The organism is Micromonospora sp. KC723, from assembly GCF_004348595.1.
Lineage (GTDB): Bacteria > Actinomycetota > Actinomycetes > Mycobacteriales > Micromonosporaceae > Micromonospora.
On sequence record NZ_SMKD01000018.1, the window covers coordinates 1 to 57,671 of the forward strand.

53 protein-coding genes, 1 pseudogene and 1 riboswitch (1 of these 55 running past the window's edge) are annotated in these 57,671 nt (G+C 73.4%); of the genes and pseudogenes, 6 read left to right on the forward strand and 48 right to left on the reverse strand.

All coding sequences use genetic code 11. The features are described from left to right. The coding region (locus E1165_RS06740; protein WP_132388815.1) for an ABC transporter substrate-binding protein at positions 1–777 on the forward strand (777 nt) is incomplete at its 5' end. Between the two features lie 182 nt (positions 778–959). Here the strand turns inward: E1165_RS06740 and E1165_RS29485 are convergent. The 9 genes and pseudogenes from E1165_RS29485 to rpe form a co-directional block, all read right to left on the reverse strand. Next, positions 960–1,169, reverse strand: a complete 210-nt coding sequence (locus tag E1165_RS29485) for an alpha/beta fold hydrolase (RefSeq protein WP_207916685.1) — start codon at positions 1,167–1,169, stop codon at positions 960–962. Positions 1,170–1,228: 59 nt separating this feature from the next. Then, positions 1,229–1,651, reverse strand: a pseudogene (locus E1165_RS30665) (alpha/beta fold hydrolase); the annotation flags it as partial. After that, positions 1,605–2,105, reverse strand: coding sequence for a 6,7-dimethyl-8-ribityllumazine synthase (ribH, locus tag E1165_RS06750; RefSeq protein WP_132388819.1), 501 nt, complete (start codon positions 2,103–2,105; stop codon positions 1,605–1,607). The gene ribH and the pseudogene E1165_RS30665, both read right to left, overlap by 47 nt. 2 nt (positions 2,106–2,107) lie before the next feature. Then, a complete protein-coding gene (locus E1165_RS06755; RefSeq protein ID WP_132388821.1) occupies positions 2,108–3,373 on the reverse strand; it encodes a bifunctional 3,4-dihydroxy-2-butanone-4-phosphate synthase/GTP cyclohydrolase II in 1,266 nt (421 codons plus the stop codon). Next, positions 3,370–4,062 (reverse strand): nicotinamide riboside transporter PnuC, encoded by a 693-nt coding sequence (pnuC, locus tag E1165_RS06760; protein ID WP_132388823.1) that lies wholly within the window; start codon positions 4,060–4,062, stop codon positions 3,370–3,372. The genes E1165_RS06755 and pnuC overlap by 4 nt, the downstream gene beginning before the upstream one ends. Continuing rightward, positions 4,062–4,673 (reverse strand): riboflavin synthase, encoded by a 612-nt coding sequence (locus E1165_RS06765; protein ID WP_132388825.1) that lies wholly within the window; start codon positions 4,671–4,673, stop codon positions 4,062–4,064. Before E1165_RS06765 ends, pnuC begins: the two co-directional genes overlap by 1 nt. 1 nt (position 4,674) lies before the next feature. Next, positions 4,675–5,736 carry a bifunctional diaminohydroxyphosphoribosylaminopyrimidine deaminase/5-amino-6-(5-phosphoribosylamino)uracil reductase RibD gene (gene ribD / locus E1165_RS06770; RefSeq protein WP_132388827.1) on the reverse strand — a complete coding sequence of 354 codons (1,062 nt, stop codon included), beginning with the start codon at positions 5,734–5,736 and terminating at the stop codon, positions 4,675–4,677. A 146-nt stretch (positions 5,737–5,882) separates the two neighbouring features. Beyond that, a riboswitch (FMN riboswitch) is annotated at positions 5,883–6,056 on the reverse strand. Between the two features lie 62 nt (positions 6,057–6,118). Further along, positions 6,119–7,078: a response regulator gene (locus tag E1165_RS06775; RefSeq protein WP_132388829.1), complete on the reverse strand. Its 960-nt coding sequence runs from the start codon at positions 7,076–7,078 to the stop codon at positions 6,119–6,121. Position 7,079: 1 nt separating this feature from the next. Continuing rightward, a complete protein-coding gene (gene rpe, locus E1165_RS06780) occupies positions 7,080–7,760 on the reverse strand; it encodes a ribulose-phosphate 3-epimerase (RefSeq protein ID WP_132388831.1) in 681 nt (226 codons plus the stop codon). 258 nt (positions 7,761–8,018) lie between these two features. On the opposite strand from rpe, the gene E1165_RS06785 reads away from it, so the two are divergent. Beyond that, positions 8,019–8,903 carry a septum formation family protein gene (locus tag E1165_RS06785; RefSeq protein ID WP_132388833.1) on the forward strand — a complete coding sequence of 295 codons (885 nt, stop codon included), beginning with the start codon at positions 8,019–8,021 and terminating at the stop codon, positions 8,901–8,903. A 71-nt stretch (positions 8,904–8,974) separates the two neighbouring features. Then, entirely contained in the window at positions 8,975–9,862 is an 888-nt protein-coding gene (locus tag E1165_RS06790) for a septum formation family protein (protein WP_132388835.1), read from the forward strand. A gap of 111 nt (positions 9,863–9,973) precedes the next feature. Here the strand turns inward: E1165_RS06790 and E1165_RS06795 are convergent, their stop codons facing one another. The 18 genes from E1165_RS06795 to pyrR all read right to left on the reverse strand — a co-directional run bounded on the left by E1165_RS06795 (position 9,974) and on the right by pyrR (position 30,935). Further along, on the reverse strand, positions 9,974–11,467 hold the full coding sequence (locus tag E1165_RS06795; RefSeq protein WP_132388837.1) for an RsmB/NOP family class I SAM-dependent RNA methyltransferase: 1,494 nt from the start codon (positions 11,465–11,467) through the stop codon (positions 9,974–9,976). Then, entirely contained in the window at positions 11,464–12,390 is a 927-nt protein-coding gene (gene fmt / locus E1165_RS06800) for a methionyl-tRNA formyltransferase (RefSeq protein WP_132388911.1), read from the reverse strand. Before fmt ends, E1165_RS06795 begins: the two co-directional genes overlap by 4 nt. 5 nt (positions 12,391–12,395) lie before the next feature. After that, on the reverse strand, positions 12,396–12,956 hold the full coding sequence (def, locus tag E1165_RS06805; RefSeq protein WP_132388839.1) for a peptide deformylase: 561 nt from the start codon (positions 12,954–12,956) through the stop codon (positions 12,396–12,398). 167 nt (positions 12,957–13,123) lie between these two features. Then, positions 13,124–14,107: an AAA family ATPase gene (locus tag E1165_RS06810; RefSeq protein ID WP_132388841.1), complete on the reverse strand. Its 984-nt coding sequence runs from the start codon at positions 14,105–14,107 to the stop codon at positions 13,124–13,126. 210 nt (positions 14,108–14,317) lie between these two features. Next, a complete protein-coding gene (locus E1165_RS06815; protein ID WP_132388843.1) occupies positions 14,318–16,276 on the reverse strand; it encodes a primosomal protein N' in 1,959 nt (652 codons plus the stop codon). 59 nt (positions 16,277–16,335) lie between these two features. Continuing rightward, a complete protein-coding gene (gene metK, locus E1165_RS06820; RefSeq protein ID WP_132388845.1) occupies positions 16,336–17,526 on the reverse strand; it encodes a methionine adenosyltransferase in 1,191 nt (396 codons plus the stop codon). A 101-nt stretch (positions 17,527–17,627) separates the two neighbouring features. After that, positions 17,628–18,836 carry a bifunctional phosphopantothenoylcysteine decarboxylase/phosphopantothenate--cysteine ligase CoaBC gene (gene coaBC, locus E1165_RS06825; RefSeq protein WP_132388847.1) on the reverse strand — a complete coding sequence of 403 codons (1,209 nt, stop codon included), beginning with the start codon at positions 18,834–18,836 and terminating at the stop codon, positions 17,628–17,630. A 14-nt stretch (positions 18,837–18,850) separates the two neighbouring features. Further along, positions 18,851–19,114: a DNA-directed RNA polymerase subunit omega gene (gene rpoZ, locus E1165_RS06830; RefSeq protein ID WP_007075826.1), complete on the reverse strand. Its 264-nt coding sequence runs from the start codon at positions 19,112–19,114 to the stop codon at positions 18,851–18,853. Positions 19,115–19,161: 47 nt separating this feature from the next. Beyond that, complete coding sequence (locus E1165_RS06835) at positions 19,162–19,695, reverse strand: guanylate kinase (RefSeq protein WP_132388849.1); 534 nt, start codon at positions 19,693–19,695, stop codon at positions 19,162–19,164. Between the two features lie 26 nt (positions 19,696–19,721). After that, positions 19,722–20,039, reverse strand: a complete 318-nt coding sequence (gene mihF / locus E1165_RS06840) for an integration host factor, actinobacterial type (RefSeq protein WP_088962722.1) — start codon at positions 20,037–20,039, stop codon at positions 19,722–19,724. Between the two features lie 170 nt (positions 20,040–20,209). After that, on the reverse strand, positions 20,210–21,043 hold the full coding sequence (gene pyrF, locus E1165_RS06845) for an orotidine-5'-phosphate decarboxylase (RefSeq protein WP_132388851.1): 834 nt from the start codon (positions 21,041–21,043) through the stop codon (positions 20,210–20,212). 100 nt (positions 21,044–21,143) lie between these two features. After that, entirely contained in the window at positions 21,144–22,418 is a 1,275-nt protein-coding gene (locus E1165_RS06850) for an adenosylmethionine--8-amino-7-oxononanoate transaminase (protein WP_132388853.1), read from the reverse strand. A gap of 46 nt (positions 22,419–22,464) precedes the next feature. Beyond that, on the reverse strand, positions 22,465–23,487 hold the full coding sequence (locus E1165_RS06855) for a quinone-dependent dihydroorotate dehydrogenase (RefSeq protein ID WP_371687309.1): 1,023 nt from the start codon (positions 23,485–23,487) through the stop codon (positions 22,465–22,467). Next, positions 23,487–26,897 carry a carbamoyl-phosphate synthase large subunit gene (gene carB / locus E1165_RS06860; RefSeq protein WP_132388857.1) on the reverse strand — a complete coding sequence of 1,137 codons (3,411 nt, stop codon included), beginning with the start codon at positions 26,895–26,897 and terminating at the stop codon, positions 23,487–23,489. The genes E1165_RS06855 and carB overlap by 1 nt, the downstream gene beginning before the upstream one ends. Beyond that, on the reverse strand, positions 26,890–28,035 hold the full coding sequence (carA, locus tag E1165_RS06865; RefSeq protein WP_132388859.1) for a glutamine-hydrolyzing carbamoyl-phosphate synthase small subunit: 1,146 nt from the start codon (positions 28,033–28,035) through the stop codon (positions 26,890–26,892). Before carA ends, carB begins: the two co-directional genes overlap by 8 nt. After that, positions 28,036–29,313, reverse strand: coding sequence for a dihydroorotase (locus tag E1165_RS06870; RefSeq protein WP_132388861.1), 1,278 nt, complete (start codon positions 29,311–29,313; stop codon positions 28,036–28,038). It abuts the gene before it with no gap. Further along, positions 29,310–30,236, reverse strand: coding sequence for an aspartate carbamoyltransferase catalytic subunit (locus tag E1165_RS06875; protein ID WP_132388863.1), 927 nt, complete (start codon positions 30,234–30,236; stop codon positions 29,310–29,312). Before E1165_RS06875 ends, E1165_RS06870 begins: the two co-directional genes overlap by 4 nt. Before the next feature lie 114 nt (positions 30,237–30,350). Continuing rightward, positions 30,351–30,935, reverse strand: a complete 585-nt coding sequence (gene pyrR / locus E1165_RS06880; RefSeq protein WP_132388865.1) for a bifunctional pyr operon transcriptional regulator/uracil phosphoribosyltransferase PyrR — start codon at positions 30,933–30,935, stop codon at positions 30,351–30,353. A gap of 287 nt (positions 30,936–31,222) precedes the next feature. On the opposite strand from pyrR, the gene E1165_RS06885 reads away from it, so the two are divergent. Next, positions 31,223–31,711 carry a transcriptional regulator gene (locus E1165_RS06885; RefSeq protein WP_013285505.1) on the forward strand — a complete coding sequence of 163 codons (489 nt, stop codon included), beginning with the start codon at positions 31,223–31,225 and terminating at the stop codon, positions 31,709–31,711. An 84-nt stretch (positions 31,712–31,795) separates the two neighbouring features. Here E1165_RS06885 and nusB read toward each other — a convergent pair whose 3' ends face one another. The 4 genes from nusB to aroB all read right to left on the reverse strand — a co-directional run bounded on the left by nusB (position 31,796) and on the right by aroB (position 34,490). Then, entirely contained in the window at positions 31,796–32,206 is a 411-nt protein-coding gene (gene nusB, locus E1165_RS06890) for a transcription antitermination factor NusB (protein ID WP_207916682.1), read from the reverse strand. A gap of 23 nt (positions 32,207–32,229) precedes the next feature. Beyond that, the gene (gene efp, locus E1165_RS06895; protein WP_132388869.1) at positions 32,230–32,787 is read right to left on the reverse strand and encodes an elongation factor P; all 558 of its coding nucleotides are present in this window, start codon (positions 32,785–32,787) and stop codon (positions 32,230–32,232) included. 189 nt (positions 32,788–32,976) lie between these two features. Beyond that, positions 32,977–33,417, reverse strand: a complete 441-nt coding sequence (gene aroQ / locus E1165_RS06900; protein WP_132388871.1) for a type II 3-dehydroquinate dehydratase — start codon at positions 33,415–33,417, stop codon at positions 32,977–32,979. After that, positions 33,414–34,490 (reverse strand): 3-dehydroquinate synthase, encoded by a 1,077-nt coding sequence (aroB, locus tag E1165_RS06905; RefSeq protein WP_132388873.1) that lies wholly within the window; start codon positions 34,488–34,490, stop codon positions 33,414–33,416. Before aroB ends, aroQ begins: the two co-directional genes overlap by 4 nt. A 160-nt stretch (positions 34,491–34,650) precedes the next feature. On the opposite strand from aroB, the gene E1165_RS06910 reads away from it, so the two are divergent. Continuing rightward, on the forward strand, positions 34,651–35,175 hold the full coding sequence (locus tag E1165_RS06910; protein WP_132388875.1) for a DUF2243 domain-containing protein: 525 nt from the start codon (positions 34,651–34,653) through the stop codon (positions 35,173–35,175). Next, positions 35,172–35,948 carry a cytochrome c oxidase assembly protein gene (locus E1165_RS06915; RefSeq protein ID WP_132388877.1) on the forward strand — a complete coding sequence of 259 codons (777 nt, stop codon included), beginning with the start codon at positions 35,172–35,174 and terminating at the stop codon, positions 35,946–35,948. Before E1165_RS06910 ends, E1165_RS06915 begins: the two co-directional genes overlap by 4 nt. 307 nt (positions 35,949–36,255) lie before the next feature. On the opposite strand, the gene E1165_RS06920 is transcribed toward E1165_RS06915, so the two are convergent. The 17 genes from E1165_RS06920 to alaS form a co-directional block, all read right to left on the reverse strand. After that, on the reverse strand, positions 36,256–36,762 hold the full coding sequence (locus E1165_RS06920; protein ID WP_132388879.1) for a shikimate kinase: 507 nt from the start codon (positions 36,760–36,762) through the stop codon (positions 36,256–36,258). Beyond that, positions 36,759–37,937, reverse strand: coding sequence for a chorismate synthase (aroC, locus tag E1165_RS06925; RefSeq protein WP_132388881.1), 1,179 nt, complete (start codon positions 37,935–37,937; stop codon positions 36,759–36,761). Before aroC ends, E1165_RS06920 begins: the two co-directional genes overlap by 4 nt. Before the next feature lie 170 nt (positions 37,938–38,107). After that, positions 38,108–38,650 carry a class I SAM-dependent methyltransferase gene (locus E1165_RS06930; protein ID WP_371687310.1) on the reverse strand — a complete coding sequence of 181 codons (543 nt, stop codon included), beginning with the start codon at positions 38,648–38,650 and terminating at the stop codon, positions 38,108–38,110. A 170-nt stretch (positions 38,651–38,820) separates the two neighbouring features. Further along, positions 38,821–39,714 (reverse strand): sulfotransferase domain-containing protein, encoded by an 894-nt coding sequence (locus E1165_RS06935; protein WP_132388883.1) that lies wholly within the window; start codon positions 39,712–39,714, stop codon positions 38,821–38,823. A gap of 13 nt (positions 39,715–39,727) precedes the next feature. After that, positions 39,728–41,278 carry a lipopolysaccharide biosynthesis protein gene (locus tag E1165_RS06940; RefSeq protein WP_243704628.1) on the reverse strand — a complete coding sequence of 517 codons (1,551 nt, stop codon included), beginning with the start codon at positions 41,276–41,278 and terminating at the stop codon, positions 39,728–39,730. Then, complete coding sequence (locus E1165_RS06945; protein WP_207916679.1) at positions 41,275–42,774, reverse strand: O-antigen ligase; 1,500 nt, start codon at positions 42,772–42,774, stop codon at positions 41,275–41,277. The genes E1165_RS06940 and E1165_RS06945 overlap by 4 nt, the downstream gene beginning before the upstream one ends. 88 nt (positions 42,775–42,862) lie before the next feature. Continuing rightward, a complete protein-coding gene (locus tag E1165_RS06950) occupies positions 42,863–43,804 on the reverse strand; it encodes a glycosyltransferase family A protein (protein ID WP_132388885.1) in 942 nt (313 codons plus the stop codon). Beyond that, positions 43,797–45,443 carry a Wzz/FepE/Etk N-terminal domain-containing protein gene (locus tag E1165_RS06955; RefSeq protein WP_132388887.1) on the reverse strand — a complete coding sequence of 549 codons (1,647 nt, stop codon included), beginning with the start codon at positions 45,441–45,443 and terminating at the stop codon, positions 43,797–43,799. Before E1165_RS06955 ends, E1165_RS06950 begins: the two co-directional genes overlap by 8 nt. A 188-nt stretch (positions 45,444–45,631) precedes the next feature. Next, positions 45,632–47,587: a WD40 repeat domain-containing protein gene (locus E1165_RS06960; protein ID WP_243704629.1), complete on the reverse strand. Its 1,956-nt coding sequence runs from the start codon at positions 47,585–47,587 to the stop codon at positions 45,632–45,634. Positions 47,588–47,790: 203 nt separating this feature from the next. Continuing rightward, a complete protein-coding gene (locus E1165_RS06965; protein ID WP_132388891.1) occupies positions 47,791–48,732 on the reverse strand; it encodes a glycosyltransferase in 942 nt (313 codons plus the stop codon). A 71-nt stretch (positions 48,733–48,803) separates the two neighbouring features. Further along, entirely contained in the window at positions 48,804–49,631 is an 828-nt protein-coding gene (locus tag E1165_RS06970) for a phosphatase PAP2 family protein (RefSeq protein WP_132388893.1), read from the reverse strand. A gap of 323 nt (positions 49,632–49,954) precedes the next feature. Then, positions 49,955–51,199, reverse strand: coding sequence for a hypothetical protein (locus E1165_RS06975; protein ID WP_132388895.1), 1,245 nt, complete (start codon positions 51,197–51,199; stop codon positions 49,955–49,957). A 106-nt stretch (positions 51,200–51,305) separates the two neighbouring features. Beyond that, positions 51,306–52,805 (reverse strand): glycoside hydrolase family 16 protein, encoded by a 1,500-nt coding sequence (locus tag E1165_RS06980; protein ID WP_132388897.1) that lies wholly within the window; start codon positions 52,803–52,805, stop codon positions 51,306–51,308. Between the two features lie 100 nt (positions 52,806–52,905). Beyond that, positions 52,906–53,730 (reverse strand): shikimate dehydrogenase, encoded by an 825-nt coding sequence (locus tag E1165_RS06985; protein WP_132388899.1) that lies wholly within the window; start codon positions 53,728–53,730, stop codon positions 52,906–52,908. 51 nt (positions 53,731–53,781) lie between these two features. Beyond that, positions 53,782–54,978 carry an endolytic transglycosylase MltG gene (mltG, locus tag E1165_RS06990; protein ID WP_132388901.1) on the reverse strand — a complete coding sequence of 399 codons (1,197 nt, stop codon included), beginning with the start codon at positions 54,976–54,978 and terminating at the stop codon, positions 53,782–53,784. Then, a complete protein-coding gene (gene ruvX / locus E1165_RS06995) occupies positions 54,975–55,436 on the reverse strand; it encodes a Holliday junction resolvase RuvX (protein WP_132388903.1) in 462 nt (153 codons plus the stop codon). Before ruvX ends, mltG begins: the two co-directional genes overlap by 4 nt. Before the next feature lie 72 nt (positions 55,437–55,508). After that, positions 55,509–57,671, reverse strand: the 3' portion of a protein-coding gene (alaS, locus tag E1165_RS07000; protein WP_132388905.1) for an alanine--tRNA ligase. Its footprint extends 516 nt past the window's final position; 2,163 of the gene's 2,679 nt are visible here — the last part of the coding sequence; its start codon lies off the right edge, out of view — the gene reads right to left on this strand; the stop codon is at positions 55,509–55,511.

A 57,671-nucleotide genomic window follows, 5' to 3' on the forward strand; every position in this document is an offset into this window, starting at 1 on the left:
ACCCCCACCGACGTGGCTACCGCCGCCTGCACCAAGGAGGAGGGCCTGCGCACCCGGACGCCGGGCACACTCACCATCGCCACCGACGAGCCGGCACGCGAGCCGTGGTTCCGGCAGAACAAACCGGAGAACGGCGAGGGTTTCGAGGCCGCCGTCGCGTACGCGGTGGCGACGCAGCTCGGGTACGCCGCCACGGAGGTCACCTGGACCCGGGTGAAGCCCGACGCCGCCGTCACACCCGGCCCGAAGAGCTTCGACTTCGCCATCAACCAGTTCTCCCTCACCGAGGAGCGCAAGCAGGCGGTCGACCTCTCCGCGCCCTACTACCTCGTGCGCCAGGCCGTGATCGCGCGGAAGTCGTCGAAGATCGCCGGGAGGAAGTCCCTGGCCGAGCTGACCGACGCCCGGCTCGGCGCCCAGGCCAACAGCACCAGCCACCAGGCGATCACCGAACTCGTCAAGCCGGGGCCGAAACCGCAGAGCTACCGAGGCAACGACGAGGCCGTGGCGGCACTGCGGAACGGTCAGATCGACGGCCTGGTGGTGGACCTGCCGACCGCCTTCCGCATCACCTCGACCAAGGGCGCCGATGTCGCCATCGTCGGTCAACTACCGCAGGTGGGCGCACCGGAGACGTTCGGGTTGCTGCTCGACAAGGACTCCCCGCTCACCCCGTGCGTCAACGAGGCGATCGGCGAACTCCGCGAGGCCAAGACGCTGACCCAGCTGGAGCAGCGGTGGCTCGCCCAGGTGGCGGGGGCGACCGAGCTCACCTGAGCCTCGCTCGCCCGCGGCCCGGGGCTTCGTACCGGCGCCAGCGGACGGTGCGGCGTGCTGGTCGCCGTCGCCATGACAGCGGCCGGCACGCTGCTCGACGTCGCCGCCACCGGCGCGCCCGGCCCAGCCAGGTCCGCGAGCCGGTCTGGCATAGCGGCAGGCTTGGCTCTGACCCGCGAAGCTCAGCCGAGCCCGGTGAGGAACTCCCGCACCACGGCGTGGAACTCGGCGGGGCGGGTGGCGTGAACGGCGTGTCCCGCGTCGATGGTGACCAGCCGACCGTCGGGGATCCGTTCGGCGACGGCGTCGACGCGGTCCTGCGGAAGGTGGCTCGCGGGGCCGCCGGCGACCACAGGGTCGGGGCGGTGATCGCGGCCATGCGCTCCCACCACACCGGGTCCGGGTCGTTGAGCTGCGCCACCACCGCCTCCCGGACGGCCCAGTCGTAGTCGAGCGGCTCGGCAGGCCGGGGTGGCAGCCGGAACCCCAGCGGCATCGGAGGCGGGGGCTCCTCCAGCACCAGCGCCGCGACCCGCTCCGGGCACGTCTGGGCCAGCAGGTAGGCCACGACCGCGCCGACGCAGCGACCGATCAGGGTCGCCCGGGCCAGGTCGAGTGCGTCGGGCAGGGCTCGGACGTCATCGCACATCAGCTCCAGCGAGTACGTCCCGGGCCGGTCGGTTCCCCCGAACCCGCGCAGGTCCGGCGCGCACAGGTGGGCCTGGTCGCCGAGGGTGGCGGCCAGACCGGCACCCGCTCCGATCCTTAGCGCGTCGGGCGCGCCGACGGCCGGGTGGGCCACGGGCGGCGAAGCGAGGCGGCCCGGGTCAGGCGCCGAAGCCGACCCGCATGCCGGTACCGGCGGCAACGGCACGGATGGCCAGGGCGGCGTCGAGGGCCGCGACGGTGGCCGCCCAGCCCTTGTCCTCCGTCGAACCGGGCAACCCGGCCCGGTCCCGGGCCTGCGCGATGGTGTCGACGGTGAGCACCCCGTGCGCCACCGGCTTGCCCTCGTCCAACGCCACCCGGGTCAGCCCCTCGGTCACCGACTTGCAGACGTAGTCGAAGTGGGCGGTCGCGCCGCGCACCACCACGCCGAGGGCGACCACCACGTCGCAGCGGCGGGCCAGAGCCTGCGCCACCACCGGCAGCTCCACCGAACCGGCGACCCGGGCCACCACCGCCCGGGCCCCGCACGCCTCGGCCGCCGCCACCGCCCGGTCGAGCATGTGGTCGGTCAGCTCGCCGTGCCAGCGCGCCGCCACCACGCCGACGGTCATGCCAGCGGCCTCCACCGTGCTCACCCCGGGCTCGCCGAAACCCGCCATGTCTACGCTCCGATCTCGTCGCCGGCGACCGGACGGCCCATCGGGGCCTCGGTCACCTCGTCCAGCTCGTCCAGCAGGTGACCCATCCGGTCCCGCTTCGTGCGCAGGTAGCGCACGTTCTCCGGGTGCGGACGGACCGGCAGCCCCTCACGGCCGGTGATCCGCAGCCCGTACCCCTCCAGCCCGGCCCGCTTGGCCGGGTTGTTGGTGAGCAGCCGCATCGACCGTACGCCCAGGTCGTAGAGGATCTGCGCGCCGGTGCCGTAGTCCCGGGCGTCGGCCGGCAGCCCCAGGTCCAGGTTCGCGTCGACCGTGTCGCGGCCCTGGTCCTGGAGTTGGTACGCCTGGAGCTTGTGCAACAGGCCGATCCCCCGCCCCTCGTGCCCGCGCACGTACAACACCACCCCGCGCCCCTCCCGGGCGACCCGAGCCAGGGCGGCCTGCAACTGTGGCCCGCAGTCGCAGCGCAGGGAGCCGAACACGTCCCCGGTCAGGCACTCCGAGTGCACCCGGACCAGCACGTCCTCCCCGTCGCCGAGGTCGCCGTAGACCATCGCGACATGCTCGGCCGGGTCGTGCTCGGCACGGTAGCCCAGCGCCCGGAACACCCCGTACGGGGTGGGCATCCGCGCGTCGGCGACCTGCTCGACCTGCCTCTCGTGCCGTCGCCGGTACGCCACCAGGTCGGCGATGGTGACCAGGGACAGCGAGTGCTCGGCGCAGAACTTCTCCAGGTCCGGCAGACGCATCATGGTGCCGTCGTCGTTGACCAGCTCGCAGAGCACGCCGGCCGGACGCAGACCGGCCATCCTGGTCAGGTCGACGGCCGCCTCGGTGTGCCCGGGGCGGCGCAGCACCCCACCCTCGCGGGCCCGCAGCGGCACCACGTGGCCGGGGCGGGCCAGGTCGGTCGGCCCGGTCGCCGGGTCGGCGAGCAGCCGGATGGTGTGCGACCGGTCGGCGGCGGAGATGCCGGTGGCGATCCCCTCCCGGGCGTCCACGGTCACCGTGTAGGCGGTGCCCCGCCGGTCCTGGTTGGTGTGGTGCATCGGCGGCAGGTCGAGCCGATCGCACTCGCTCTCGGTCAGCGGCACGCAGATGTAACCGGAGGTCCACCGGACCATGAACGCGACCAGTTCCGGCGTCGCCAGCTCCGCGGCGAAGATCAGATCGCCCTCGTTCTCCCGGTCCTCGTCGTCGACCACGACGACGGGCCGGCCGGCGGCGATGTCCGCCACCGCCTGCGTGATGCTCGCGAAGCTGTTCATGCCACGGCCTCCGAGTAGGTGGGCGGAATCGGTCGGGCGACCCGGCTGGCGCGGGAGCTACGCCACCAGGCGACCAGCCCGGCGACGCACAGCGCGCCGTAGACGAGGTACATGGCCGCCGACGGGTAGAAACCGCCGCGCAGCAGCAGCGGCACCCCGACCGCGTCCACGGCGATCCAGACCAGCCAGAAGTCCACCCAGCCCCGGGCCATGCCGTAGGTGGCGAGCAGGCTGCCGGTGAGGATCCAGGCGTCCGGCAGCGGACCCCAGGAGCCCAGCGCGGCGAGCACCGGGTACGCCACGGCGGTGCCGAGCACGGCGGCGAGCAGCAGGCCCAACCGTTCCCGCCCGGTCGCCCAGCGCGGGGTCACCGCCGGCTGCTCCCCGTCGCCGGCCCGCCGGTTGCGCGCCCAGCGCCACCAGCCGTACAGGCTGACCGCGAAGAAGAACACCTGCCGGCCGGCCTGGCCGTACAGGTCGTGGGCCTGCGGGGTGGCGAAGGCGCCGCCGAGGAAGACGGTGAACAGCAACGCGTTGCCGACCATGCCGACCGGCCAGGCCCAGACCAGCCGGCGCAGCCCGAACAGGGCGGAGACGAGACCGAAGACGTTGCCGACGATCTCCCGGACCAGCACCGGGGAACCGGCGATCTGCACCTGGGCGTCGAGCAGCCAGCCGAGCGGACCCATCAGGCCCCACCGCCCGGCAGCCGGTCGGCGAGCAGCCGCTCGACGTACTTGGCGAGCACGTCCACCTCCAGGTTCACCGGATCGCCGACGGCGCGGGCGCCGAGGGTGGTCAGGGTGAGGGTGGTCGGGATGAGTCCGACGGCGAACCAGTCCGGCCCGACGGCGGCCACCGTGAGCGACACCCCGTCGACGGTGATCGAGCCCTTCTCCACCACGTACCGGGACAGGTCGGCGGGGAGCCGGAAACGCAGGGTCTCCCACTGTGCGGCCGGCTCCCGGGAGAGCAGCTCGCCGACCCCGTCGACGTGCCCCTGCACGATGTGCCCGCCGAGCCGACTGTTCAGCGCGGCGGCCCGTTCCAGGTTGACCGGATCGCCCGTACGCAACGCGCCGAGCGCGGAGCGGCGCAGGGTCTCCCCCATCACGTCGGCGGTGAAGACCTCGGCGTCGACGTCGACCACGGTCAGACAGACGCCGTTGACCGCGATCGAGTCCCCGTGCCGGGCGTCGGAGGTGACCAGCGGGCCCCGGATGGCGACCACGGCGGAGTCAACGCCGGTGTCGGCGACGCGGACGACCTCGCCCCGCTCCTCGACGATGCCGGTGAACATGTCAGGCCTCCCTCTTCCGGGGCAGCGCGGTGATCCGCAGGTCGGGACCGACCTGCGCGACGTCGGTGATCTCGAGGTCGACGGCCTCGGCGATGGTGGTCACGCCGGCGTCGGCCAGCGCGGGCGGGCCGGCGCCGAGCAGCTTCGGCGCGACGTACCCGACGACCTTGTCCACCAGCCCGGCGGCGAGGAACGCGCCGGCCAGCCGCGGCCCACCCTCCAGCAGCGCGGCCCGTACGCCACGGTGGTGCAGCTCCGCCAGCAGCCCCGGCAGGTCGACCCGGCCGTCCGGGTCGGCGCCGACCTCCGCGCTGGTGGCGATCCACGTCTGGGCGGCGCCGTCGCGCACCCGGGCCTCCGCCGGGGTACGCCCCGAGCTGTCCACCACCACCCGCAGCGGCTGCCGGATGGCCAGGGTGCCGTCGCGCAGGTTACGGGCGGTCAGCCGGGGGTCGTCGACGAGGACGGTGCCCACCCCGACGATCACCGCGTCGACCGTGCCGCGTAGTGCGTGCACGTCGATCCGGGCCGCCTCCGACGTGATCCACATGCTGGTGCCGTCGGCGGCGGCGGACCGGCCGTCGAGGGTGGCGGCGTACTTCCAGATCACGTACGGCCAGCCCCGCCGCATCGAGGTCAACCAGGCGATGTTGCCGGCCTCGGACTCGGCGGCGCGCACCCCGACGTCGACCTGGATGCCGGCGGCGCGCAGGGTGGCGGCGCCGCCGGCGGCGACCGGGTTGGGATCGGGCACGGCGATCACCACCCGGGCGACGCCGGCCCGGATCAGCGCGAGGCTGCAGGGGCCGGTGCGGCCGGTGTGGTCGCAGGGTTCGAGGGAGACCACGGCGGTGCCGCCGCGGGCGCGGTCGCCGGCCTGGGCGAGCGCGACGATCTCGGCGTGCGGTCCGCCGGCGTAGGCGTGGAATCCCTCCCCCACGACCGCGCCCTCCGGATCGAGCAGGACGCAACCGACGACCGGGTTGGGGCTGGTGGTGCCGAGGCCACGGGCGGCCAGCGCGACGGCACGACGCATCGCTTCGTCGACGGAGACGCCGGCCATGGCCCCTGCCCTCTCACTCGCCGGTCGGCGCGCTGGGCGGTCGACGGGAGGAGCCGTGGGCAGGCGGCGGCGGATCCGGGGAACGGCACGGCCGGCCCCGGGGAGCCCGGGTGGCTGGAACAGCCCACGCGGGTCCGCCCCGTCCCGCGCGCTGTCTCCCATCCGGACTGTCTGGCGGCGCAACGATCTCGCCGCCAACCGTCGGCCCCGGATTCTCACCAGGTCCACCGGGCGGCCTGAGCCGTCCGGGTCGCGGGCTTACCACGGTCTAGCCGTGGATCACCGCCGGTTCGGAATTTCACCGAGCCCCGCCAGCGCGTGGTGGGTACACGGAAAGTCTTACACGTCGGGGCGGGGGGTACGCCACTCCCGGCGTGCTACCTCACAGGCCGTCGGCCCGTCGTCGGTCCACCGCGACGTACGAGCCGGGTTGACTCTTGGCAACGGTCTTCATCTCCGAGGCGACCGCGATCGCGGCGAGCGGGTCGGTGAAGCGCTTGCGCGAGTCGGACAGCGACACGCCGATCGAGAGGGTCACCAGGTGGGCTTTGCGGATGTTGCCGCGACGGTCCTTGAGCTCCACGTAGCCGCGTTCGGCGTCGGCGGGGTCGTAGAGCCTGTCGGCGGCCCTCTCGAAGTCCTCCACGGCCCGGAAGGTCAACGGTCGGACCTGCTCCGGCGTGCAGACGACGACGAAGTCGTCGCCGCCGACGTGGCCGAGGAAGGCCGGCGGCAGCCCGATCGAGACCACCGCCCGGTGCAGGCTGCGGGCCAGCGCGGAGATGAACTCGTCGCCGCGGACGAAGCCGTACCGGTCGTTGACGCTCTTGAACCGGTCGATGTCGATGTAGCCGACCGCGTAGTCGACGCCGCTGCGTACCCGGTCGCTGATCTCCCGGCGGATCCGGCTGTTGCCGGGCAGCCCGGTCAGCGGGGAGACCTCGCGGAACTCCTTGTTACGGCGCAACGTCGAGCTGACCCGGGCCACCAACTCGGCGGTGTCGAAGGGCTTCACCAGGTAGTCGTCGGCGCCCGCGCTGAGCCCGTGGACCTTGTCCACGGTCATGCCCTTGGCGGTCAGCATGATCACCGGCAGGGCCGAGGTCATCGGGTTGGCGCGCAGCCGGCGGGTCAACTCCAGGCCGTCGATCCGGGGCATCATCAGGTCCACCACGGCCAGGTCGGGCCGGTGCCGCTCGATCATCTCCAGCGCCTCCTGGCCGTCGCCGGCATGCAGCACCTCGAAGCCGTGCAGCCGCAGGTTGAACTCGACGAAGCGGGCGATGTCCGCGTCGTCGTCGACGACCAGGATGACGTCGGGTCGATCGCCGGACGGGTCCATGTCAGGCCCCGCTGGCCGCGCGCTCCGCCAGGCCACGCAGCCGGCGGACCGCCTCGGCGGGGTCGTCCGCCCCGTAGACGGCGGTGCCGGCGACGAAGGCGTCGGCACCGGCCGCCGCGGCCTGCTCGATGGTGTCGGCGGCGATCCCGCCGTCGACCTCGATGCGCAGCTCGAGGTGACCGCTGGACGCGTGCCGACGGGCGGCGCGGACCTTCTCCAGCAGTTGCGGGATGAACCGCTGCCCACCGAAGCCGGCCTTGATCGTCATGATCAGCAGGGTGTCGAAGTTCGGCAGCAGTTCGAGGTACGGCTCGATCGGGGTGTCCCGGTCGATGGCCAGACCCGCCCTGGCGCCGGCCGAGCGGAGATCCTTGGCGAGGGCGACCGGGTCGTCGCAGGCCTCGGCGTGGAAGGTGACGTTGTAGGCGCCGGCGTCGGCGTAGCCGGGCGCCCAGCGACGCGGATCCTCGATCATCAGGTGCACGTCGAACGGGATCCGGGTGGCCGCCCGCAGGCTCTGCACCACCGGCAGCCCGATGGTCAGGTTCGGCACGAAGTGGTTGTCCATCACGTCGACGTGCAGCCAGTCCGCGGCTCCCTCGACAGCACGGACTTCTTCGGCCAGGCGGGCGAAATCGGCGGCGAGGATGCTGGGCGCGACGATCGGCGGCGGTACGGTCACCTGGCCAGTGTACGAACGCGGCCTGCCGGCGCGAGCAGGCCACCTCTGACGGAAACCCTCGGTGACCCGGGGATGACGTTCGGTGCAGAAGGGAGTCCTTCCGGAGCGAGAACCAGACCAAGGGCCACCGGGCACTGGCCGATTGACGGAAACACGGGAAAACTCCACCAGGGACGGTCACATATGCTGCACGCCCGATGGCGGGCAACGCCGGGCGGGCCGCGACGTTCGGCCGTCATCTCCGGGGAAGGGCGGACGATGCGACGGTGGCTCGTGGCGCTGGTGCTGGCCGGCGCGGCGGTGACGATGGGCGGCTGCTTCCAGCAGAACCGGGCCGACGGTGACCTGGTCGACGACTGGCCCGTGCTGCCCGCACCACAGTTGTTCGTGCCCGCCACAGGCTCCTGCCTACCCCGGATAACCCCGGTGGTGCAGGCCAGCACCTACGACACGGTGGACTGTGCGCGCAGCCACCTGGCAGAGGCGATCCACGTCGGCGTCTTCACCGGCGCCGCCACCCGTGGGCCACGGCCCGAGCCGGGCTCGTCGGCGCTGCGCCCGGCCCGGGCCGAGTGCGACCAGCGGGCCCGGGAGGTGCTCGGCGGCGACTGGCACTCCGCGCGGCTCACCCTGAACATCGCGCTGCCCTCCCTCACCGCCTGGAACAGCGGGGCCCGGTGGTTCCGCTGCGACCTGAGCGAGACCGACAGCATCGACAACACCCGGCCGGTCAACCGAACCGGCAGCCTGCGCGGCGCGATGATCGGTGACAACCCGCTGTCGCACCGCTGCTTCGACCCGAAGTTGATCGGCAAGAACCTCAACTACATGGCGCCGGTGCTCTGCTCAGAGCCGCACCGGGCCGAGTTCGTCGGCGTCTACCTCGAGAAGGACCTGACCTGGGAGCAGTTCACCAAGGCCAACCAACAGGTGCACCGGCGCTGCATGGCGCTGATCGCCAGCTTCGCCGAGGTGCCCAACAACGCCGACCTGCCGTACCGGGCCGGATCGATCTTCTACCCCCCGTCGCAGCGGGAGTGGGAGGAGGGCGACCGGGGCATCCGCTGTTTCCTGTGGAGCGACGACCGGAAACTGACCCGCTCGATGCGCGGTGCCGGGCCGGAAGGGTTGCCCACCATCTGAATCCGGGTGCCGTATGCTCCGGCCCCAGGTCAGCGCCGCTGGCCGGGTAGTGCGGCGAGGGGGCGGAAGCGATGCGACGGTGGACGGCGCTCGCCCCGGGCGCGTTGACGGCCCTCGCGCTGGCCGCCTGCGGCGCCCCGGCCGGGCTGGACACGGACCTCACCGACGACTGGCCGTCGCTCACCGCCCCGCGCCCCTTCGTCCCGGACCCCGGGGTCTGCCACCCCGGGGTGCCCGACGTCGGCCACCTCAGTGGCTACCAGCCCGTCGACTGCTCCGGGGGGCACCGCGCCGAGACCCTGCACGTCGGCACCCTCACCGGGGCGCACGCGGCCGGGGCGACCCCGCCCTCGGGCGGCAGCGCCGCCATGCGGAACGCCCGCGCCGAATGCGACCGGGAGGTCCACCGCGCCCTCGGCGGGGACTGGCGTTCGGGCCGGCTCAGCCTCAGCGTCGTCCTCCCCTCCCCGCGGGGCTGGACCGGCGGGGCCCGCTGGTTCCGCTGCGACCTCAGCGAGGTCAAGAGCATCGACGATCCGGGGGTGGTGGTCCGCACCGGGAGCCTGCGGGGCGCGCTGACCGGGGCGACCGGACTCCGGTTGGGCTGCTTCGAGCCACGGATGGCCGGTGACGGGGTCACGGCGATGACACCGGTTTCCTGCACCACCCGGCACCATGTCGAGTTCGTCGGCGTCTGGCAGGCCACCGGCCTCAGCTACGCCCGGGTCAGCCGGGGCGACCACCGGGTCCACCAGGGATGCCGGAGCATACTCGCCCGCTACACCGGGATTCCGGACAACGGCGACCTGCCCCTCCGCACCGGCTCGATCTTCTACCACCCCACCGAGCGGGAGTGGCGTGACGGCGACCGCGGGGTGCGGTGCTTCCTGTGGGCCGACGACCGCCCCCTGACCCGCTCGCTCAACAACGCCGGCCCGCGTAGCCTGCCGGTCCGCTGAGCCGGACGCCGAGACGCGAGCACCGGCGGCCCCGGCCGACCGCGACGGCACCGGTGACCCGCCGGTGGGCGTCCCGGCGCGTGGACCGGCGTCCACGCGCCGTGCGTACGGTCAGCCGCGCCGCAGCACCGCCAGGAACATCGCGTCCGTGCCGTGCCGGTGCGGCCAGAGCTGCACCGTCGGGCCGTCGCCCAGCCCCGGCATGCCCGGAGGCAGCAGCGGGCGGGCGTCGACGAAATCCGCCGGCACCGCGGACCGCCGGGCCGCCTCGGTCACCGTCACGTGCGTCTCCACGACGTGCGGTGAGCAGGTCACGTAGGCGACGAGACCGCCGGGGCGCACCGCGCGCAGCGCGGCGGCGAGCAGTTCCCGTTGCAACCGCGTCAACTGCGGCAGGTCCGAGGGCTGGCGGCGCCACCGGGACTCGGGCCGGCGGCGCAGCGATCCCAGTCCGGTGCAGGGGGCGTCCACCAGGACCCGGTCGAAGTGCTCCGCCGGCAGCTTCGGGTCCGCGCCGACGGTGCGGCCGTCGGTGTGCAGCACGGTCACCGGCAGCCCCTGCGTGGCCTGTGCGACCAGCCGGGCCCGGTGCTCGGACACCTCCACCGCGGTCAGCCGGCCACCGCGCTGCGCGGCGAGCGCGCCGAGCAGGCCGGACTTGCCGCCCGGGCCGGCGCACAGGTCGAGCCAGCGCCCGTCCGGGCCGTCGAGCGGGGCGGTGGCCAGGGCGTGCGCCACCAGCTGCGAGCCCTCGTCCTGCACGTGCGCGCGGCCCTCGGCCAGCGCCGGCAGGTCACCCGGCGCGCCGCCGGCCAGATAGACGGCGTACGGCGAGAAGGCGCCGGGAGCGCCGCCCACCGCCTCGGCCAACTCCACCGGGTCGGCGAGGCCGGGCCGGGCACACAGATGCACCGGGGGCCGCTCGTTGTCCTCGATCAGCAGCCGGGTGACCTCCCCCAGGTCGCCGCCGAGCGCCTCGGCGAACGCCCGCACGATCCACTGCGGATGGCTGTACGCCAGCGCCAGGTGCCCGATCGGGTCGGTCTCCATCGGCGGGGCGAGCTTCGCCACCCAGGCGTCGGCGTCGCGGCCGGCGACCTCGCGCAGCACCGCGTTGGCGAAGCCGGTGGCTCCGGGGCCGACCGTGCGGACCAGGTCCACGGTCGAGGAGACCGCCGCGTGCGCCGGCACCCGGGTGTGCAGGAGTTGGTACGCCCCGAGCCGCAGGGCGTCGCGCACCGGCGGGTCGATCCGCGCGACGTCCCGCCCGGCCGCGTCGGTCAGGATCGCGTCCAGGGTGCCGGTGTGGCGCAGCGTGCCGTAGGTCAGCTCGGTGGCGAAGGCCGCGTCCCGGCCGGTCAGGCCCTGCTCACGCAGGATCGCCGGGAGCGCCAGATTGCCGTACGCGTCGTCGCGGTGCACGGCCTCGACCGCCTGGTACGCCGCGTACCGGGGCAGGTCGACGGCGGGCCGGAAGGGACGGCCGGCGCGCCGGTCAGCACCGCCGCGCTCGCCTCGCCCCGCGCCACCAGACCGGTCGCCGCGCTGGCCGCCACCGGGGCGGTCCGAGCGGGGGTTGTGGGATCCGTCCGAGGGGGTGCTCACGCGAGCACCTCGCCGGCGCTGACCCGGGCGCCACGCGCCCAGTCGCTCGCCGGCATGGCCTTCTTCCCGGCCGCCCGCACCTCGCCCAGGCGCACCGGCGTCGTCGCGGTGCCGGCCAGCACCCGGGACTTCTCCACCAGCAGCTCACCGGGCTTCAGCTCGGGACCGTCCGCGACCGGCGTGACCGGGCCCAGCTTCACCCGCTCCTGCCGGAAGGTCGTCCAGGGGCCGGGGGCGGGCGTGCAGGCGCGGATGCGCCGATCCACCGCGAACGCGGGGTCGGTCCAGCGGACCCGGGCGTCCTCCACGGTCAGCTTCGGCGCCAGGGACACCCCGTCGGCCGGCTGCGGCTCGGCCCGGGCCGTCCCCGCCTCGATCGCGTCGAGGACGGCCACCAGCAGGCCGGCGCCGGAGTGCGCCAGCCGCTCCAACAGGTCGCCGGAGGTGTCGGTCGGTCGGATCTCGTCGGTCAGGGTGCCGTACACCGGGCCGGTGTCCAGCCCCTGCTCCAACTGGAACACGCTGGCGCCGGTCAGCTCGTCGCCGTGCAGCACGGCGTGCTGCACGGGGGCCGCGCCGCGCCAGGCCGGCAGCAGGGAGAAGTGCAGGTTGATCCAGCCGTGCCGGGGGATCTCCAGGGCGACCGGCGGCACCAGCGCGCCGTACGCGACCACGGGCACGCAGTCCGGCGCGAGCTCGCGCAGCCGGTCGAGGAACTCCGGCTCCCGGGGCCGGGCGGGGGTGAGCACCTCGACGCCGTGCTCGTCGGCCCAGGCCCCTACCGGGGAACGGACCAGCCCTCGGCCCCGGCCCGCCGGGGCGTCGGGGCGGGTGACCACGGCCAGCAGCTCGTGCCCGGAGGCGTGCACGGCGGCCAGGGCGGGGACGGCGACAGCCGGGGTGCCGGCGAAGACCAGACGCAACCGGCTCACCGCCCCAGACCGAACGGGTTGCCGGCGGTGTGCGGGCTCAGCTTGACCGTGGGCGGGGCGGCCGGGTCGTACCACTCCGCCTGGCGGATCGCCTTCATCGCCGCCTTGCGCCCGGCCGGGTCCAGCCGGTCGACGAAGAGCACCCCGTCGAGGTGGTCGGTCTCGTGCTGGACGCAGCGGGCCATCAGCCCGGTGCCGACGATCTGCATCGGATCGCCGTAGCCGTTGAAGCCCTTGGCGACGACGTTCTGGCGGCGCTTGGTGTCGAAGTAGAGTCCGGGGATGGACAGGCAGCCCTCGGGGCCGTCCTGCTCCTCCTCGTCGGGGAACTCCAGCACGGGATTGACCAGGTGACCGAGGACGTCGTCCACGTCGAAGGCGAACACCCGCAGGCCCACGCCGAGCTGTGGCGCGGCCAGGCCGGCGCCGTTCTGCTCACGCATCGTGTCGGTGAGGTCGGCGATGAGCTTGCGCAGCTCGACGTCGAAGTCGACGACCGGATCGGCCGGCGTGCGCAGCACCGGATCCCCGAACAGACGGATGGGCTGGACGGTCACGCGGTGTGGCTCCTTCGATCGGACGGATGGTGCCGTACCAGTCTACGGAGTGCCGGTGGCCGTTTCGGCCGGCGTGCCGCCCCGCGGGGCGAGGGCCTGCGTGTCGATGGTCACCGGAAGGGTCGGGTAACCGCGCAGGGTGAGCCGGTCCTCGCGATCCCGTCCGCTCAGGCGCCGGAGCTCGGCTCCCCCGCCAGGACCGCGTCGCCGTTGAGCAGGGCGTGTTCGGGCAGCGGCAGGGTGACGTCGTGCGCGTCCGCCCAGTCGTGGATGGTGGACGGGCGGGCGTGGGCGGCGAAGTAGTCCACCGCGCTCATCCCGCCGACCACCGGTTCCTCCACCTCAGCGACCAGTTGCGCGGGCACCAGGTGGAACCCGTTCTGCAGCGCGGCGCTGAGCCGGCGGTGGCCGTCGACGACGAAGAAGTACTCGCCGGTGTAGCCGATCCGCAGCGGTTCCAGCGCCTCGTCGCCGGCCTCGGCCACCTCCCCGACGAACTCCGAGTCCCACAGGCCGCGCAGGGTGGCGATGTCCTCGGTCGGGTAGACCCGGGCCGGGTCCAGCAGCAGCAGCGGCGGGGCGTCGCGCAGCACGTCGGCGCCGAGCCGGCCCTCGTACGCGTCGACGATGTGCGTGATCACCTCGTCGGCCGTGGCCCGGGTGCTGTCGCAGACCAGGTCGTAGTTGCGCAGCCGGGCCTTGTCCACGCCGTAGCGGACCACGAACCGGTTGCGCTCGCTCTCGCTGCGCTCCTTGAGCTTGGCCTTGGCCTCCTCCAGCGAGGTGTAGCTCTCGGCCGGGCCGGACGGGCGCAGCAGCACCCGCCGGGCGGCCTCGCCCGGCTCGGTGATCATGTGCACCTTGAGCGCGTCGGTGAAGAAGTGCCACGCCAGCCGGGAGTCCATGACCAGTGCCTCGCCGGAGGCGGCGATGTCCCGCTGGAGCTGGTCGACGTAGCCGTCGACCGCCTGGTCCAGCTCGGCGTGCAGGTTCAGCTGGAGGGCGGTCATCTGCCGCTCCTGCGCCATCTGGCGGTAGAGGTCGCCGACGCTGACCCGGCGCATCCCCAGCCGCCGGGCGATCTCGACGGAGACGGTGCTCTTGCCGCTACCGAGGTCACCGTTGAAGACGATCGATTTACGAACGGTCACGACTGGTCCACCCCTGATCACCGGCTGGTTGACATCATCGATTGGGCGTCGGATCGACGCTTTTCGCCATCGTCGCGCCATTCGTGCGCCCAGGCATGACGGGCGATGCTATCACGCGTCCGCCAGCGGCCTGCCGGACGCGGTGTGTGACGGTGACTCACCGCGACGACGGCCGCCGGCCGCGGGTCTCGAGGATCACCTTCGCCGGGGTCAGAACAGGCTCAGCGGGTCGACCTGGAGGCGGACCGGGTCGGCGGCCTTCCGGGCGCTGCGGACCCCGGCCGCCGTGTGCAACGCCTCGGCCAGGACGGCGCCCCGCGACCGGGGCACCCGGACCAGCATCCGCTCCCGCTCCTCGTCGGCCGGGACCGGGCCGAGCACCTCGGCGTCGTCGGGCAGCCGGGCCTCGGCGAGCAGGTCGGCCACCGCCGCGGCGGAACCGGTGACGCTGGCCATCCTCATCGCCGGGGGGAAGCCCAGCTCCCGGCGCTCGGCCAGCTCCCGGGCGGCGAACCAGGCCGGATCCCAGCGCAGCAGCGCCTGCACCGGGGCGAGCGCGCCGTCGGCGACCACCACCACCCGCCCCCCGGCGGGGGCGGGCCGGGCCAGCGCCGCGGCGGCCAGCCAGCGGCGCAGCGTCTCCTCACCGGCGCGCAGGTCGGCCCGGGTGAGCAGGGCCCAGGAGTCGAGCAGCAGCACCGATCCGTAACCGCCCTCGGCGACCGGCTCGGCACCCGGCGTGGCGATCACCAGGGCGGCGCCGGCCGGCACCGTACGCAGCACCTCCTCCCGGCCGGAGGTGCGCACCGGCACCCCGGGGAAGGCCCGACCCAGCTCCTCGGCGGTGCGGCGGGCACCGGTGACCGCCGCGCGCAGCCGCCGCCCGCCACACTCCGGGCAGGCGTAGGCGGCGGCGATCCGGCCGCACCAGCGGCAGGCGGGCGCGCCGTCGGCCGAGGGCAGGGCGAGGGGCCCGGCGCAGTGCGGGCAACGGGCGGGGGCACGGCACTCGGCGCAGGAGACCGACGGCAGGTAGCCGCGGCGGGGCACCTGGACCAGCACGGGGGCGTCGGCGCGCAGGGTGTCCCGGGCGGTGGTCCAGGCCAGGCTGGGCAGCCGGGCGGTGGCCGCCCCCGGATCCCGGGCCAGCTGCGGGTCGTCGCCGGTCGGGGCGATGGCCGGGGTACGCGCCCGCACCGTCGCCCGGTCGGCGACGACCTCGCGGGCCCAGCCGGTCTCCACCAGCAGCTGCGCCTCCGCGGTACGGGTGAACCCGCCGACCAGGGCGGCGGCCCCGGCGAGCTGGGCCCGGGTCAGCAGCACCTCCCGGGCGTGCGGGTACGGCGCCCGGGGTTCGGCGTGCAGGTCGTCGCCGTCGTCCCAGATCGCCACCAGCCCGAGCCGGTCCACCGGGGCGAACATCGCCGCCCGGGTGCCGATCACCACCGGCACGTCGCCGCGCCGGGCGGTGAGGAACGCCCGGTAGCGGCGGGCCGGCCCCAGGGCGGCGGAGAGACAGGCGTGCCGCCCCGGGCCGAGGGCCGTGGTCAGGGCGGCGTCGAGCCGCTCCAGGTCCCCGGCGTCGGCGACCACGACGACGGCGCCCCGCCCGCCGGCGACGGTGGCGGCGACCGCGTCGGCGTACCGGGCCGCCCAGTCCTCACCGGCCAGGGCCGACCAGACCGCGCGGGGCGCCCGACCGTCGGTGAGCGCGCGCAGGAACGCGGGCCCGGCCGGGTAGTCCCGCCACCCGCGCGGGTCGACCGGCGGGGCGGGGCCGGCGCCGGGCCGGGCGACGGTGGGCTCGGCCACCGCCTGCGTGGTCGACGCGGCGTCGGCCGGGGCACCGGGAGGTTCCTTCTCGACGCGGGCGTGCCGGGGCGGGACGGCGAGGCGGAGCACGTCGGCGAGGTTGCCGGCGTACCGGTCGGCGACGACCCGCGCGAGCCGGGCCACCTCGGGGGCGAGCACCTGCTCCGGGGAGACGACCTTCTCCAGGTACGCCAGCCGGGGATGGGCCGACTCCGCGACCCGCTCCAGCAGCCAGCCGTCGACCAGTTGCCCGGCGAAGCGGACCTTCACCCGCACCCCGGGCAGCGCCTCGGTCTCCACGGCGGCGGGGACCAGGTAGTCGAACGGGCGGTCCAGGTGCGGCAGGGGGACGTCCACGCAGACGCGCGCGACCGGCGACCCGTCGGCGGGTCGCCGGTCGCCGCGCCTGGCGCCGGTCAGGCTCCCGCGGCCGACTTGAGGTCGGCGGCCCGGTCGGTGCTCTCCCAGGTCAGGTCCGGCAGCTCGCGGCCGAAGTGGCCGTACGCGGCGGTCTGCTGGTAGATCGGGCGGAGCAGGTTCAGGTCCCGGATGATGGCGGCCGGGCGGAGGTCGAAGACCTCGGTGACGGCCTTCTCGATCGCGGCGACCGGCACGGTCTCGGTGCCGAACGTCTCGATGAACAGGCTGACCGGGTGCGCCTTGCCGATGGCGTACGCGACCTGCGCCTCGCAGCGCTCGGCCAGGCCGGCGGCGACGACGTTCTTGGCCACCCAGCGCATCGCGTACGCCGCCGAGCGGTCCACCTTGGACGGGTCCTTGCCCGAGAAGGCGCCGCCGCCGTGCCGGGCGTACCCGCCGTAGGTGTCGACGATGATCTTGCGGCCGGTCAGGCCGGCGTCACCCATCGGCCCACCGATCTCGAACCGGCCGGTCGGGTTGACCAGCAGCCGGTACCCGTCGGTCTCCAGGCCGAGGCCCTCCAGCTCCGGCTCGATGACGTGCTCACGCACGTCCGGGGTGAGCAGCGACTCCAGCGAGATGTCGGCGGCGTGCTGGCTGGAGACGACCACGGTGTCGAGCCGCACCGGCCGCAGGCCGTCGTACTCGATGGTGACCTGGGTCTTGCCGTCCGGCCGCAGGTACGGGATGGTGCCGTCCTTGCGCACCGCGGAGAGCCGCCGGGCCAGCCGGTGGGCCAGCGCGATCGGCAGCGGCATCAGCTCGGGCGTCTCGGAGCACGCGAAGCCGAACATCATGCCCTGGTCGCCGGCGCCCTGTGCGTCCAGCGCGCTCTCCGACGCGCCGGTGCGCAGCTCGAAGGCGTTGTCGACGCCCTGGGCGATGTCGGTGGACTGCTGGCCGATGGAGACGCTCACCCCGCAGGACGCGCCGTCGAAGCCCTTCTTCGACGAGTCGTACCCGATGCCCAGGATGGTGTCCCGGACGATGGTCGGGATGTCGGCGTAGGCCTTGGTGGTCACCTCGCCGGCGACGTGCACCTGGCCCGTGGTGATCAGGGTCTCCACCGCGACACGGCTGCGCGGATCCTGGGCGAGCAGGGCGTCGAGGATGCCGTCGCTGATCTGGTCGGCGATCTTGTCCGGGTGGCCTTCCGTGACCGATTCGGACGTAAAGAGACGTGTCACGGCACTCCTAAGCACTTGAAAACTCTTTGGAAAAGGTCGCTCCGCGGCAGTTTAGTCACCCGGGTCAGGGGATGGCCCGGGAACGTGGCGGTGCCCAGTGTTCAGGACCGGTCGGCCAGTCGGGTCACCACGAGGTCCCAGACGCCGTCGGCCAGATCCTCCTTCGCCTGTTCGGGCAGGACGTGTACGGTGCCGTCCGCGCCGATGACGGTCGCCGCGTTGGTCTCCGCCCCGAAGACCTTGTCGACGCCGACCTCGTTGACGACGATCAGGTCGGCCCGCTTGCGAACCAGCTTGGCTCGCCCGTTGGCCTCCGCGTCGCCGGTCTCGGCGGCGAAGACGACCAGCACCTGCTCCGGCCGGCGTCGCCGGCCCAACTCGGCGGCGATGTCCGGGTTGGTGACCAGCTCGATGGTCGGGGCGCTGCCGTCGTCCGCCTTCTTGATCTTGCCAGCAGCGTAGCTCGCCGGGCGGAAGTCGGCCGGCGCCGCCGCCATCACCACCGCGTCGGCGCTCTCGGCCGCGGCCAGGGTGGCCGCCCGCAGTTCCTCGGTGGTGCCGACCCGGACCAGGTCGGCGCCGGCCGGATCGGGCAGGGCCACGTTGGCCGAGATCAGGGTGACGCGCGCGCCCCGGGCCACCGCCGCCCGCACGAAGGCGTACCCCTGTTTGCCGGAGGAGCGGTTGCCGAGGAACCGGACCGGGTCCAGTGGCTCGCGGGTGCCGCCGGCGGTCACCACGACGTGCCGGCCGGCGAGGTCGGCCGGGGCGTCGACGCCCCGGGCGAGAGCCCGCCGCGCGACGGCGAAGATCTCCGCCGGGTCGGGCAGCCGGCCTTTGCCGCTGTCGGCGCCGGTGAGCCGGCCGACGGCGGGCTCGATCACGCGTACCCCCCGCGAGCGCAGCGTCGCGACGTTGGCCACGGTCGCCGGGTGCTCCCACATCTCGGTGTGCATCGCCGGCGCGAGCACCACCGGGCAGCGGGCGGTGAGCAGCGTGTTGGTGAGCAGATCGTCGGCGAGACCGTGGGCCGCCCTGGCCAGCAGGTCCGCGGTGGCCGGCGCGACGACCACCAGGTCGGCCCGCTGGCCGAGCCGGACGTGCGGCACCTCGTGCACGTCGGACCACACGTCGTCGGCGACGGGCCGGCCGGAGAGCGCCGCCCAGGTCGGCGCCCCGACGAAGCGGAGCGCCGACGCGGTCGGCACGACCCGGACCCGGTGCCCCGACTCGGTGAACAGCCGCAGCAACTCACACGCCTTGTAGGCGGCGATGCCACCGCCGACCCCGAGGACGATCTCGGCGGACATCGGGGAGCGGGGTGTTACGGCTGGTCGGTCGGCTCGGCGGTGAGCAGGCCCGCGTTGATCTCGCGCATGGCGATGGAGAGCGGCTTCTCCTGCGGAGTCGTCTCCACCAGCGGGCCGACGTACTCGAGCAGGCCCTCACCGAGCTGGCTGTAGTACGCGTTGACCTGGCGCGCACGCTTGGCGGCGAAGATCACCAGCGCGTACTTCGAGGTGGTCTTCTCCAGGAGCTCGTCGATCGGCGGGTTGGTGATGCCCTCGGGGTTGGCGATGGATCCCACGGAATACCCTCTGCGTCTGAAGTGTCCGCGCGAGCGCGGCTGGTCGCTCAACCACCCAGTGGCGGCCGAGCGGGAGCCAGATAGGAAGAACCGAGCAAGCCTACCAGCTCGTCCACGACCTGCTCGGTGCGGCCGTGGACCACGGTGTGTCCGACGGCCTCGGCGACCGCCGGCGTGGCACGCCAGCCGGGCGGCGCCAGCAGCACCAGGCGGACGGCCGGCAACGCCGCCCGGACGGCGAGCGCGCCGGGCAGGTCGAGCGGAAGCAGCACCGGTCGCCCCTGCGAGAGCCGGGTCCGCAGCGGTTCGCGGGGGGTGCCGCGCAGGTGCGGGCCCATCCGGAACCACTCCAGCAGCTCTCCGGCGGCGACCAGCCGGTCGAACTCGGCGGGTGCGACGAAGTGCCGGTCGACGCCGTCGGACTCGCCGGGGCGCCGCGGCCGGGTGGTGACCGGCACCGGCACCCACACGGACGGGAAACGCGCCCGGACCCGCTCGACCACACCGTCCCGGCCGGCACCAGACGGTCCGGTCAGGACGGTGAGCCGAGCCGCCGGGCGCGTCTCGTCATCCGTGCTCACCGCTTGTTTCTACACGGTGGCGGACCTCAGTTCGCGGCGAACTCTCCAAGCAGCGCCTTGCGCTGCTGCTCGCCCAGGCCACGCAGGCGACGGCTGTCGGCGATCTTGAGCTTCTCCATGATCTGGGTCGCCCGGATCTTGCCGATGCCCGGCATGGCCTGCAGGACGGCCGAAACCTTGAGCTTGCCGACGACGTCGTCGGACTCGGCCCGCTCAAGGACGGCGGCGAGGGTGGTCTTGCCCTGCTTGAGCTGCTCCTTCAGCTCAGCACGGGCCTTGCGGATCTCCGCGGCCTTCTCCAGCGCGGCAGCGCGCTGCTCAGGGGTCAGTGACGGGAGCGGCACCAGTTCTCCTCAGGTCCCTATCGCGACGGGCGGGACGCGCCGCCGCTCTGTGAAACGTGGTGTCGCTGGCAACCAAAGGGGTCCATGGTTACCAGCGCGGGGAAAACTAGCGGTCGCCGGAGCTTTCGGCAACGTGGGCGCGCGAAGATCAACGTAAAGTGACCGAGCCATCAGTCAGCCAGAACACCCCGGCAGTCGGCCAGGACGCGCTCCACGGCGGCCCGCAGGGCGGCCGGATCCGGGCCCGCCCCCAGCACCTCGCGGGAGTACGAGGGGAGCACCGAGGGCAGGCTCGACCCGAACACCGCCCGCAGGTCGGCGGCCGTCGCGCCCTGCGCGCCGAGCCCCGGGGCGAGCAACGGACCGTTGACCCGGGACAGGTCGTGGCCGGTCTCCCCGACCGTGGCCCCCACCACCAAACCGAAGCTGCCCAGCGGCTGCGCACCCGCGTTGAGCTGGGAAATCTCGTCGATCACCGTCTGCGCGACGGTACGCCCGTCGGCGGCCCTGGCCCGCTGCACCTGCGCTCCCTGCGGGTTCGAGGTGAGCGCCAGCACGAAGACGCCGCCGCCGTGCGCCTGCGCCAGCTCGAACATCGGGGCCAGCGCGCCGACGCCCAGGTAGGGGCTGGCGGTGACCGCGTCGACGTACAACGGCGCGGCCGGGTCGAGGTACGCCGAGGCGTACGCGGCGACGGTCGAACCGATGTCGCCACGCTTGACGTCCAGCAGAACGAGCGCCCCGGATTCGCGCAACTGTCGGATAGTTGACTCAAGAATCTCGACACCCCGGGCACCGAAGCGCTCGAAGAACGCCGACTGGGGCTTGACGACCGCGACCCGGTCACCGATCGCCTCGACCACCGTCCGGGCGAAGCGGTCCAGCCCGTCGACGTCGTCCGGCAGTCCCCAGCGGGCCAGCAGCCCGGGATGCGGGTCGATGCCCACGCAGAGCGGTCCCCGCTCGGTCACGGCCCGGTGCAGCCGGGCGCCGAAGGTCTCCATCCGTCGCTCTCTCTCCTCACGTTTCGCTCCGGGACCGGCACCCGCCGCTCCCGTCCTGCCCGCACCGGCCTACGCCGAGACCGTCGCCCGCCGGCCGCCCTCAGCCGGCCCGTACCGCCGCGGCGATCCCGGCCGTGATCCGGGCCAGGTCGGCGTCGTCGGTGACGTACGGCGGCATGGTGTAGATCAGGTCCCGGAACGGGCGCAGCCACACCCCCTGGGCGACGGCCGCGGAGGTCGCCGCCCCCATATCCACCTCGTGGTCGAGCTGCACCACCCCGATCGCGCCCAGCACCCGCACGTCGGCCACCCCGGGAGCGCCCCGCAGCGGCTCCAGACCGGCCCGCAGCCCCGCTCCCACCCGGGATACCTGGGCCGCCCAGTCACCGGCGCGCAGCAGCCCCAGGGAGGCGTTGGCGACCGCGCAGGCGAGCGGGTTGCCCATGAAGGTCGGCCCGTGGGCCAGCACACCGGCCGCGGAGATGCCCCGGGCGATCTCCGGCGTGCAGAGCACCGCGGCCAGGGTCAGATAGCCGCCGGTGAGCGCCTTGCCCACGCAGAGCACGTCCGGGCTCACCCCGGCGTGTTCGGCGGCGAACATCGCGCCGGTGCGACCGAAGCCGGTGGCGATCTCGTCGAAGACCAGCAACACCCCGTGGGCCCGGGTCACCTCGCGCAGCGCCCGCAGATAGCCCGGATGGTGGAAGCGCATCCCGCCCGCGCCCTGCACCACCGGCTCGACGATCACCGCGGCCAACTCGTGGGCGTGCTCTCGCACCGCGTCGGTCAACGCCGCCAGGTACGCCGGGTCGGGATCGTCGTCGAAGCCGCCGGGCGGAGCGGGAGCGAAGACCTGCCGGGGCAGCACGTCGCCCCAGAGATGGTGCATGCCCCCCACCGGGTCGCAGACGCTCATCGGGTGGAACGTGTCGCCGTGGTACCCGCCCCGCCAGGTGCCCAGCCTGCGGCGCTCCGGCCGGCCGGTCGCCCGCTGGTACTGCAGGCACATCTTGACCGCCACCTCGACGCCGACCGACCCGCTGTCGGCCAGGAAGACGTGCTCCAGGCCGTCGGGGGCCAGCTCGACCAGGGTGCGCGCCAGCCGGACGGCCGGCTCGTGGGTGAGCCCGCCGAACATCACGTGGCTCATCCGGCCGAGCTGCTCCACCACGGCCGCGTCGAGCACCGGATGCCGGTAGCCGTGGATCGCCGCCCACCAGGACGACATGCCGTCGACCAACTCCCGGCCGTCGGCCAGCCGCAGGCGTACGCCCTCGGCGCCGCGCACCACGTACGGCGGCGCGGCCGGCGGCAGCGTCGCGTACGGGTGCCAGACGTGCGCCCGGTCGGCGGCCAGGATCTCCTCGGGCGTCACGTGCCCTCCTCCGTACCCTCGACGGTCGCCGGCCGGGCCGGCCGCCTCACCCGACCGTGGCCGGCGCGGCGGCCCGTGCCACGGCCCTGACCAGTGTCGGCCCCCGGTAGATGAGGCCGGTGTAGAGCTGCACCAGGCTGGCGCCGGCGTCGAACATCCGGGCCGCGTCGTCCGGGTCGAGGATGCCGCCCACCCCGACGACCGGCAGCCGCCCGCCGGTCTCGGCGTGCACGAAGGCCACCACCTCCCGGGCCCGGCCGGTGAGCGGCCGGCCGGAGAGCCCGCCGGCCTCGGTGCCGCGGTCCCGGTCGGCCGGGGCGAGGCCGTCGCGGGACAGTGTGGTGTTGGTGGCGATGACCCCGGCCGCGCCCCGGGCCAGGCAGACCTCCAGCAGCTCGGCGATGGCCGGTTCGGTGAGGTCCGGGGCGATCTTCACCAGCACCGGCTTCTCGCCCACCAGAGCGGCCAACAGGGCGTCGAGGTGGGCCTTGTCCTGGAGGCTGCGCAGGCCGGGGGTGTTCGGCGAGGAGACGTTCACCGCGAAGTAGTCGCCGTGCGCGCGCAGTGCCCGGTACGAGGTGAGGTAGTCCTCGACCGCGTCCTCCAGCGGGGTCACCCTGGACTTGCCCAGCGAGATGCCCAACGGCACCCCGAGCGGGCGGGGCAGCGCCGCCAGGCGCTCCGCCAGGGCCTGGGCGCCGGCGTTGTTGAAGCCCATCCGGTTGACCACGGCCTCGCTGTCGCGCAGCCGGAACAGCCGGGGCCGGGGGTTGCCCGGCTGGCCGTACGCGGTGACCGTGCCGACCTCGACGAAGCCGAAGCCGAGCGCCGGCCAGGCCGGCAACGCGACACCGTTCTTGTCCATCCCGGCGGCCAGCCCGACCGGGTTCGGGAACTCCACCCCGAACACGGTCCGCGGCGCCCGCACCAGGTAGCGGGCGCGCAGCGCGGCGAGCGCGGCCGGCCGCCGGGACAGCCCCGCCAGCCGCCGCAGTGTCCACTCGTGCGCCGCCTCCGCGTCGCCCGCCCCGATCCGGAACAGCAGCGGTCGAAGGGTCTGCTCGAACATCACTCGCCGGCCCGCAGGGCGGCGTGCAGTTCCTGCAACGGGCGGACCTGCATGTCGCCGCGGATGCGCGCCTCGATGCCCATCACCGCCGCCGCGGCGCCGGGAACCGTGGTGATGCAGGGGATGTCCGCCGTCACCGCCGCGCTGCGGATCTCGTACCCGTCGGAACGGGCGCTCGCGCCGGAACCCTGCGGAGTGTTCACCACCAGCGCCACGTCCCCGCCGAGGATCATCGACACCGCGTCGTCGCCCTCGCCGGACTCGTAGTGCTTGCGGATCTGCTCGCAGGCGATGCCGTGCCGGCGCAGCACCTCCGCCGTGCCGGTGGTGGCCACGATCTCGAAGCCCAGGTCGGCCAGGCGCTTGATCGGGAAGATCATCCCGCGCTTGTCCCGGTTGGCGACCGAGACGAAGATCCGGCCGGCGGTGGGCAGCGAGCCGTACGCGGCGGCCTGTGACTTGGCGAAGGCGTGCCCGAAGCCGGTGTCGATACCCATCACCTCGCCGGTGGACTTCATCTCCGGACCGAGCAGCGAGTCCACGCCCTTGCCCGACGGGGTGCGGAACCGCTTGAACGGCAGCACCGCCTCCTTCACCGCGATCGGGGCGTCGACCGGCATGGCACCGCCGTCCCCGGTGGGCGGGAGCATCCCCTCGGCCCGCAGTTCGGCGATGGTGGCGCCGAGCGCGATCCGGGCCGCCGCCTTGGCCAGCGGCACCGCCGTGGCCTTGGAGACGAACGGGACGGTACGGGAGGCCCGAGGGTTGGCCTCCAGCACGTACAGCATGTCGTCCTTGAGCGCGTACTGGACGTTGAGCAGACCCCGCACGCCGACCCCACGGGCGATCGCCTCGGTGTAACGGCGTACCTGCGCCAGGTGTGAGCCGGCCAGGGTGATCGGCGGCAGCACGCAGGAGGAGTCACCGGAGTGGATGCCGGCCTCCTCGATGTGCTCCATCACGCCGCCCAGGTAGACCTCGCCGTCGGCGTCGCAGAGCGCGTCCACGTCGATCTCGATGGCGTCGTCGAGGAACCGGTCGACCAGCACCGGGTGGTCCGGGGAGATGTCGGTGGCCCGGCCGATGTAGTCGCGCAACGTGGCGTCGTCGTAGACGATCTCCATGCCCCGCCCGCCCAGCACGTACGACGGTCGCACCAGCACCGGGTAACCGATCTCGTCGGCGATCGCCTTCGCCTCGTCGTACGAGGTGGCCGTGCCGTGCGCCGGGGCGCGCAGCCCGGCCCGGGCCAGCACCGCGCCGAACGCGCCCCGCTCCTCGGCCAGGTGGATCGACTCCGGCGAGGTGCCGACCACCGGCACGCCCGCGTCCTTGAGCCGCTGCGCCAGCCCCAGCGGGGTCTGCCCGCCGAGCTGCACGACCATCCCGACCACGCCCGGCCCGCCGGCCGCTCTCCCGGAGGAGTCCTCGGCGTGCCAGACCTCCAGCACGTCCTCGAAGGTGAGCGGCTCGAAGTAGAGCCGGTCGGCGGTGTCGTAGTCGGTGGAGACCGTCTCCGGGTTGCAGTTGACCATCACGGTCTCGAAGCCGGTGCCGTCGGCGCCGGACGCGGCCGCGCCGGTGGGCGCGCCGCGCAGCGCCTGTACCGCGTGCACGCAGGAGTAGTCGAACTCGATGCCCTGGCCGATCCGGTTCGGCCCGGACCCCAGGATGATCACCTTCGGTCGCGCGGAGGGCGCCACCTCGGTTTCCGACTCGTACGTCGAGTAGTGGTAGGGGGTGGTCGCCTCGAACTCGGCGGCGCAGGTGTCCACCGTCTTGTAGACCGGGCGCACACCCAGGCGGTGCCGCAGCGTGCGTACCCCGTCCTCGGCGGCCAGCTCCGGCCGGAGCGCGGCGAGCTGCCGGTCGGACAGGCCGGCCCGCTTGGCCCGGCGCAGCAGGTCGGCGTCGAGCACCGGCGCGGCCACGATCTCCGCGCGCAGCTCGACCAGCGCGGCGATCTGGTCCAGGAACCACGGGTCCATCCCGGACGCCTCGGCCACCTCGGCGACGGAGGCGCCCAGGCGCAGCGCCCGCTCGACGGTGTAGAGCCGGCCGTCGTGCGGCGTCCGCAGCGCGGCGAGGGTGCTCTGCCTCGTCACGTCGGCCGGGTCGACGCCGGTCGCGGCGGCGACGGCCCGATCCGGCAGCGTCCAGAAGCCGGCCGCCTTCGTCTCCATCGACCGCATCGCCTTGTTGAGCGCCTCGGTGAAGTTGCGCCCGAGGCTCATCGCCTCGCCGACCGACTTCATCGTGGTGGTCAGCTCCGGGTCCGCGCCGGGGAACTTCTCGAACGCGAACCGGGGAATCTTCACCACCACGTAGTCCAGCGTCGGCTCGAACGCCGCCGGGGTCTTGCGGGTGATGTCGTTCGGGATCTCGTCCAGGGTGTAGCCGATGGCCAGCTTCGCGGCGATCTTCGCGATCGGGAAGCCGGTGGCCTTCGAGGCCAGCGCCGAGGAACGGGACACCCGCGGATTCATCTCGATCACGACGATCCGGCCGTCGGCCGGGTTGACCGCGAACTGGATGTTGCAGCCGCCGGTGTCCACCCCGACCTCGCGCAGCACCGCGATGCCGAGATCCCGCAGCCGCTGGTACTCCCGGTCGGTCAGCGTCATGGCCGGGGCCACGGTGACGCTGTCGCCGGTGTGCACGCCCATCGGGTCGACGTTCTCGATCGAGCAGACCACCACCACGTTGTCGTGGCGGTCGCGCATCAGTTCGAGCTCGTACTCCTTCCAGCCGAGCACGCTCTCCTCGATGAGCACCTCGTGCACCGGGCTGGCGGCCAGGCCGGCGCCGGCGATGCGCGCCAGGTCCTCGTCGGTGTGCGCCATGCCGGAGCCGAGGCCACCCATGGTGAACGACGGCCGGATCACCACCGGCAGGCCCAACTCGGCCACGGTCGCCTCGACCTCGGCCATCGAGTGGCAGACCCGGGAGCGGGGTACCAGCGCGGCCGGGTCCTCGACGCCGATGCGGGCACCCGCCTTGGCGACGATGTCCTTGAACAGTTGCCGGTCCTCGCCGCGGTGGATCGCCTCGATGTTCGCGCCGATCAGCTCCACGCCGTACTTGTCGAGCACGCCCGCCTCGTGCAGGGCGACCGCCGTGTTCAGCGCGGTCTGCCCGCCGAGGGTGGGCAGCAGGGCGTCGGGACGTTCCCGGGCGATGACCAGCTCGACGAACTCGGGGGTGATCGGCTCGACGTAGGTGGCGTCGGCGAACTCCGGGTCGGTCATGATGGTGGCCGGGTTCGAGTTGACCAGGCTGACCCGGATCCCCTCGCTGCGCAGCACCCGGCAGGCCTGGGTGCCGGAGTAGTCGAACTCGCAGGCCTGACCGATCACGATCGGCCCCGAGCCGATCACCAGGATGTGTTTGAGGTCGGTGCGCTTAGGCATTCTTTCCGCCTTCGATGAGCTCGGCGAAGCGGTCGAAGAGGTAGTCCGCGTCGTGCGGGCCGGCCGCCGCCTCCGGGTGGTACTGGACGGTGAAGGCGGGCACGTCCTTGGCCCGCAGCCCCTCGACCACGTTGTCATTGAGGCAGACGTGCGAGACCTGGACACCGCCGAACTCGGTCTCGATCACCTGGTCGGGCACCACGGCCCCAACCTGCGCGCCCGGCACCCGCACGGCGAAGCCGTGGTTGTGGCTGGTCACCTCGACCTTGCCGGTGGCCCGGTCGAGCACCGGCTGGTTGATGCCCCGGTGGCCGTAGCCGAGCTTGTAGGTGCCGAAGCCGAGCGCCCGGCCGAGGATCTGGCTGCCGAAGCAGATGCCGAACAGCGGGATCCGCCGGCCCAGCACCTGCCGGGCCAAGGCGACCGGGCCGTCGGCGGTGGCCGGGTCGCCCGGACCGGGCGAGAAGAACACCGCGTCGGCGCCGGTGGCGAGCAGGTCGTCGATGGTGGAGCCGGCCGGCAGCACGTGCGTGGTGACCCCACGGGCGGCGAGCCGGCGCGGCACGTTGCGCTTGATGCCCAGGTCCAGGGCGGCGACGGTGAACCGGTGCGCGCCCTGCGCCGGCACCACGTACGGTTCGGCGGTGCTCACCTCGGCGGAGAGGTCCGCGCCGACCATCGGCGGCGACTGGCGGACCCGGGCCAGCAGGGCGCGCGGGTCGTCGTCGACGCTGGAGATGCCGACCCGCATCGCGCCCCGCTCGCGCAGGTGCCGGGTGAGTGCCCGGGTGTCCACGCCGCAGACGCCGACCACGCCCTCGGCGGCGAGCCGGTCCTCCAGCCCGCCGGTGGCCCGCCAGTTGGAGCCGATCCGGGCCGGGTCGCGCACCACGTACCCGGCGACCCAGATCCGGGACGACTCGTCGTCCTCGCCGTTGACGCCGGTGTTGCCGATGTGCGGCGCGGTCTGCACCACCACCTGGCGGTGGTACGACGGGTCGGTCAGGGTCTCCTGGTAACCGGTCATGCCGGTGTTGAAGACCGCCTCGCCGAAGGTCTCGCCGACGCTGCCGTACGCCTCGCCGTGGAAGGTCCGGCCGTCCTCCAGAACCAGGATCGCGGATCTACGCTTCGCCATTTACTTGACAGCCTTTCCGTCCAGGACCGTCGGCTCGCCGCGCAGGAAGGTCGCCACGATGCGACCGGGCAGCGTCATGCGGGCGTACGGGGTGTTGCGACTACGGCTGGCCAGCTCCGCCGGCTCGACGACCCGGCGGGCGGCCGGGTCGACCAGGGTGAGGTTGGCCGGTACACCGGGCGCCGGGTCGAGGCCGTGCCCGTCGAGCCCGGCGATCCGGGCCGGCACGCGGGACATCCGCTCGGCGATCAGGTCCCACTCGGGGCCGAGCACGTCGAGGGCGATGGAGAGCGCGGTCTCCAGGCCGAGCATGCCCGGCCGGGCGTACGCCCACTCGCACTCCTTGTCCTCCACCGCGTGCGGGGCGTGGTCGGTGGCGACCACGTCGATGACACCCTCGACCAGCGCGGCGCGCAGGGCGGCGACGTCGGTGGCGGTACGCAGCGGCGGGTTGACCTTGTAGACCGGGTCGTAGGTTGCCGCCCTGTCGTCGGTGAGCAGCAGGTGGTGCGGGGTGACCTCGGCGGTGACCCGGACCCCGCGCGCCTTGGCCTGGCGCAGCACCTCGACGCTGCCCGCCGTGGACACGTGGCAGACGTGCAACCGACTGCCGACGTGCTCGGCGAGCAGCACGTCGCGGGCGATGATCGCCTCCTCGGCGACCGCCGGCCAGCCGGTCAAACCGAGCCGGGTGGAGACCTCGCCCTCGTGCATCTGCGCGCCCTCGGTGAGCCGGGGCTCCTCGGCGTGCTGGGCGATGATCCCGTCGAACGCCTTGACGTACTCCAGCGCCCGGCGCATCAGCCGGGGGTCGGCGACGCAGTGCCCGTCGTCGGAGAAGATCCGTACCCGGGCGGCGGAGTCCGCCATCGCGCCCAGCTCGGCCAGCCGCTCGCCGGCCAGGCCGACGGTGACCGCCCCGATCGGCTGCACGTCGACCAGCCCGGCCTCCCGGCCGAGCCGCCAGACCTGCTCGACCACACCGGCGGTGTCCGCGACCGGGGAGGTGTTCGCCATCGCGCAGACGGCGGTGTAACCGCCGAGCGCCGCCGCGCGGGAGCCGGACTCGACCGTCTCGGCGTCCTCCCGGCCCGGTTCGCGCAGGTGGGTGTGCAGGTCGACCAGGCCGGGCAGGGCGACCAGCCCGGTCGCGTCGATCACGGTGGCGTCCGGCGCGGTGAGGCCGGCGCCGGTCTGCGCGACGACGCCGTCGCGGATCAGCAGATCGGTCGGCGCGGCGCCGACGACGCTCACGCCCTTGATCAGGTACGAGGTCACAGGTTGTTCCCTCCGAGCAGCAGGTAGAGGACGGCCATCCGCACGGAGACCCCGTTGGCGACCTGTTCGACGATGGTGGAGCGGGGCGAGTCGGCGACCTCGGGCGTGATCTCCATGCCCCGGTTCATCGGGCCGGGGTGCATGACGACCGCGTGGTCCGGCAACCGTCGCATGCGCGGGCCGTCCAGCCCGTAGCGGCGGGCGTACTCGCGGGCGGAGGGGAAGTAGGAGTCGTTCATCCGTTCCCGCTGCACCCGCAGCATCATCACCACGTCCACGTTCGGCAGCACCGCGTCGAGGTCGTAGGAGACGAGCGTGCCGGGAGCGAGCGCGGCCGCGATGTCGACCGGGATGAGGGTCGGCGGGCCGACCAGGGTGACCTTGGCGCCGAGGGTGGACAGCAGCAGCACGTTGGAGCGGGCCACCCGGGAGTGCAGCACGTCCCCGACGATGGCGACGTGCAGGCCGGCGAGCCGGCCCAGCCGCGACCGCATCGTGTACGCGTCGAGCAGCGCCTGGGTGGGGTGCTCGTGGGTGCCGTCGCCGGCGTTGACCACCGACCCGTCCACCCAGTCGGCCAGCCGGCGTGGGGCGCCGGAGGCGGGGTGCCGGACGACCACCGCGTCGGCCCCCATCGCCTGAAGGGTGAGCGCGGTGTCCTTCAGGCTCTCCCCCTTGGCCACGCTGGAGCCCTTGGCCGAGAAGTTGATGACGTCGGCGCTGAGCCGCTTGGCCGCCGCCTCGAAGGAGATCCGGGTGCGGGTGGAGTCCTCGTAGAAGAGGTTCACCACGGTCCGGCCGCGCAGGGCGGGGAGCTTCTTGACCTCGCGGCCGGCGACGGTGGCCATCTCGGCGGCGGTGTCGAGGATCTGGGTGGCGGTGGCCAGGTCCGGGTCGGCCCCGGAGAGCAGGTGGCGGATCACTGGACCAACCTCTCGCTCGCGACTGCGGGGCTCCGCTCCGCTGCACTCCTCGCGCTCACAGGGCCTGCCTCTCGCTCGCGACTGCGGGGCTCCGCTCCGCTGCACTCCTCGCGCTCACAGGTTGGCACCCCCGTACAGCCTGACCTCGTCGACGCCGTCGGTCTCGACGAGGGTGACCTTCACGCTCTCGGCGAGCGCGGTCGGGATGTTCTTGCCGACGTAGTCGGCGCGGATCGGCAACTGGCGGTGACCGCGGTCGACCAGGACGGCGAGTTGCACGGAGGCGGGGCGGCCGACGTCGCCCAGCGCGTCGAGCGCGGCCCGGACGGTGCGGCCGGAGAAGAGCACGTCGTCGACGAGGACGATCCGCTTGCCGTCGATGCCGCCCGGCGGAAGCTGGGTCGGGCCGACCGCGCGGGTGGCGTGCCGGCGCAGGTCGTCGCGGTAGAGTGTGATGTCGAGCACGCCAACCGGCACGTCGACGTCCTCGAAGGTGCTGATCCGGGCGGCGAGCCGCCGGGCGAGCGGGGTGCCCCGGGTGGGGATGCCGAGCAGGACGGTGTCGGCGGCGCCCTGGGTCTTCTCCAGGATCTGGTGGGCGATCCGGTCGACGACGCGCTGGACGTCGGCGCTGGCGAGGATCACCTTCACCGAGGGTTGTCGGGGTACTGACGACTGGACAGCCGGTGGGCAGGCCACGGCGGACCTCCTTCCCCGCCTCACGGGACGGGTCGTTAAAGGACGTCTGGCACCTCCGCCCGGCTCGGGTGAGCTGGGCCGAGGTCTCGGGCCACGTTACCAGCGGTCACGAGGGGGACCGTCGGGTACCCACTGATCCCCGGATCAGGACGGCCAAATGCGGATAACTTTCCCCACGCTCGGCAACGGGAAGGTCGCGAGCACTTGACCACGTGTCGCAATCCCCGTACCGTCACGCTCCGTAGCGATAGCTGGGAGAACCCCGTAGCAGCACTGGGAGTGTCCGAATGCCCTCTGAATACGCCAAGTCGCTGGGCGCCCGCCTGCGCTCCATCCGCCAGCAGCAGGGCCTGTCCCTGCAGGGGGTGGAGGAGAAGTCGAACGGGCGGTGGAAGGCCGTGGTGGTCGGCTCGTACGAGCGCGGCGACCGCGCCGTCACCGTCTCCCGCCTGGCCGAGCTGGCTGACTTCTACCGCGTTCCCGTCTCGGAGCTGCTGCCCGACGGCAGCGGGGTCCGCCACGAACCCACCAGCAAGATCGTCCTGGACCTGGAGCGGCTCTACGACGAGGCCTCCGAGGATCTCGCCTACGTCGCCCGGTACGCCCGCGCCATCCAGCAGCAGCGCGGTGACTACAACGGCCGGGTGCTCTCCATCCGCGCCGACGACCTGCGGGCCCTCGCCATCGTCTACGACGCCTCGCCGTCGGGCCTGATCGAGCGGCTCACCGAGCACGGTGTGCTGGTCGCCGACCCGCGGGCGTTCTTCGCGTCCTGAGCTGTCGCACCGTCGAGGGCCCGTGCCGTCCGGCACGGGCCCTTCGCGTCGTCCCCGCCGCGACCCGACCGTCGCGGACGCCGGTCAGCGGGTCGCGTACTCGGCGATCCGGCCCAGCACCCCGTTGAGGAAGCGCGGCGAGTCGTCGGTCGACATCTGCCGGGCCAGCTCGACCGCCTCACTGATCGCCACCGCGTCGTCGATCTCGTCGACGTAGAGCAGCTCGTAGACAGCGATCCGGGCCAGGTTACGGTCGACCGCCGGCATCCGGTCCAGCGTCCAGCCCTCGGCGTAGCTGCCGATCACCTCGTCGATCCGGTCGAGGTGCGCGGCCACCCCCTCGACCAGGCTGACCGCATAGCTGAGGTGCTCCGGCCGTGGCTTCTCGATCCGCTCGACGTACCCGGCGAGCACCTCGACCGGGGGCCGGTCCCGCAGGTCGGCCTCGAAGAGCACGTCCAGCGCCCGCTTACGCGCCTTGCGGCGCGCCGGCATCTGCTGTTTGGCACCCTCGGCCATCAGGCTCGGCCGAGGTAGCGGCCGTCACGGGTGTCGACCTTGATCTTCTCGCCGGTGGTGATGAAGAGCGGCACCTGCACGGTCGCACCGGTCTCGACGGTGGCCGGCTTGTTGCCGCCGGTCGACCGGTCGCCCTGCAGGCCCGGCTCGGTGTAGGTGACCTCCAGCACGACGGAGGTGGGCAGCTCGACGTAGAGCGGCACGCCCTCGTGGGTGGCGACGGTCGCCTCCGCCTCGGGAAGGAGGTAGTTCGCCGCCTCGCCGACGGTGCCGCCGGGGACGGTGATCTGGTCGAACGTCTCCAGATCCATGAAGACGTAGTCCTCGCCGTCGGCGTAGAGGTACTGCATGGTGCGCTTGTCGACGGTCGCGGTCTCGACCTTGGTGCCCGCGTTGAAGGTCTTGTCGACCACCTTGCCGGACAGCACGTTCTTCAGGGTGGTACGCACGAAGGCACCACCCTTACCGGGCTTGACGTGCTGGAACTCGACGACGGACCAGAGCTCCCCGTCGAGGTTGAGTACCAGGCCGTTCTTCAGGTCGTTGGTGGTGGCCATTTCCTGCCTTGATCATCAATTGGCGGACAGACCTGGAAAGTCTACTAGCTGCGTCGAACCGGCGACGGTGCCGCCGCCTGCCCGCCCCTCGGGCGCACGACCGGACAATCCGTACCCGCGTCCGGCCACCCCGGCGCGACGTCACGGTGAGCAGAACAACAGCCGGTAACCCTCGTCACCCCGACGGGCTCAGGGCCTCGGGTCGGAGCGGGTGGCCAGGTGACGCAGGGCGAGCCGGTAGCCGTCCACGCCGAGACCGCAGATCACCCCGGTCGCCACCGCGGAGACCACCGAGTGGTGCCGGAACTCCTCCCGGGCGTGGATGTTGGAGATGTGCACCTCGACCAGGGGGCCGCGCAACATGGCGCAGGCGTCCCGCACCGCGATCGAGTAGTGCGACCAGGCCGCCGGGTTGAGCACCACCGCCGCGCCCTCGTCGGCGGCCTCGTGCAGCCAGCCGACCAGCTCGTGCTCGGCGTCGGTCTGCCGGACCGTCACGTCCAGCCCCAGCTCCCGGCCGGTGTCCACGCAGAGGTCCACCAGGTCGGCGTAGCTGGTCACGCCGTACACGTCGACCTGCCGGGTGCCCAGCCTGCCCAGGTTCGGCCCGTTGAGCACGTACACCCTCATGAGACGATCTCCCGGTAGGCCGCGTGCAGCAACTCGTCGTCCGGGCCCTCCAGGATCGCCGGCCGGGCCAGCGCGTCGAGCACCACGAACCGCAGCGTGGCGCCCCGGGTCTTCTTGTCGACCCGCATCGCGGCCAGCAGCGCCGGCCAGGCGTCGGCCGGATAGCCGGTGGGCAGCCCCAGCGCGGCCAGCACGGTACGGTGCCGCTCGGCGGTGGCCGCGTCCAGCCGCCCGGCCAGCCGGGCCAGCGTGCCGGCGTAGACGATGCCCACCGACACGGCGTGCCCGTGCCGCCAGCGGTAGTCCTCCACCTTCTCGATCGCGTGCGCCAGCGTGTGCCCGTAGTTGAGCACCTCCCGCACCCCCGACTCGCGCAGGTCACCGGAGACCACACCGGCCTTGACCCGGATCGCCCGCTCGATCAGCTCGCGGACCACCGGCCCGGCCGCGTCGGTGGCGGCGGTCGGGTCACCCTCGATCAGGTCGAGAATCACCGGGTCGGCGATGAAACCGCACTTGACCACCTCGGCCAGCCCGGCGGCCAGGTCGGTCACGGGAAGGCTGTCCAGGGTGGCCAGGTCGGCCAGGACCCCGACCGGCGGGTGGAACGCGCCGACCAGATTCTTGCCGGCGGCGGTGTTCACCCCGGTCTTGCCGCCCACGGCGGCGTCGACCATGCCCAGCAGCGAGGTCGCCACCGGCACCCAGCGCACCCCGCGCAGCCAGCAGGCCGCGACAAAACCGGCCAGGTCCGTCACCGCGCCGCCGCCCACGCCGACCACCGCGTCGGTACGGGTGAAGCCGGCCGCGCCCAGCCGCTCCCAGCAGCCCGCCGCCACCTCGATCCGCTTGCCCGCCTCGGCGTCGGGCACCTCGATCGGCAGCGGGCTGACGCCCGCCGCGCCGAGCCGCTCGGCCAGCGCGTCGGCCAGCTCCTTCAGCGGCGGCGCGTACAGCACCGCCACCCGGGTCGCGCCGGGCAGCAGCTCGGGCAACTCACCCAGCAGGTCACGTCCCACCAGCACGTCGTACGGCCGCTCGCCGCCGACCGGAATCCGGGTCACCTCGTTCATCGCCGCGAGCCTAGTGCAGAATCCCGCGCCGGCACGGCCGCCCGTCCATCTGGTGGCACCCGTGACCGTCGATCGTCACGACGGTGACGGCCGGGACGTTTCACCGGTGTGCACGGGGGCAGGGCGGAACGGGACCGGCCCCACGACGCGGGAGGACCCCATGGCCAGCACCAGCATCGACGCCGCCGACATCCGGCTGCCCGCCACCATCCTCGGCGTCGGCCTCGGCGGGTTCGTCGACGGCATCGTCCTGCACCAGGTGCTCCAGTGGCACCACCTGCTCAGCAGCACCGGCGACGACAACATCGGGGTGAGGGCGTACCCGGTGGACAGCGTGCCCGGCCTGCAGATGAACACCCTCTGGGACGGGCTGTTCCACGTGGTCACCTGGGTCGCGGTGCTCACCGGCCTGGCCCTGCTGTACGCCCGCGTCACCCGTTCCCGGGGCCGGCTCTGGCGGTCCGCGGCGCTGTGGGGGTGGGCGCTGGTCGGTTGGGGACTGTTCAACCTCGTCGAGGGGATCGTCAACCACCACCTGCTCGGCATCCACCACGTCCGCAGCGGCCCGCACCAGACCACCTGGGACGTCGGCTTCCTGCTGCTCGGTGTCGCCCTGGTGGCGGTGGGCTGGGCGGTGCAGCGGCGGGCCACCGCCGTCGACCTCCGCGCACCCGACCGGCGATGAGCGGGCACCACGGGGCCACCGTCGGACCGCCGCTGCTCGTACCACTGCTGGTTTTCTGGGTGTACCTGGCCGCCGCGCTGCGCGAACGCGACGCCGGACGCGGCGGCTGGAGCCACTGGCGGACGGCGAGTTTCGGCGCGGGAAGCGCGCTGCTCGCGGTGGCGCTACTGGTCCCCGGCCACGATCTGGTCGGACACATGTGGCGGCACCTGCTGGTCGGCATGCTGGCGCCGCTCGGGCTGGTGCTCGGCGCACCCGGCACCCTCGCCCTGCGGGTGCTGCACCGGCGACGCGGCCGGGCGCTCGTCCGGGCGCTGCGCCACCCGGTCACACGGGTGGCCGCCCACCCGGTGACCGGGCTGCTGCTCACCGTCGGCGGGCTGTACGCGCTGCACCTGACCCCGCTGTACCGGGCCACCCTGGACCACCCGGCGCTGCACACGCTGGTGCTGGCGCACTTCCTGGCCAGCGGATACCTGTTCACCTGGGCGATCGCCGGTCCCGACCCGGGCCCGCACCGGCCGGCGGTGCCGGTCCGGCTCGTCGTGCTGGGCGTCTCGGTGGCCGCGCACGCCGCGCTGGCCCAGCTGATGTACGCCGGGCTGGTCGACACCTCGGCCACGGTGGCGCAGACCCGCACGGCGGCGACCCTGATGTACTACGTCGGCGACCTCGCCGAACTCCTGCTCGCGCTGGCCGTGCTGGTGACCTGGCGGCCCACCCGGGTTCACCCTGGGGTGCGGTCCGCCCAGCTCACCAGCCGGCCGGCGTGAGCGCGTACGGCGTGCTGCGCCGCCGGTCCACCCCGCAGCCGCCGCGCGCCGGGTACGGCGCACCGGCGGCGGGCGGTGCCGACCGCGCTGGTGGTCTGCACCTTCCCGGTGGAGGTGGCCCGGACGATGATCGCCGGGGGGGCACCCGTTCTTCGCCGGGCTCGCCGGTGCCGACCCGCACGGGCTACCGACCGGCCACTGGCCGATGCTGAGCGCGCCGAAGGCGCTCGCCGACGTGCTCGACACGATCGCGGGCGACTGACGGACGCCGCCGCCGGCCCGCGCATCCCGGGCGGGCCAGGGCCGGTCAGGGCTTGAGCAGGCCGGCGATCTCGGCGGCGATCTCCTCCGGGGTCCGCCCGTCGGTGACCACGGTCGCGGTCGCCACCTGCGCGTAGAGCGGACGGCGCTGGTCCATCAGGTGCTTGAGGGTGGCCCGGGGGTTCACCGCGAGCAGCGGCCGGCCGGCGCCGAGCCCGACCCGCCGCACCGCGTCGGACAGTTCCACCGACAGATGCACCACGGTGTGCCCGACCAGCGCGGCGCGGTTCTCCTCCGCGAGGACCGCGCCGCCGCCGAGGGCGAGCACGCCGCCGTGCGAGGCCAGCGCCGCCGCCACCGCCGCCCGTTCGAGGGTACGGAAGTGCGCCTCCCCCTCGTCGATGAAGATCTCCGGGATCGGCTTGCCGGCCATCGCCTCGATGTCGGCGTCGGTGTCCCGGAAGGCAACCCCGAGCCGGGTCGCCAACTCCTCACCGACTGTGGTCTTGCCGGAACCCGGCGCCCCCACCAGCACACAGACCGGCTTCGTCACCGGATCACCAGGGCGTCGAGGTAGCCGGCGAGGTTGCGCCGGATCTCCGCCACCGAGTCGCCGCCGAACTTCTCGGTGGCGGCCTCGGCGAGCACCAGCGCCACCATCGCCTCGGCGACCACCGCCGCGGCGGGCACCGCGCAGACGTCGGAGCGCTGGTTGATCGCGGTGGCCGGCTCCCCGGTGGTCACGTCCACCGTCGCCAGGGCCCGGTTCAGCGAGGAGATCGGCTTCATCGCGGCCTTCACCCGCAGCGGCTCACCGGTGGTGATGCCGCCCTCCAGGCCGCCGGCCCGGTCGGTGACCCGGCGGACACCGGTCGCGCTCGGCACGATCTCGTCGTGCGCCGCGGACCCCCGGGAGCGGGCCTGCTGCCAGCCGTCGCCGATCTCCACGCCCTTGATCGCCTGGATGGACATCAGCGCGGTGGCCAGCCGGGCGTCGAGCTTGCGGTCCCACTGCACGTGGCTGCCCAGGCCCGGCGGGACACCGTACGCCAACACCTCGACCACCCCGCCGAGGGTGTCGGCGTCCTTCTTCGCGGCGTCGACCTCGGCGACCATCCGGGCGCTGGCCTCCGGGTCGAGGCAGCGCAGCGGGTCGGCGTCGATCCGCGCGGCGTCCTCCGGGGTGGGTCGCAGGCCCGGCGTGGCGGCGACCGGGCCGAGCTCCACCACGTGCGAGACGATCTCGATGCCGAGGGTCTGCCTGACCAGGGCCTTCGCCACCGTGCCGACGGCGACCCGGGCGGCGGTCTCCCGCGCGCTGGCCCGCTCCAGGATCGGCCGGGCGTCGGTGTGGCCGTACTTCTGCATGCCGGCCAGGTCGGCGTGGCCCGGACGGGGCCGGGTCAGCGGCGCGTTACGGGCCTGCCGGGCCAACTCCTCCGGGTCGACCGGGTCGGCGGCCATCACGGTCTGCCACTTCGGCCACTCGGAGTTGCCGACCCGGATCGCCACCGGGCTGCCCAGCGTGACGCCGTGCCGTAGGCCGCCGATGATCTCGATCTCGTCCTGCTCGAACGCCATCCGGGCGCCCCGGCCGTAGCCGAGCCGGCGGCGGGCCAACTCGTCGGCGATGTCGGCGGAGGTCACCTCCACCCCGGCGGGTACGCCCTCCATGAGGGCGACGAGGGCGGGACCGTGCGATTCACCTGCAGTCAGCCAGCGCAACACGACGGTCAGTCTGTCACGCCCGGTGGCCGGGGCGGTGCCCCGCCCGACGCGTCCCGCCGTACGGACACGAGCACCTGGCGTCCGGCCACCCGCCCGCTGGCGAGCGCGCTGCCAGGCTGACCGCCCGCCGTGGTCGAGCAGGAGCGGGAGCAAAAGATCCGGCGCGCGGGTCAGGAAGTCCGCACCGCTATGATCGACTTGGTGAGGCCGAGCATTCGCTCCGCCCGGATCGTCGAGTCCGGAAACAGGTAGCGCATCTCGGCGCGGCCGATCAGCTCGGTGGTGAGGACCTGCTTCATGGCGGCGTCCCAGGACTTTCCAGGGGTGTACGCCAGCGGCCACTTGCGGGCCATCGCCACCCGGGCCGGCACCGGGAGGAACTGCATCCCGGGCGCCACCCAGTGCGGCTCGACCGGAAAGTACCGGTACGGGGTCTGCACCCAGTGCCGGGGTGCCAGTTCGCGGATCGCCTCGGCCATCCGCCGCCGACGCTCGTGCCCGCCCACGTGCTCCAGCACGCTGTTGCTGAACACCAGGTCGTAGCGGCGGGACAGGATCGACGGGGGCAACTCGCAGGCGTCGGCGTGATCGGCCTCCATCCCGTCGGGCAGCTCCGCCGGCAGCGGTTCCAGGTTCACCACGTGCACGTGCTTCGGCCGTACCGGCACCTTCGTCCAGCTGCTCACCCGGCCGCCCAGGTCCAGCACGGTCATCTCGGCCAGTTCCGGGAAGGTCTCCGACAGCCACAGCGCCCGCTTCGCCCGGCGCTTCGCGCCGTACGAGTCAGGGGCGTCGACCAGGCGGAAGCGCACCGCGTGCAGCGGCCCCCGGCTCCGGTGCGCGGGCGCGCTCTCGTCGTTCGTGCCGGTTCCGCTCGCCACGGTCAGCTCCCCCACTCGAAGGTCATGCCCAGCCGTTTGGCGAGGGCCTCGTTGTACGGCGCGTAGTACCGGGTCAACTCGTCCCGCACGGCCGGGTCCATGGCGCTGCTGCGCCGGTCGTTGAACACCTCGTACCGGTCGAGCTGGTACGGAGGCAGGGCGAGGAATTCCAGCACCCGCCCGTAGGTGGCGGCCGGCTCCCGGTACAGCGTCTCGCTCGGCAGGATCAGCAACCGCTCCCGGTCGAAGCGGTCCAGCCAGGGTTCCAGGTGCTCCAGGTAGCGGCCCCGGGCACGGTAGCTGTACCAGTCGTAGGCGTTGCTCACGTACGTCGGATCCGCGACCAGCCTCTCCCGCTCCCCCGCCGTGCGTTCCTCCTCGGCGGCAAGCGCGGCGGCGAAGCCCAATGGCTCGACCCCCTCGGTACGCCGTTCCTTCCAGTGCGAGTACGCCCGCTCCACCGGGTCGCGCAACAGCACGATCAGCTTCACCGACGGGATCAGCCCGGCCACCCGCTGCGGGGCGAGCGGGTGGAACATGTACAGCGGCGCCGCCTCGCCCACCCGGGTCGGCCCGCCGTGCCGGCGTTCCAGTGCCTGCCGCTGCCGCAGCGTCGGGAAGTGCGACCGGTACCAGGCCTCGCCACGGGCGTAGGTGTCCTCGAAGTAGTGCGAGGTCTTCGTGTTCCAGGCCGGGAAGAGTCGGGGCACCAGCGGGTGCGACAGCAGGTAGCGCCAGAGCGAGGTCGTGCCGCCCCGCTTGGTACCGATGATGAGGAAGTCCGGCAGCGGGCGCCGATGGCTGGTGCGTTCCCCGTACCGGACCAGGGAGTGCCGCACCCCGGTCACCACCGGTGCCGGCACCAGCGCCTTCATCCGGTCCCGCAGCGTCGTCATCGCGTCCTCCTCGTCATACCGGTCCCCGATCCCGCAGCGCGGACGCCGCCGCGCGTGCCTGCCGGCGTACCCGGGGGTGCAGCAGCGGTACGGCGGCGAGCAGCGCCATCACCCCGAGGGTGAGGAACAGCCCGGCCACCTCGCGGCCGGCGACCGCCGCCACCGCCGCGGCCAGCACGGCGGTGCCGGTGCCGGCGAGCCCAGCGGTGACCAGCACCGACCGGGTGACCAGCGGTACGCCGACCACCCGGCGGGCGGCGAGGGTGGCGAGCAGGTTCTCCGCCACGATTCCGGCGGTCCACGCCACGGCCGCGCCGAACGCACCGTGCGCCGGGATCAGCGCCACGGCGAGGCCGACGTTGAGCAGCAGGCCGGTCGCGGCGGCCAGCAGGTGTTGCCCGCTGCTGCCACTCATCAGCAGCAGCGTCTGCACGATCCCGGTGCCGGAGTTGACCATCATCGCCCCGGCGAGCACGGCCATCGCGGTGGCGCCGATGGTGAACTCCGCGCCGAACAGTCGTAGGAAGCCCGGCGCGAAGAACGCCAGAAGCAGGTAGCCCGGCCAGGAGAGCGCAATGATCACCACGGTGATCCGCCGGTAGACGGCCACCGCCTCGGCGGTGCGGCCTTGGCCGAGCAACCGGGACAGCTGCGGCGCGACGGCCACCCGCAGACCCTGCATGATGAGCAGACCGGCGAGAGCGTAACGGCCGACCGCACCGATCACGCCCGCCTCGGACTGGTCGGCGAGCGCGGCCGTGAGCAGCACCGTCAACCACATGCTGCTGGCGTCGATGGTGGCGGAGGCGGCCCGGGGCAGGGCGAAGCCCCACAGCGTCCGCCAGTCCCCCCGGGCCGGGCGCAGCCGCGCGCCGGCGGTCAGGCCGAGCGGGCGCAGCAGCAGCACCCCGCAGGCCAGCACGGCCAGCGCCACCGGGGCGAGCCAGCCGGCGAACACCACGGTCACCCCCGCCCCAGCGAGGAGCGCGGCGAGCACCAGCGCCGGGCGGGCCGCCGGGACGAGCGCGTACTGCACGGCCACCAGCGCGGCGACCGGGCGAACCGCCCGCACGGCGGCGAGCAGCACGGTCATCGCCACCACGACAGGCAGGCTGGTGAAGGCGAGCCGGAGCAGGTCACCACCCTCTGCCGTGCCGGGGTCGAAGAGCATCGGGGCGAGCGCTCCGGAGCAGACGACGCCGGTGGCCGCCACGACGGCGGCAAGCAGCAGCGTCGGAGCCAGGGCCACCGGCAGCAGCCGGGCCGCGTCCCCGTCCGGACCGCGGGTACGCCGGGGCAGCATCCAGACCAGTGCGGTGTCCGCGCCGGCGCAGCAAAGCACCCCCATGATGGCCACCACCCCGATCGCGGTGAACATCGCGCCCGAGCCGGCCGGCCCGAGCCCTCGGACGATCACCACGGTGAGCAGGAAGCCGAGCAGGCCGTTGACGGCGGCCCCGGCGAGCCCCACCATCCCGTTGCGCGTGCCACGGCGTACCTCGCGGTCTCCGCTGGTCCGGTCGGCAGCGGTGACGGCCGTGACCGGCGTGCCCCCGGCGGTCATGTCGCGCCTCCCCCGTGCGGCGCCTCCGCGACCGATCGCTGCGCGGGCGGCCCCGACGGCGCGGGCGCGGCGGGCGCGGACGGTGGCGGCGCGGCCGACGTCCCGCCCGGGGCGGTGGCCGGCCCGGCCGCGCCGGTCACCCGGCGGACCGCGCCGCGCACCGCCGTGCGCAGCGGGACGGCGGCGATGCCGGTCGCCCGCCTCGGCCGGCCCGGTCCGGGCGGCACCGCGGCGCGGCCGACGCTGCGGGTACGCCACGGGGTCAGCGGCGCCGGCCGGGCCATGCTCGACGGGCCGACCGGAGCCCGGTTGACGGGCCCGGCGACCGCGGCGAGCCCGGCGCCCACGGCGAAGAAGATGATCGACAGGTTGGGATCGATGTACGCGTAGACGGGGATCACCACCAGCGCGATCACCGGCACGGTGCTCAGCCAGTGCCCGGCCGGCGAGACGGCGGCGGCCAGCCGCCGGGCGACCAGCACCAGCCAGCCGAGGAAGACCACCAGCGCCGGGATGCCGTGACTGTAGAGGATCTGCCAGACCAGGCCCTGGGTGCCCAGCGGCTCCTCGGCCAGCGTGGTGTCGACGCTCTTCGGCGCGCCGTAGCCGAGCAGCGGCGACTGTTGCACCGCCTGCCAGGTGCGCACGTACAGGTCCAGCCGGTCGATGTTGGTGTCGGTGGTGCTGACCCGGGCGTTGATCATCTCCTGGACGGGCACGACCAGGCTGACGATCCACACCAGCAGCACCAGCCCGGCGATCGACACGATCAGCCGGGCGTTGCCCCGGACCAGGGCACGCAGCGCCAGGTAGAGCAGGCCGGCGCCGAGGCCGACGAACATGCCCCGGTTGAGCGTCAGGAACGCCGGCACCACCGACAGCGGCAGCGACAGCCACAGCACCGCCCGGAACCGGCCGGTGCGCACCGAGGTCAGGTACGCCAGCACGCACGGCACCAGCAGCGCGTACGCCGTACCCCAGTTGTTGGTGTAGGGGTAGGGCGCGGCGGTGCGGTAGATCGGCGTTCGCGACACCGGGTTGAACTCGTTGAGCCGGACGTGGGTCAGCGCCTGGATGTAGCGCTGGCCGGAGACGCTGGCCGGCAGCGCCATCTCCACCGGCGTGGTCAGCGCGAAGCTGGACGCGAACACGGCGAGCCAACCCAGCCCCACGATGCCCAGCCAGTACCAGCCGAGCGGGCGCAGCACCCGCTCCCAGGGGGCGCCCTCCCGGACCAGGGTGTACACGTACACGCAGACCACCAGGGCGGTCACCAGGAAGCCGTAGCGCAGCCCGAAGGTGAGGTACGCGGTGACCCGGTCCAGCCGGGTGGCGCTGGCCAGCACCAGGACGAGGAAGACCAGCCAGCAGGCGGCGCCGGCGGGCAGCGGCACCCGGCCCCGGGCGACCAGCAGGGCCAGCAGGACGGCGCCGAACACGGCCCAGCCCAGGTAGAACGCGCCCAGCGCCCACCAGAGCGGGACCAGTGCGAACATGACGGTCAGCGGCCAGAAGGGCAGCGGCGGCGGGCCGGAGGGCGGCGTGGTGGTGCTCCCGGGCGACGTGGCGTTCCCGGGCCCTCGGTCAGACACCCCGCCCCGTCCGCTGGGCCAGCCGCAGCACCTGCTCCCCGGAGAGCAGCCCGAGCACCACGGGCACGGTCACCAGCACCCGCTTCTCGCGCGGGTTCAGCCGCAGCACCCGGCCCAGCTCGCGCACCGCCTCCCGGCGGCGCCGCCCCGAGGCCAGCGCGAAGGCGATCTGCCCGTGCAACCGGGCCAGTCCCCTACGGCTGCCGGCCAGCTCGGGATGCTTGTCGAGCAGGTACCGGGTGGCCTCCACGATCATCGCCCAGCGGCCGAAGAAGAACGAGCCGCCGTGCCAGTCCACCACCACCAGCACCTCCGGCACGACCACCACCGGGCCGTGCGCGGCGATCCGCAGCAGCCACTCGTAGTCCTCGCCGTAGCCGCCGGGCAGCTCCTCGTCGACCGGGCCGACGGCGTCCCAGGTGGACCGGCGGATCAGCAGGGTGCTGGAGTGCACCTCCATGACCCGGTCCTCGATGAAGTCGGCCAGGGTCACCTCGGCGGCGGCGAGGCGGCGTTCCTTGGCGACGCCGGGGCCCTCCAGCCGGATGCCGCAGCTGGCCGCGGCGGCGTCGGGCCGCTCGGTGAGCAGCGCCACCTGGCGGCGCAGCTTGGCCGCCAGCCAGAAGTCGTCGTCGTCACAGAACGCGACCAGTTCGTGGCTGGCCGCCGCCACGCCGGTGTTCCGGCCACCCGGCAGCCCCCGGGACCGGCTGTTGGCCACGTACCGCAGGGTGCGGTTCGCCGGCACCGGCAGGTCGAGCGGGCGGATGTCGGTGTGGTCGTAGACCACCAGGCACTCCACCGGGCCGGGATGGTCCTGGTCCAGGACCGCCCGGACCGCGCGTTCCAGCAGCCCCGGACGGTCCCGGGTGGCCACCACCACGGTCACCGGCGGGTACGCCGGACCAGCTTCCGGCCGGTCACGGTCAGTCACGTCCCGCTCCGGTCACCACGAACCCGAACGGCTCCACCCCGACCGACCGCAGCCGCTCCACCAGCTGGGTCAGCTGCTGGACGCGGGTGATGTCCCGGGCGGTGACCAGCACCGCCCGGCCCTCCCGGGCGGCCCGCACGCCGCGTTCGTCGTGCAGCGCCGGCGGAGCGTCGAGCAGGGTGAGCCCTGCCGAGGAGGGGCTGTCGAGGTTGACCAGGTGCACCCTGCCGGTGCCGATCCGCAGCTCCACCCCCTCCGCCGCGCCGCCGGCGTCCGGACCGGACCGGGACGCGGGCGGAATGACCTGGGTCTCCTCGCTCGTGGTGGACCGGTACACCCCGTTCGTCTCGGGCGTGCTCGGGAACGGGCGGGGCTTGCGGACCGCCGGGATCACCATGGTGTCCTCCGGGCCGCCGCCCGCGCCGGGCGACACGGTGGCCGCCGGCACCGGCGTGGCCGCGGGCGCCGGCCGGGGCCGGGGCACCTGGGTGCGGGCCGGCTCCACCGGCGGGTTGCGACGCTGCGCGTCCAGCATCAACGGACGGATCCGGTCCACGGCCTCCGGGGTGAGACCGAGGCGCACCTCGTGGCCGGCGGCGGCGAGCACCACGGCGAGGCCGGCACTGATCTGCTCCCGGCCCTCGTCGGCGGCGGACGAGAGCACCACCAGCGGGGTGCGCTGCGGCCCGTCCAGCCAGCGGGCCAGGGCGAGCACCAGGTACCGCAGGTCGGCCTCGTCGGGCTGCCCACCCGGGCCGCGACGGACCGTGCCGAGCAGCGGCGCGCCGATCACCGCGGTGGCGTCCGCGGCGGTACGCACCCGGCGGTCCAGCGATTCCAGGACGAAGGCCACCAGCCCGCCCAGCAGCAGGCCACCGAGCAGGCCCGCCAGCAGGATCAGCGGCGCGGCGTCCCGGCTGGACGGAACCGGGGTACGGGCGGCGCTGGTCACCGAACCCGGGCTCAGGTCGGCCGAGGCCACCTTGGACCGCTGCTCCGCGAGGGTGGCGAGCTGGTCGTTGAGCGCCCGGAGCTGGTCCAGCAGGGCGCTGGTGCGCGGCGAGGGGTTGCTCGACACCTGGCTGCTCGGCAGCGCCTTCTGGGTGGTGGCGCGTTGGGCGGTGACCACGGCGATGGTGTCGTCGTACGACTTGAGCACCGCCGCGCGCTGGTTCTCGTACATGCCCTTGCGCAGCTCCAGGTAGGCCTGGGCGGCGCCGTTCGCGCCCTCGACCGCCTCCCGCTCGCTGCGCCCGGCGTAGCTGAAGCGCATCACCTGACCGCCGACCGGCGTCTCGACCTCCAGGGCGTCGGCCACGTCCTCCTGGTCCCGGTCGGTGATGCCGGCGACCCGGTCGATGACGTCGTTGCTGGTGGCGATGCCGCTCTCGGCCGTCATGTTCACCGCCCGGTCGGCGGCGACGGACTGCACCGAGAACGGGTCGGTGACCACCGGCCGGACCACCACGGCCGTCGTCGCCGTGTACGTCGCCGGCAGCACGAACAGGTAGCCGAGTACGGCCAGCAGCACCAGCGCCGCGGAGGCGAGCACGATCCGCCACCGGCGCAGCGGTATGCGGGCCAGCTCGACGAGGCCGACCGGGCGTTGCCGGGCGGAAGCGACGTCGGTCACGTCCATCAGTCAGGTCCTTGCACGATGAGGGGTGGGCGGCCGGAACGGCCGGGTGACGACCGCGCGGGGCAGGTGGTCGTCTCATTCTCGCCGAACGGCCGCCGGCGGTCGACAGCCGACCGGCTCGTTGCGATACGGGCGGTCCGCCGGTGTCACGGGGACACCGACGGACCGCCCGGTGGTCGTCGAACCGGTCAGGAGGTGGCGAAGAACAACGTCGGGCTCGTCCACTTCGGCGGCGTGACGCCCCGGGGCGACAGGTACGCGACACTGCGGGTGGAAGAGCCGATCGGTGTCCTCGACATCGCGACGAGGACCGCCCCGGCGCCGTCGACGGCGGTGCCGTCGAACGGCACGGAGCGCAGGGCGCCGTCGGTGTTGCCGTACACGAGCTTGCCGTTGACCCAGGCCATGCCCCGCACGTTTGCCCAGTTCAGGCCGACGCTGGGCAGGGTGAACTCGGTGCAGCCGATGATCGAGCCGTCCGGCTCCAGGTAGCGGTAGAACAGCTTGCCGGTGCCGGCCCTGGTGTAGTACATCCGCCCGTCGAGGTAGAACGCCCCGCTCATGGTCGACGGCTTGTACCAGTCGTTGAAGCCGCTGCTGACCCACGGGGCGCCCACCGTGCCGCCGGTGAACGCCGACACCTGGAGGGAGCTGCCCTGGGGAGCGGCGGCGTCGGTCCTGGACCAGTAGAGCCTGTCGCCGATCGAGAACGCCGCGCCGGCGGCGGTCAGGTTCGGCTGGCTGCTGGTGACCGGGGGGCCGATGGTGGTGCCGTTGAACGAGACCTTCGTCGTCTGGCCGTTGCCGGTGCCGAGGTAGAGGTAGCCGGAGGCCGCCGCCGGCGCGTTGGTGGCCGGGACGGTCCGCCCGCTGGCGAGCGGGAAGAGGCCCAGCCGGCCGTGGTACTCGTTGCCGAGGCCGTCGCTGTCGAACCCGGCGTAGATGCCGTCGCTGCCACGCCACAGCTCCCACACGATCGGGCCCCAGGCGGTGGTGCCCGACGGGGCGCCGGAGCGGGTCGGGTTCCACACCAGCGGCATGCCGTTGATCGGGTCGAGCGCGCCCAGGCCGTACCGGTTGATGGCGCCGGCACCGGCGGAGTCGTCGCCGTTGGCGTTGTTCAGCCAGCGGAAGTGCCCGCCGACGTAGACCACGTTGTCGGCGGCCTCGATCGAGGTCACCGAGTCGTGCCCGGTGTCGTTGACCCAGGTGCCGTCGATGGCCGCACCCCGGGCGGCGGACTCGAACCGGGCGATCGTGTCGCAGTACGCCCCGGCGGACCGGCCGCCGTCGGCGGCGATCACGAAGTAGCTGCCGTCGTCGGAGAAGTCGACGTCCCGGGCGTAGAACGGGAACCCTCTGATCGTGCAGGGCGCCACGTACCGCTGGGTGCTCCAGTTGGCGACCTTCGGCGTGCCCTTGAGCCCCTCGACCAGCACCACCTGGTTACGGTCGAGGCCGTTGACCTTGGTGAAGTTGCCGACCGCGACCAGGGTGTTGCCGTCCGGCGCGACGTCCAGGCCCCAGACCAGCTGCTGTTCGGTACGGGCCACGCTGGCGTCGATCTGGAAGGTCGGGTCGATCGCGCCGGTACGGGCGTCGAGCCGGGCCAGCAGTGAGTGCGCGGTGCCGTTGACCCAGGCGAACGCGCCGGCGATGTAGAGCTTGTCACCGGCGACGACGGTCCGCCGGACCAGGCCACCGTCGCTGCGGCCGACCCAGGAGGCGATGGTGGCGCCGGTGTTCGGGTCCAGCTGCACGAGGTTCTTGCGTTCCACGCCGTTGACCGTCTTGAACGCGCCGCCGACGATCAGCCTGCCGTCCGGGCTGATCGCCAGGGCGTGCACCGCGCCGTCGAGCTGCGGGGCGAAGGTCGTCTTCAACGCCCCGGTTGCCTTGTCGTAGGCGAAGAGGTAGTTGCGGGTCGTCCAGCTCGCGGCACCCGCGGCCTTCACCGAGGTGAAGGAGCCGCCGACGTAGATCGTGGAGCCGATCTCGGCGAAGGCCTTCGCGTCCCCGTTCTGCGCGTGCGGGGTGTTGTCCACGGGATTCGGGTTGGTCAGGGCCATGGCGACCGGGGTGAGCGGCCCCGCCTGGGCGGGCACCGCGAGCAGACCGGCGAGCAGCACCGGCGCGGCAAGCACGGCGAGCCACCGTCGACCCGATCGCGACGACGTTCGGAGAAGCACTGATTCCCCCAATGATGAAGTGAGATCCTGCATAGCTTGCTGCGTCCGGATTTGTCGCACCATCAACCGACCGGTCCACTTCGGTGGCGGCTCGGTCCGCTCCGTCCGTACGGGTCGCTCCGCGCGTCGACGACGTCGACCGGTGGGCGTGCCGGACGTCACGCCGCCCACCGGAACGGGAGAACGGAACCGGCCGTGCCGACCGTCCACGACGCCGCCTCCGCCAGGTCCTCGACGGTGATCGCGTCGGCCTCCCGGGCCAGCACCAGCCCGCGCCGGCCCAGCTCGCGGGCCATCTCGACCTGGTGGTCGTCGACGTGTTCCCCGTGCGCCCGGCGCCGGGGCACGTAGATCGCGCGGTGCCCGGCGCGCATCGCCGCCAGCGCGGAGCCGACCCCGGCGTGGGTCACCACCACGTCCGCCTCCCGGATGGCCTGCTGCATCTCCGCGTACGGCACCTGCCGGCGGGCGCCGGCGGGCATCCGCGGCACCTCGGTCGCCCCCACCTGCCAGAGGATCTCCGCCTCCCGGGGCAGGACGTCGACCAGGCGGGCCAGCAGGCGCGGGAAACCGAACCGGTCGTGGGTGCCGAGCGCCACCACGATCCGCGACACCGGCCGGGGCTCGGGCCGTCGGGAAGGGGCGTAGCCGTCGAAGATGGAGCCGCCGTACCGCCACCGGCCCCTCGCCCAGCCCGGGTACTGGGTGTAGAGCTGGGTGCGGGGCAGCCCGGCGACCAGGCGTCCGGTCAGCGAGGGCCCTTCGGTACGGGTGGCGCTCTCGATGTAGTGGCAGGCCAGGCCACGCCCTGCGGCCGGCAGGAAGAACGACGCGGCCACGCTGGCGCCGGTGCTGATCACCCGGCGGAACCGGCCACCGCCCAGCACCCGCCGGGCGGCGAACAGGTCACGCAGCGCGCCCGCCACGTCCCGGGTGGTCGCCGGCGGGACGTGGATGACCTCCTGGCCGTCGAGCAGGGAACGGCTCTGCGGCGAGTCGAAGGTGACCCAGACGCAGTCGTCCTGCACGCCGAGGCGCGGCGCGAGGTCGTGCAACTCCGCGAGGTGTCCCCCGGTGGAGGCGACGAGAAGGGTGGTCACGTCGTGCCCACTTCCGTGTCGAGGGGTGTCGGTCGTCGCGGGTCGAGGGGGCGCTGCGCCCGCCCCGGGGTTCAGCCGCCGGTCGGGACGCTCTCGCGGACGGGCACGGCCCGTGGCACCGGCGGCCGGATCCGCCCCTCGGCGACGAGCAGCGCCAGCGCCGTCACCCCGAACAGCAGCACGGCGAAGATCCACCCGCCGATCACGTCGGTCAGCCAGTGCTTCTCGGCGTAGATCCGGGTGTAGCCCTCCATGCTGACCAGCGTCACCACCCCGGTCATCAGGGCCACCCGGCCCGCGCGCGGGATGCGCCAGGTCAGCATGGCCAACACGGCGATGGTGCCGAAGGTCGACATGATCCGGGCGCACCCGCCCGACGGGTAGGTGCCCAGGTCGGTCGGCGGGTGCCCCCGGTCGACCATGGTCGCCAGGATCGCCTGCACGTACTGCTCCACGATGAACTGCAGCGGCATCGCGAGCAGCGGCACCCACCACTGGCGGCGCCGCCACAGCACGGCGAAGACCAGCGCGGCGACCCCGGTGACCCACTTCAGCGGGTAGCGGTCGCCCAGCGCGGTGTAGAAGGAGTTCAGCTCCGCCCAGGTGGCGACGCGGCGGGCGTGCACGTACTCGAAGACCGGGTGGTCGACCTGCGGTTCGAGCCGGGCCAACGCCTCGCCGAGCGGCCAGCAGACGGCGACCACCGCGGCGCAACCGGCCAGCAGCAGCACCAGCGCCGCCCCGACCCGGCCGAACGCGTCGGTGAGCCCGGCGACGGCGACCCGGAGTCGCCACGCCGGCCGGCCGGCCCGCACCGCGGGCACCCGGCGGGCCAGCGCCGGCACCAGCACGAGAGGCAGCACCACCGACAGTGCCCCGAGCGCGTAGATGAGGATCATCGGCGGTCACCGCCGCTCCGCACGGCGTACCCGCCGACGTCTGTCCACCGGGCGGCCCCTCGCCCGGCGTGCGCTGCCGTTGTCATCGCTCTCCCTGCCCTGCCGGCCGACGGCCGAACCTGCCCCACACCCGGAGAGTCCGGCGACGCCCCACGCCACCCGGAACCACGTCGACCACGCCGCCCCAGCGGCGATGATCGGGCGGTGCCACAGTAGTGGAACCCGTGGGTTCAGCGGTAGCGCGGGTGCCTCACCTGCGATTTTTCCGCCATCTTCGGTCGGGGAACGGACAGTTGCGTGCCGGTCACCGGGCCTGCGGGTATTCAGGTCGCCGGCCCGAGCCGCTCGGCGAGCAGCTCCAGCAGCGCGGGATGCAACCGCCGGCTCCAGCCGCCCCCACCGGCCGCCAACTCCGCCGTACGCAGCCACAGCTCGACGAGGTAGGCGTCGCCGACCAACCGGCGGCGGACCCCGTCGAGGCCGCACACCTGTCCGTGCCGGGCGAGCACCTCGTCCATCTCCGCCGCCGCCTGCGGCACCGGCCGGTCTCCCAATGACAGGGCACTCTGGAACCCCTGATGGGCGAGATCGAAGCCGACCGGACGGTGCGGTCCGCTGTTCTCCCAGTCCCAGACCATCAGCCGACCACGGTGGACACCCAGGTTCCACGGCACCCAGTCGCCGTGCCAGTCACCGAACTCCAGTCCCACCGTGCCGTCCCGCGCGGCCAGCGCCGCCACGGCGGCGCGGACCGGCCCACCGGCCCGCTCGGCGCGGGCGACCAGGTCGGCCATAAAGGGCGAACCGGCCAGCAGCCGGGGCGCGGCCGGCGGACCTCCCCGACGCGCGACGGCCAGCATCGCGGCCACCCTCGGCCGGTACGGGTGAGGCAGCCGGCGCACCCGACGCGGCATCGGCGCGACCAGGGTCACCGCCAGGTCGCGCCAGCGCAGCTCCCGCTCCAGTCGCGGCACGTCCGGAAAGTCACCGCCGTCGCGGGGCAGCTCGCGCAGCGCGGCGGCCTCCGCCGCGACCATCGCCCGCGTCGCGTCGTTCCACCCGATCTTCGCGTACCCCCGGGGGGCTCCCCGGTCGTCGAAGAGTTGCAGGGTCGGCTTGTGGTGTGGGTCCGGGGGCCGGATCCCGATCGCCGCGTGCAGCCGGCACCCGGCCGAACGGCTCAGCTCGTGGGTGAGCAGCAGCTCCGCCGGGTCGACCCGGTCGGGCACGGCGACGGTCAGCACCGGCATCCGGGCCAGGCCGGTGCCGCCCAGGCCGGCCAGGATCCCGACCGCGAGCCGGTTGACCCGCACCCGGGGCGGTCGCAGCGCGTTGTACGCCAGGGTCGAGGCGGCCCCGACCCGGCGGGAGGCCAGTGGCAGCAGGAACCTCGCCCGCGCCACGGACGGCACCACGGCGTACCGGGCGGCGACCCGGTGACCGGGCGGCGGTGGGGACGCCGTGGTGGAGACGTCCAGCCACAGCCGGGGGTCGCCGAAGATGGCCCGGCTCACCCAGCCGATGCCGTCCGACCGGTCCCGTGGATCCGCCGCCCGGTGCACCGTCATGCCGCCCTGCCTTCCGCCCGTGGGCTGACGCTGGCCGACACGATAGGCCGTGCGGACACCCGCCGGCCCGGCGGCCGACCGCGGTCAGGCCACCGCCACGGTGCCGTCAGCGTTGCCAGACCCGTACGTAGTCCACCCGGAAGTCGGCCGGGAAGCGGGTCGCGGGGTCGGGGTTGCCGAGCCAGCCGCCCACCTGGACGTTCAACCGCAGGTTGTACGGCTTGTGGAAGACCTCGTCGAACCACGGCGTGGTGGTGCGGTCCCGCTGCCAGACCAGCCGGCCGTCGACGTACCAGCGGATCGCGTCCGGTTCCCACTCGGTAGTGTAGGTGTGGAACCCGTCCCCCGGGTGCCCGACGGGGAAGGCGTAACGCACGTCCTGCTTGACCGGGCTGTAGTCGTAGAAGATGCCGAGTGTGGCGGCGTGGTACCAGTCGCTGCCGCCGGGCAGCTCGACCACGTCGATCTCACCGCGCCCGCCGTCCTCGGGACGCAGCCAGAACGCCGGCCACAGACCCCGTGACCCGACCGGCCCGTTGGGCGACTGCGCCCGCACCTCGAACCGGCCGTACCGGAACGAGTGCCGGCCGATGGTGTCCAGGTAGCTCTGGGTGTACTGCCGGGTCTGCGAGCCGCACGTCACGGTCTCCCGTTGGGCGCGCAGGGTGAGCGACCCGCCGGAGACGAAGGTGTTGTCCGGTTCGTCGACGTTGCAGCCACGGTCGATGTCGCGGCCCTCGTTGTCGCGCAGGTTCCACTTCGACCGGTCCAGCGTCGGGCCGTCGAACTCGTCGGACCAGACGAGCCGCCAGCCCGGGACCTGGCTGCCGGGGGCGGAGGTCGGCGGCGGAAGGCTGCCGGCCGGTGGCGCGACCGGTCGGGTCGGCGCGGGCACACGGGACGGGACGGGGCGCGCGGGCGCGGCGCCGAACGTCGCCGACGGCACGGGCAGCGCGACGCTGCGGGCCGGAGCCACTCCCGGGGCCCGCTCGTAGGCCAGCACCAGGTGCGGCCGGACGGAGGCCGTGCCGTTCTCGCGGGAGGCCCAGTAGATCCGGCTGCGTCCGGTCTCCTGGACGAGGGCGAAGGCCACCGGGCCGTTGCCGGTGACCGCGGCGGAGACGTCGAACTCGTTGAAACCGGCCGTGACCTGCTCCCGCGCGGCCACCGCGGCGGCGAGCACGGGCCGCCGCTCCCAGTCTCCCGGGCCGTCGGTCCCGCCCCGCGCCGGGTGGACACGGACCCGGGAGGCGACCGTCCGCCAGGTGTACATCCGCAGGGTGGCGCGGACGCGCACCGCGTCGGCGGGCAGGCCGCGGACCACGAACCCGACCAGGGCGTCCCGGCGGCCGTTGCGGTTGCCGTCGCACAGGCGGGGGCAGCTGGCGAGCGTCGTCTTCACCCCGTTGTCGCCGTCCTGCGGCACCTGGGTGACGGTGGTGTCGGCGACGGCGGCGAGCACCACCGGCGGCACCTCGGCCGCCACCAGCGGCATCATCGTGGCCGCCACGGCGGCGACCACGCCGGCGCCGAGCACCCCCAGGGCGACGGGCCTGCGGCGCGCGCCGAGCCGGGCGACCGCGCGGTGGAGTCCAGGCCTGCTCACGGGACACCCCCCGGGTCGGTGACGGCTACCGGCAGCAGCGTATCGACGCCGCGCCCCGCCGTCCGTCGCCCGGACGGATGCCCGACGGCTGCCACCGGGTTCAGCGGGCGCGGTGCGCGGCGAGCGCCTCGGCCATCGCCGCGCGGGGCGCGGGGACGCCGGTGAACTGCTCGAACTGGCCGACCGCCTGCGCCAGCAGCAGATCGAGCCCGGAGACCACCCGGCAGCCGGCGGCGGACGCCGCGGCGGCCAGCGGGGTCGGCCACGGATCGTAGAGGGCGTCGAAGACGACGGTGCCCGCACGCCACCGAACTTGGTGGGCGAGCGGGTCGGCGACACCCTTCGGGACGGTGGAGACCACCACGTCGGCGGTGGCGTGGGTCGCCGCCGTGTCCCAGCCGGCGCCGGTCAGGGGCACCCCGAGCGCGTCGGCCACCGGCCGCAGCTCGTCGACCGCCGCGGCCCGCCGGGCCACCACGGTCACCCCAGCGGCGCCGAGCCGGGCCGCCGCGGCGAGCGCCGCCCGCGCGGTGCCGCCCGCGCCGAGCACGGTCACCGTGCCGCCGGCGCTCACCCCGGCCGAGGTGAGCACCTCCACCATGCCGGACACGTCGGTGTTGTCGGCGTACCAGGAGCGGTCGGGTCGGCGTACCAGGGTGTTGGCGGCACCGACGGCGGCGGCGACCGGCGACGCCAGGTCGGCGACCGCGAGCGCCGCCTCCTTGCCCGGCATGGTCACCGACAGCCCGGCCCACTCCGGGCCCAGGCCGGCGACCAGGGCCGGCACCTCGTCGGCCGCGCACTCGATCCGGGTGTACGACCAGCCGGTAAGCCCGGCGGCGACGTAACCGGCGTTGTGGATCACCGGGGAGAGGGAGTGCGCGATCGGCTTGCCGACCACCGCCGCCCTGTGCACCGCCGTCACGTCACTCCCCCGCTTCCCGGCTCACGATTCGGCCGGCGGAAGCGTAACCCGTCAGATGATGCCGGCCTTGCGGGCCTTCTCCTCGTTGCGCCTCTGCTCCTCGTACGTCTCCGCGAACGCGGAGTGCCCCTCCTTGTCGATGGCGACAAAGAAGAGCCAGTTACCCTTGGGCGGGTTAGCCGCCCCCGCCAGCGCTTCCTTGCCCGGGTTGTTGATCGGGGTGGGCAGCATGCCGCGCAGCTTGCGGTTGTACGGGTTCTTCGGGTTGTCCATCTCCGCAGGCCCCATCTCCTTGGAGCTGAGCGTCTTCTTGCCGATCAACTGGTAGTAGTAGTTGACCGTGACGTCCATCTCCAGGCAGCCGCAGGGGAAGTTGCCCTTGTAGACCCGGTTGTATGCCACCCGGGCGACCTTGCCGAGGTCTTCCTTGTTACCGGCCTCCGCCTGGGCCAGTGACGCCACGATCAGCGCCTCGTACGGCGAGACCCCACCCAGGCCGCTCTCCACTTCCTCGGCGAACTTCATCTCGCCGGTGACGGTCAGGAAATGGTCGACCATGGTCCTGAGGATCGTCTCGGCCGTCGCGTTCGGCGCGATCTCGTAGGTGTCCGGGTAGAGGAAACCCTCGATCGACTTAATGACCTTCTTGCCGTCCTTGCGGACGAACCACCAGTCCGGAACGCCGAGCGCCTCCGGGTCCTTCGCGGCGGCCTCGAACTCCTTGACCGGGATCTTGGTCTTGTCGGAGAGCAGCTTGTAGGTGTCCTTGGCGGTGCGGCCCTCGGGAATCGTCACCTGATTGGTGATCTTGTTCTTCCGGTCCAGCAGCATGGCGAGCGCACTCTCCGCGCTCATCTGCTTACGCACCTTGTAGAGCCCGGGCTGGATGTTCTTGGCCCGGGAGTTCTCCTCGGCCGCCTCGATGAACGCCTTGGTGCTCTTCACCACGTCCGCGGCGACGAGCGCGTCACCGATGTCGGCGATCAGGGCGCCCTGCTTCACCTCGACCGTGGCCTCGCCCTTCCCCGTGCCGTCGTAGTCGGGGGTGACGAAGTAGTTCTGGATCCGGTCGAAGCCGTAGAACGCGCCACCGCCGATGCCGCCCAGCAACACCAGCGCGATGACCAGGGCGAAAACCGTCTTACCCACGCCACCCGACTTGCCGTTGCGCTTGCGGAAGCCGCGCCGGTGCCGCCCCTTCTCCCCCCTCTCCTGCTCGTCGAACCCGAGGTCCAGATCGTCGATCATTCCGTCCGCCTCCGCTGCGCGTCTAGCCAGCTCTGCAGGATCTCGACCGCGGCGGCCTGATCGACCACCGCGCGTTGGCGCTTTCCCCGGACGCCCCGCTCCGACAGCCTACGAGATGCGACGACCGTGGACATCCTCTCGTCGGTGAGCGTCACCGGAACCGGTGCCACCACCTCGGCCAAACGGTTCGCGTAGGCCGTCACGTGCTGGGCGGCCGGTCCGTGCCGGCCGGCGAGGTTGATCGGGAGGCCGACGACGACCTCGACCGCCTCGTGCTCAGCCACGAGGTGGGCGAGTTCGGCCAGGTCAGTCGGCACGGCGTCCGCTGCCGCCGTCAGGTCACGGGCGAGGGTGACCAGCGGAGTCGCCAGGATCCCGTGCGGATCGGACCGGGACACTCCGACCCGAACCTGCCCGACATCCACCCCCAGCCGGACGCCCCGGGACAGCTCACCCACCGCCGGACACCCCCCTGATACGACGAGCCAGGGCAGACCCGCTCGGTCCGCCCTGGCTCCCGGCCGAAGACATCACGCCTCGGCGATCGACTTCTCGACGGTCAGCAGCAGGTTCGGCGCCTCGGCTGCCGGCAGGCCGCCGCCCTGGGCGACGTCCGGACTGCCCCCGCCCCGGCCGGAGAAAGCCGCCTTGACCAGGTCGTTCGCGGCCAGGCCACGACTGCGGGCCGCCGCGTTCACCGCCACCACCAGGGATGCCTTGCCGTTGGCCCGGGCGGCCACCGCGACCACCGCCGGCCGCGCCGGATCGATCTTGCCGCGAATCTCCTGGGCGAGGGTACGCACGTCGTTGCCGGCCGCGCCCTCCGGCGCCTCGGTGCCCACGTACGCCACGCCCCGCACGTCCCTGGCCTGCCCGGCCAGCGCCGCCGCCCCACCCAGCACCAGCTGGGCGCGGAGCTTCTCCAGCTCCTTCTCGGCGTCGCGCAGCTGGGTCACGGTCTGCTCGACCCGGTCGGCGACCTGGTCGCCCGGCACCCGGAACAGCTCCGCCAGCCGTGAGACCAGCAGGTGCTCACGGGCCAGGAAACCGAACGCGTCCATGCCCACCAGGGCTTCGATGCGCCGGACCCCGGAACCCACCGACGACTCGGAAAGGATCTTGACCAGGCCGAGCTGGGCCGAACGGGCCACGTGCGTGCCGCCGCACAGCTCACGGGCGTAGTCGCCGACCTCGACGACCCGGACCCGCTCGCCGTACTTCTCGCCGAAGAGCGCCATCGCACCGATCCGGCGCGCCTCCTCCTGGGTGGTGACGAAGGCATGCACCTCCAGGTCCGCCAGGAGCACCTCGTTGACCTGCTGCTCCACGTCGTGCAGCACGCTCGGCGCCACCCCGGTCGGGGTGTTGAAGTCGAACCGCAGCCGGCCCGGCGCGTTCAGCGAACCCGCCTGGGTCGCCGACTCGCCGAGAAAGTTACGCATCGTCTGGTGCACCAGGTGGGTGGCGGTGTGCGAGCGGGAGATCGCCCGCCGCCGGCTCACGTCGATCTCGGCGTACCCGGTCTCGCCGGCGCGCACCTCACCGCGGAGCACCTTGGCCCGGTGCACGATCAGGCCCGGCACCGGCTGCTGCACGTCGAAGACCTCGACCTGGCCACCGCCCACGGTGATCAGGCCCTGGTCGGGCTGCTGGCCACCGCCCTCGGCGTAGAACGGGGTGGTGTCCAGGACCAGCTCGACGGTGTCGCCCTCGACCGCCGCGGCGACCTGGGCCCCGCCGGAGAGCAGCGCGCGGACCCGGGACTCCCGGTTCAGCTCGGTGTAGCCGGTGAACTCGACCGCACCGCCGGCATCCAGCACCGAACGGTACGCCGTCACGTCGGTGTGCCCGGTCTTGCGGGCCTGCGCGTCGGCCTTGGCCCGGTTGCGCTGGTCGGCCATCAACCGGCGGAAGCCCTCCGAGTCGACCGCCAGGCCCTGCTCGGCCGCGATCTCCAGGGTCAGGTCGATCGGGAAACCGTAGGTGTCGTGCAGTTGGAACGCCTTGTCACCGGAGAGCGCCGGCTTCCCCGCCGACTTGGTCTCGGCGATCGCGGTGTCCAGGATCGTCGTCCCGGCGCGCAGCGTCGCCAGGAAGGCGTCCTCCTCCGCGTACGCGTACTGCGAAATCCGGTCGTACTCCTCGGCCAGCTCCGGGTACGACGGGGACATGCAGTCCCGTGCCACCGGCAGCAGCTCGGGCAACGCCCGGTCCTGGTAGCCCAGCAGCCGCACCGCCCGGATGGCCCGGCGCATGATGCGGCGCAGCACGTAACCGCGCCCCTCGTTGGACGGGGTCACCCCGTCGCCGATCAACATGAGCGCGGTGCGGACGTGGTCGGCGACCACCCGCAGCCGGACGTCGTCCGGGTGCGACTCGCTGGCCACCTGGCCGGAGTGGGCGCCGTACCGCTTGCCGGTCAGCTCCGCCGCCCGCTCCAGGATCGGCCGGACCTCGTCGATCTCGTACAGGTTGTCGACGCCCTGGAGGATGGAGGCCATCCGCTCCAGGCCCATCCCGGTGTCGATGTTCTTCGCCGGCAGGCCACCGACGATCCGGAACTCCTCCTTGCTCCGGACGTCGGCGATGTCGTACTGCATGAAGACGAGGTTCCAGAACTCCATGTACCGGTCCTCGTCGACCTCCGGTCCGCCCTCGCGACCGTAGGACGGGCCCCGGTCGTAGAACAGCTC

What these genes read in the sequence shown, in the direction of transcription:
- ribH (WP_132388819.1), bottom strand. Translation starts at nt 2,105, where the DNA reads ATGGCGGGTTTCGGCGAGCCCGGGGTGAGCACGGTGGAGGCCGCTGGC.
- E1165_RS06755 (WP_132388821.1), bottom strand. Translation starts at nt 3,373, where the DNA reads ATGAACAGCTTCGCGAGCATCACGCAGGCGGTGGCGGACATCGCCGCC.
- pnuC (WP_132388823.1), bottom strand. Translation starts at nt 4,062, where the DNA reads ATGGGTCCGCTCGGCTGGCTGCTCGACGCCCAGGTGCAGATCGCCGGT.
- E1165_RS06765 (WP_132388825.1), bottom strand. Translation starts at nt 4,673, where the DNA reads ATGTTCACCGGCATCGTCGAGGAGCGGGGCGAGGTCGTCCGCGTCGCC.
- ribD (WP_132388827.1), bottom strand. Translation starts at nt 5,736, where the DNA reads ATGGCCGGCGTCTCCGTCGACGAAGCGATGCGTCGTGCCGTCGCGCTG.
- E1165_RS06775 (WP_132388829.1), bottom strand. Translation starts at nt 7,078, where the DNA reads ATGGACCCGTCCGGCGATCGACCCGACGTCATCCTGGTCGTCGACGAC.
- E1165_RS06785 (WP_132388833.1), top strand. Translation starts at nt 8,019, where the DNA reads ATGCGACGGTGGCTCGTGGCGCTGGTGCTGGCCGGCGCGGCGGTGACG.
- E1165_RS06790 (WP_132388835.1), top strand. Translation starts at nt 8,975, where the DNA reads ATGCGACGGTGGACGGCGCTCGCCCCGGGCGCGTTGACGGCCCTCGCG.
- coaBC (WP_132388847.1), bottom strand. Translation starts at nt 18,836, where the DNA reads ATGTCCGCCGAGATCGTCCTCGGGGTCGGCGGTGGCATCGCCGCCTAC.
- pyrF (WP_132388851.1), bottom strand. Translation starts at nt 21,043, where the DNA reads ATGGAGACCTTCGGCGCCCGGCTGCACCGGGCCGTGACCGAGCGGGGA.
- E1165_RS06855 (WP_371687309.1), bottom strand. Translation starts at nt 23,487, where the DNA reads ATGTTCGAGCAGACCCTTCGACCGCTGCTGTTCCGGATCGGGGCGGGC.
- carB (WP_132388857.1), bottom strand. Translation starts at nt 26,897, where the DNA reads ATGCCTAAGCGCACCGACCTCAAACACATCCTGGTGATCGGCTCGGGG.
- carA (WP_132388859.1), bottom strand. Translation starts at nt 28,035, where the DNA reads ATGGCGAAGCGTAGATCCGCGATCCTGGTTCTGGAGGACGGCCGGACC.
- E1165_RS06885 (WP_013285505.1), top strand. Translation starts at nt 31,223, where the DNA reads ATGCCCTCTGAATACGCCAAGTCGCTGGGCGCCCGCCTGCGCTCCATC.
- nusB (WP_207916682.1), bottom strand. Translation starts at nt 32,206, where the DNA reads ATGCCGGCGCGCCGCAAGGCGCGTAAGCGGGCGCTGGACGTGCTCTTC.
- efp (WP_132388869.1), bottom strand. Translation starts at nt 32,787, where the DNA reads ATGGCCACCACCAACGACCTGAAGAACGGCCTGGTACTCAACCTCGAC.
- aroQ (WP_132388871.1), bottom strand. Translation starts at nt 33,417, where the DNA reads ATGAGGGTGTACGTGCTCAACGGGCCGAACCTGGGCAGGCTGGGCACC.
- aroB (WP_132388873.1), bottom strand. Translation starts at nt 34,490, where the DNA reads ATGAACGAGGTGACCCGGATTCCGGTCGGCGGCGAGCGGCCGTACGAC.
- E1165_RS06910 (WP_132388875.1), top strand. Translation starts at nt 34,651, where the DNA reads ATGGCCAGCACCAGCATCGACGCCGCCGACATCCGGCTGCCCGCCACC.
- E1165_RS06915 (WP_132388877.1), top strand. Translation starts at nt 35,172, where the DNA reads ATGAGCGGGCACCACGGGGCCACCGTCGGACCGCCGCTGCTCGTACCA.
- E1165_RS06930 (WP_371687310.1), bottom strand. Translation starts at nt 38,650, where the DNA reads ATGACCGTGCTGGACCTGGGCGGCCGGGTGAGCAGCTGGACGAAGGTG.
- E1165_RS06935 (WP_132388883.1), bottom strand. Translation starts at nt 39,714, where the DNA reads ATGACGACGCTGCGGGACCGGATGAAGGCGCTGGTGCCGGCACCGGTG.
- E1165_RS06940 (WP_243704628.1), bottom strand. Translation starts at nt 41,278, where the DNA reads ATGACCGCCGGGGGCACGCCGGTCACGGCCGTCACCGCTGCCGACCGG.
- E1165_RS06945 (WP_207916679.1), bottom strand. Translation starts at nt 42,774, where the DNA reads ATGTTCGCACTGGTCCCGCTCTGGTGGGCGCTGGGCGCGTTCTACCTG.
- E1165_RS06955 (WP_132388887.1), bottom strand. Translation starts at nt 45,443, where the DNA reads ATGGACGTGACCGACGTCGCTTCCGCCCGGCAACGCCCGGTCGGCCTC.
- E1165_RS06970 (WP_132388893.1), bottom strand. Translation starts at nt 49,631, where the DNA reads ATGATCCTCATCTACGCGCTCGGGGCACTGTCGGTGGTGCTGCCTCTC.
- E1165_RS06975 (WP_132388895.1), bottom strand. Translation starts at nt 51,199, where the DNA reads ATGACGGTGCACCGGGCGGCGGATCCACGGGACCGGTCGGACGGCATC.
- mltG (WP_132388901.1), bottom strand. Translation starts at nt 54,978, where the DNA reads ATGATCGACGATCTGGACCTCGGGTTCGACGAGCAGGAGAGGGGGGAG.